The sequence below is a fragment of the Streptomyces sp. genome, from assembly GCF_036524955.1.
Classification (GTDB): Bacteria; Actinomycetota; Actinomycetes; order Streptomycetales; family Streptomycetaceae; genus Actinacidiphila.
The window spans coordinates 1-57,671 of record NZ_DATDBG010000265.1; the positions used below are offsets into that span (position 1 = coordinate 1).

Sequence of the window (57,671 nt, forward strand, 5' to 3'; positions counted from 1 at the left end):
CCCGCGGGGTACGGCGCCCGCGGGGTACGGCGCCCGCGGGGTACGGCGCCCGCGGGGTACGGACGGCGAACGGCACAGGGCACGCAAGAAGGTGCCGCACCGCCGTCGTGCCGGGTCACAGCGACCCGAGCGTCACCTCGACCGTCTTCGTCGCACCGTCCCGGTCGTAGGTCACCTTGACCTTCTGGCCCGGCTTGTCGTCGGCCAGCGCCTCCGTCAGGGATTGCACGGTGGTGATCGGGGCGTCGCCGACCTTGGTGATCACGTCGCCCGGGCGCAGGCCCGCCCCGGCCGCCGCGCCGCCCGGGTCCACCTCGACGATCGCCGCGCCGGCCGGCTGGAAGGTGTCGTCGACCACGCCGCGTACCGTCACCCCGAGGGCGGCCCGCCCGGAGTCCGTGACCGTGCCGTTCTCGACGATCTGATCGGCGATCCGTTTGACCGTGGCGGACGGGATGGCGAAGCCGATACCGGGCGCCGCGCCGCTGCCGAGCTGCGGGTCGGTGGCGGCGAGGGTGGGAATGCCGATCACCTTGTCGTCCAGGCCCACCAGGGCGCCGCCGCTGTTGCCGGGGTTGATCGCGGCGGACGTCTGGATCATGTCGGGGATGGTCGCCCCGGTGCCGCCGTCGGTCTTGCTCTCGCTGACGGTACGGCCGGTCGCCGACACGATGCCCTGGGTGACGCTGCTGGACAGGCCGAGCGGGTTGCCCATCGCCAGCACGATCTGGCCGACCGCGGCCTTGCCGGAGTCGGCGAACACCGCGGGCTTGAGACCGCTGGGCGGATCGTTCAGCCGGATCACGGCGAGGTCGTTCGGAGGGAAGGAGGAGACGAGCTTGGCGGCGAGCGGTCGGCCGCCGGTCGCCAGCTGCACCTGGAAACTGGTGGCGTCGCCGATCACATGCGCGTTGGTGACGATGTCGCCCTCGGTGTCGTAGACGACGCCCGAGCCGAGGTCCTGGTCGGTGGTGATCTGGACGACCGACGGCAGCACCTTCTTCACCGCGTTCTGGTACGCCGTCTGCAGGCCCTCGGCGGAGGAGGCGGCAGCGGCCGCGTCGCGGGCCGAGTCGGTGGCCGCCGCACCGGAGCCGGAGGAGCTGCATCCGGCGACCGTCAGCGCCGCCGCGCACAGGACGGCGGCGACGCCGACCGGCGGAATCCGGGTACGGTGACTGTGCGATCCACTCATGTTCGAATTGTCGCGCTTGTCTGGTACGCGGGCTCAGCCCGGGCGGCCAATCGGGTCCCGCACCGTACGACGAACCGGCCGCCGAAGGACGAGCGCGGTGGCAGTACGACGAACCCGCCGCAGCACGACCGACCCGCCGCCTACGGCCCCGCCCTCAACTACCCCCGCACTCCGCACAGGTGCAGCAGCGCCGCCACCCCCCGGTAGGGATCGGTGCGGCCCGCCCGCTCCTCCGCCTCCAGCAGCAGGGCCAGCTCGTGCGGGTCCCGCGGGGCGCGGGCGCGGTCGGAGGCGGCGTCGGTGAAGACCCGCACGCCGTACCAGGCCCGCAGCGGTACCCCGATGCCGGCCAGCGTGGCGGTCAGCGGCTCGCGGCGGTCCGCGCGGGTCTGCAGGCCGAGCCGGTTGGTGTACGCGGTCGAGCCGAACGCGCCCACCGCCGCCCCCCAGTCCCCGAGCAGTCCGGGGCGCATGGCGAGCGCGTCGCCGTTCCGCACCAGCAGCGACAGCAGGCCGCCCGGTGCCAGCACCCTGGCCAGCGCGGCCAGCATCGGTTCCGGATCGGGGAGGTACATCAGCACGCCGTGGCAGAGCACCACGTCGAAGCAGGCCGGCCCGAAGTGCCGGCCGGTCTCCCGGCCGTCCCCGGGGAGCACGACGAAGCGCTCGCGTACGTCCGCGGGCTCGTCGGCCACCGCGGTCCGCAGCGCCCGCAGCATCGCCGGGTCGGACTCGAGTCCGGTCACCAGGTGGCCCGCCCTGGCCAGCCGCAGCGCCTGCGTGCCCTGGCCGGGGCCGACGTCGAGAACGCGCAGCCGGTGCCGGGCGTGCGCGCCGGACGGCTCGGGGAAGAGGGCGGCGAGCTGTTCGTCGAGCTGGCGGCCGACCAGTTCCTGCCGCACGGTGTTCCGCAGACCGCCGAGCCTGCCCAGCCAGTCGTCGGCGCCGCCGGTGAAACCCGCGGCGCCGGGGACCAGTCCCTGCGCGTACATCCCGCCCGGGACCGGGCCGTTCAGAGCTTCGCGCCGCGCTGGACCTGCGGCTTGGGCAGCCGCAGCCGGCGCATCTGGAGCGTGCGCATCAGCGCGTAGGCGACAGCGCCCCTGGTGTTCTTGTCCGGGAACCGCCGACGGAGCTCCCGGCGCAGCCGCAGCGTGGTGACGAGGGAGTCGGCGACGATCATCACGATCACCACCAGCCACAGCAGCAGCGACAGGTTCCGCAGTGCGGCGACCTGCACGACGCTCAGGATCAGGATCAGCACGGCGATCGGCAGGAAGAACTCCGCCACCCGGAAGCGGGAGTCCACGTAGTCCCGGGTGAATCTGCGCACCGGGCCGCGGTCGCGGACCGGCAGATACCGCTCGTCACCGCCGGCCAGTGCCTCGCGCTGCTTGGCCAGATCCACCCTGCGGGCCTCGCGGGCCTGCCGCGCGGCGGCCTTGCGGTCGGTCGTGGCCGTGGCGGTCCTGCGGCGCTGGTTCTGCGCCTGGCTGCGCTTGGGCGTGGGGCGACCCTTGGGAGCCTGCGGGTCGCGGGGCTGGTCGTCGAGTACCGCGGTGGTGGTCGAGACCTGCTCATCTTGGGAACGACGTCGGAACACACCTCCAGGTTACGTGCTCCCGCGCCCGGACCCCAGCCCTCACCTCCTCCTCGGGCCGGAGGACACCGAACCGTGATCGTCCTCGGGGAGGAGCACATCCGCGTCCGAACAGTGCGGTAATGGAACCAGGGCCCGTACGCTGGGGTCTGTAGAGGTGCCGGAGCAGTTGCCGAGAAGGGGGCGCGCGAGGCCCATGAGCGGTGTCATGAAGCGGATGGGGATGATCTTCCGCGCGAAGGCCAACAAGGCCCTGGACAGGGCCGAGGACCCGCGCGAAACGCTCGACTACTCGTACCAGAAGCAGCTCGAACTGTTGCAGAAGGTACGCCGCGGCGTGGCCGACGTCGCCACCTCCCGCAAGCGTCTCGAACTGCAGCTCACCGAACTGCAGAAGAAGTCGGCGACCTACGAGGACCAGGGCCGCAAGGCCCTCGCGCTGGGCCGCGAGGACCTGGCCCGCGAGGCCCTTTCCCGCCGCGCCGCCCTCCAGCAGCAGGTCACCGACCTGGAGTCGCAGCACACCCAGCTCCAGGGCGAGGAGGAGAAGCTCACGCTCGCCTCCCAGCGCCTCCAGGCCAAGGTGGACGCGTTCCGTACCAAGAAGGAGACCATCAAGGCCACCTACACCGCCGCCCAGGCGCAGACCCAGATCGGGGAGGCGTTCTCCGGCATCTCCGAGGAGATGGGCGACGTCGGCATGGCGATCCAGCGGGCCGAGGACAAGACCGAGCAGCTGCGGGCCCGGGCCGGCGCGCTCGACGAGCTGATGGCCTCCGGTGCCCTGGACGACCCCAGCGGCCTGGCCAAGGACGACCTCCAGGCTGAGCTCGACCGCCTCTCCGGCGGCAGCGACGTCGAGCTTGAACTCCAGCGGATGAAGGCGGAACTGGCCGGGGGCGCCGCCCCGCAGGCCATCGAGGGCGGCCAGAGCGGCCAGTCCGCTCAGACCCGGCCCCAGGACACCCCGAAGTTCGACAAGAGCTGACGACACGAGCTGAGCGGTACGGACTCGACGAGGAGGCCGTCATGATCGTACGGATCATGGGTGAGGGCCAGCTGACGCTGGACAACGCCCACTTGGCCGAGCTCAACGAGCTGGACGACCAGCTGCTCGCCGAGATCGAGTCGGGCGACGAGGAGGGCTTCCGGCGCACGCTGGGCGCCCTGCTCAACGGGGTCCGCCGGCTCGGCGTGCCGCTGCCCGACGACTCCCTGGAACCCTCCGAGCTGATCCTGCCCGCACCCGAGGCCACCCTGGCGGAGGTCAAGGAGATACTCAGGGACGACGGCCTGATCCCGGGCTGAGCGGCCCGACCCTCCCGGTGCCCGCGGGAACCGCCGACCCCGGATCCGCGTGTTCGCGGGTAGAGCGGCTGGGGGGCCGCTCCACACGGGGAGGTCGTCATGCATCAGCCCTGGGGCCTGAGCGGTCCCCAGTTTCTCGGTCTGTACGCCGGCGCGCTCGCGCTCTCGTTCCTGCTGGTCGTCGCGGTGTGGGCGGTACTCCGCAAAGGACCCGGCACGGACACCGGCCGGACGGCCGACGTCTACACCCTCGCGCTGCTGAGCGGTGGCCCGCGGCGTGTGGTGGACACGGCGGTGTGCGCCCTCGTCGAGGGCGGGCAGTTACGGGCCAGCCGCGACCATTCGATCAGGGTCTGCGGGACGCACGCCCCAGACGAGCCGGTGCAGCGGGCCGTGCTGGCCTGCCTCGGGCAAGTCAAGAGCACCAACCTGGCCGGTGCGCGCAGGCTGGGCCGCACGGCCGAGCCCGTACGGCTGGTGGCCCGGGCGGCGGCCGAACGGGGGCTGCTGCTCAGCCCCGGCCGCCGGTGGGCGGCGAAGGCGTCGGTGCTGCTGCCGGTGGCCGTCTTCGGCGTCGGGGTCGCGCGGCTGGTCAACGGCGTCGAGCTGGACCGTCCGGTCGGTCTGCTGGCGGTCCTGCTCCTCGTCACCGTGCCGCTGGTGCTGCTCACGGCCGCCCGTACGCCGCGCCTCACCTGGGACGGGGCGCGGACGGCCCGGTCGGCGCGCCGACGGCACAGCCTCGACCCGCGGCCCTTCGGTTCCTACGGGGGCACCGGCGAGCTGGTGCCGGCGGCGGTGCTGGGTGTGGCGGCACTCGGTGCCGCCGGAGTGCCGGACCTGACGCTGCGTGCGGCGCTGTACGGCGGGCTCTCGTCGTCCTCCCGGAGTTCCTGGAACAGCGGGAGCATCGGGAGCAACGGGGGCGGGTGCGGCGGTGGTTCGAGCTGCGGTGGCGGCGGGGGATGCGGTGGCGGCGGCGGGTGCGGCGGGTGACCGGCGAAGCTCCCACCCTCGGCTACGGCATCGGCTGGCGCCCGGAGATCGACCTGACCGTGGAACGGCTGCCCGGCGTCGACTTCGTGGAGGTCGTCGCGGAGAGCCTGGCACCCCGGCGGCTGCCCGCGTCGCTGCACGCGCTGCGGGGCCGCGGGACGCCGGTGGTCCCGCACGGCGTCTCGCTGTCCCTGGGCGGCGCGGAGCGGCCCGATCCGCGGCGGCTGGCCCATCTCGCCGACTGTGCGACCGCGTTGGGCTCCCCGCTGGTCAGCGAGCACATCGCGTTCACCCGGGCGGGCGGCCTGGAGGCGGGACACCTGCTGCCCGTTCCCCGGACGCGCGAAGCCCTGGCCGTCGTCGCGGAGAACGTCCGGATTGCGCAGGACCACCTGCCGGTGCCCCTGGCGCTGGAGAACATCGCGCCGCTGCTCACCTGGCCCGACGAGGAACTGACGGAGGGTCAGTTCCTCGGCGAACTGGCCGACCGCACCGGGGCCCTGCTCCTGGTGGACGTCGCCAACCTGCACACCGCTCACGTCAACCTGGGCACCGACCCGCGCCGGGTCCTGGACGAACTGCCGCTGGACCGGCTCGCCTACGTCCATGTCGCGGGCGGCATCGAACGCGACGGCGTCTGGCACGACACCCACACCCATCCCGTGCCCGAGCCCGTACTCGCCCTCCTCACCGAGGTGGCCTCCCGCGCCACCGTCCCGGGCGTCCTCCTGGAACGCGACGGCGCCTACCCGCCGGACGCGGAGCTGGCGGGCGAGCTGACGGCGATCCGCACTGCTGTGGGCAGGGCCGCACATGTACGGTGACCCGCGGTCGGCCGACTCCGAGGAGACGCGGCGCACAACCGGGCGGCCCGGAGTGCGCACCGCGCGGAAAGGTACCCGGGTGAGAGGCGTGCGTGTCCACTGACCCGGGAGGCATTCCCCGCACGGCGCCCGCCGGACCACCCCGCGGCGCGCGGGACCTGGCCGACCCGCGGGTGCGGCTCGCCGCGGCGCAGCACGCGCTGCTGGCCGCCCTGGTCGAGGAGGCGGAGGCCCCGGCGGGTTTCGACGGCGAGCGGGTACGGGTCCAGGCCCGCGCGCTGCTCGCCAAGCGCGCCGGCGTCGCGGCGGCACACCACGCGTGGCTCGCCGAGGCGCTCGGCCAGGAGTACCTGGCGGCCTTCACCCGCTATGCCCGTGACCGCCCCCTGGTCGCGGGCAGCGGTGGGCACGCGGACGCCCTGGCCTTCGAGGAGTTCCTGCGCCGACGCGGTGAACTGCCGAAGCCGCCGCGCCGCCCTTTCGCGGCGCGTCTGCGGTGTTGGTGTCCGGGGGCCGGGTGATCGTGGTGGCGGGCTTCTGGTCCGGGCGCGGGGGGTGTTGCTTCGCGGCGCGTCTGCGGTGGCGGTGACCCGGGTGGCAGGCAACGCGCCCGGACCCCCGCCGCGTCGCACCGCGCACCGCGCTCAGGGCAACAGCCCCGACGCCAGCGCCAGTTCGGGCGGTCGCATGCCGCGCAGGCAGACGAAACCGTCGTTGGCGATCTCCAGGCCCGCCGCGATGCCGACGTCCACCGCCCACTGGGATTCCGCCACCACCTGTCCGACGTGCACGGGTTCGCCGGCCGGGGCCGCGAGGAGGGCGGCGGTCAACAGGCGGGTGGCGAGGCGGCGGGAGGTGGCGGCGAGGAGTTCGACCCGGCCACCGCGGACGTAGCAGTAGCCGCTGCCCGCGAGATCGTCCACCACGAACAGGCGGTGGTGCCGGAGCAGTTCGTCGTGGTCGGGGCCGTGCGCGCCGCCGCGGGTGCGCCGGTCCACGGAGTCCATCAGATCGCGGTGGCGCGGCGTGCCCTCGTGGACCGCGCCGTCCGGCGGGGCGAGCCGCGCAGGGTCGGGCACCCCGGTCAGCCGCATCGCCGGATGCACGTCGAACCCGGCGCGGCGGAAGGTCCGTACCGCCACCGGGTTCTGCGGGGCGCAGATCACGCCGCGCAGGCACGCCCGCCCGTGCACCAGCGCCCGCGCCAGCAGCGCCTTGCCCACCCCCTTGCCCTGCGCCCACGGCACGACGGCGAGCAACGCCAGCGCCCAGGTGCCCTCACGCCGCGAGGACAGCACCGCCCCGACCGGCCCGGTCGCCGGGTCCTCGACCACCCAGCACCCGCCGGGATCGGTACGGGCCAGGTGCCGCGTACGGCTGCGGTGCCGCTCGATCCGTTCCGCCGACCACCCGTCCGCGGGCGGGCCTTCCACCGCCGGGCCGTCCCCCGACCCGCCGGCCGCGGGGCGTTCGTACGGCAGGACGCGGCTGGTCCGGATCGGGTACGCGCACGCCGCGGCGGCCACCTCCCGTACGACCTCGGCGTCTTCCTCGTCATCACGTACGGGTCGCAGCAGCACCGGCGTCATCGTTCCATCATCGGCTCCCGGCGGGCCCGGGCGCACGTCCCGGCCGCCCGGAGCCGGATGACGACGGACCCGGGGCCCGTTACGGCAGCGCCAGCATCCGCTCCAGCGCGAGCTTCGCGAAGTGCTCGGTCTCCGCGTCGACCTGGATGCGGTTGACCACCTTGCCGTCGGCCAGCGACTCCAGCGCCCACACCAGGTGGGGAAGGTCGATCCGGTTCATGGTGGAGCAGAAGCAGACCGTCTTGTCCAGGAAGACGATCTGCTTGTCGGGGTGGGCCTTGGCCAGCCGCCGTACCAGGTTCAGCTCCGTGCCGATCGCCCACGAGGAACCGGCGGGCGCCGCCTCCAGCGCCTTGATGATGTACTCGGTCGAGCCCACCTGGTCCGCCGCCGTGACGACCTCGTGCTTGCACTCGGGGTGCACCAGCACGTTGACGCCGGGTATGCGGGCGCGGACGTCCTCGACCGAGTCCAGCGAGAAGCGGCCGTGCACCGAGCAGTGGCCGCGCCACAGGATCATCTTCGCCGCGCGCAGCTCGGCCGCGGTCACGCCGCCGCCCGGCTTGTGCGGGTTGTAGAGCACGCAGTCGTCGAGGGAGAAGCCCATCTCCCGTACCGCGGTGTTGCGGCCGAGGTGCTGGTCGGGCAGGAAGAGCACCTTCTGGCCCTGCGAGAACGCCCACTCCAGGGCGCGCCGCGCGTTCGAGGAGGTGCAGATCGTGCCGCCGTGCCGCCCGGTGAACGCCTTGATGTCCGCCGAGGAGTTCATGTACGACACCGGGACCGTGGCGTCCGCGACGCCCGCGTCGGCCAGTACGTCCCAGCACTCGGCGACCTGCTCGGCGGTGGCCATGTCGGCCATCGAGCAGCCGGCCGCCAGGTCGGGGAGGATCACCTGCTGCCGGTCGGAGGTGAGGATGTCCGCCGACTCGGCCATGAAGTGCACACCGCAGAAGACGATGTACTCCGCCTCGGGCCGCGCCGCCGCGTCCCGCGCCAGCTTGAACGAGTCGCCGGTGACATCTGCGAACTCGATCACCTCGTCCCGCTGGTAGTGGTGGCCGAGGATGAAGACCCTGCCGCCGAGACGGGCCTTGGCGGCCCGGGCGCGCTCCACCAGGTCGGGGTCGGACGGCGCGGGCAGATCGCCGGGGCAGTCCACCCCGCGTTCGCTCCGGGGGTCGGACTCGCGGCCGAGCAGGAGCAGCGCGAGCGGCGAGGGCTGTACGTCCAGGGTTTCTGTGGTGGTCACGGGCCTGTAGCCCTTTCTTTGCGGCAGCAGACCTTTTCGTCTACCTGACACTATTAATCATAGTCCGTTCGTGTCAGATTGACGACACCGGTCTCGTCGATGTGACGCATTCGCTGGGGGAGCGGGCGGCCGGAAAGCCGGCGGAGCACCAGGAGCAGCGGCCGCGGCCGGACCGTGACCGTGCGGGCGCCGGTGTGCGAGCATGGGAAGGAATAAGTCGGAGCGGACCCGGAATGAATCCGAGAGGGCGCCGGTTAGCCATCGGTAGCCAGCAGTCCGTACAACCCGGGAGAGAAGCACATGACGGTTCAGGACGAGACCACCACGAGCGAGGGCATCCTCCTGTCCAACGCCGCCGCCACGAAGGTGAAGAGCCTGCTGGAGCAGGAAGGCCGCGAAGACCTCGCGCTGCGGGTCGCCGTCCAGCCCGGCGGCTGCTCGGGCCTGCGCTACCAGCTCTTCTTCGACGAGCGTTCGCTCGACGGCGATGTCGTCAAGGACTTCAGCGGTGTCAAGGTCGTCACCGACCGGATGAGCGCCCCGTACCTGGGCGGCGCGTCCATCGACTTCGTGGACACCATCGAGAAGCAGGGCTTCACGATCGACAACCCGAACGCCACCGGCTCCTGCGCCTGCGGCGACTCCTTCCACTGAGCACGAGCTGAGCGCCCGGCCGGTCGGCCGGGCGCTCGCGCGTACGACCCCGCCGGGCCGCGGGCCCGCTGGTCATACCGCTCAGGGCCGTATGGCTCAAAGCCGTACCGCTCAGGGCCGTACGGCGGCTGGGCCCCACGGCCCGGGAAGACGGCAGCGGCGGCACCCCACCAGGTGCCGCCGCTTTTTCACCGGCGGTCGGTCACTGTCCCCTGACCGGCCGCCCGCTCGGGGCGTCCACGACCGTGCGGTCGCCGAGCGGCTGCGCCAGCCGCACGGACGCGGTGAGCTGCTTGGCGATCGCCGGGCAGACGCCGTCCCCGTTCGGGTTGAGCGGTGTCGCCGTCACACTGACCCGCACCTGCGTGTCGGTCTCGTCCGCCGCCGCCTTGTACGTGTCGCACACCCCGCCCCAGAAGGTGACGGTGAGCACGGTGCCGCTGGTCCGGTACGCGGTCACCCGCTCGTGCCGCGGCGCCCCCGGGTCGGCCGGCTCCACCGGGTCCGTCTGCTGCGGCGGCCCGCCCGGGACGGCGGTGGCCTCGGGCGGCAGCGGCGTGATGCCGCCCGGTGCGGGGTTCTCCAGGGCCCCGCCGCGCCGGATGTACGAGGGGTCCACCGCTGTCCCGGCCACCACCGTCGTGCGGGACACCCCGGCCGGTGCGGTGTCGAACAGCCACGCGGGGACCAGCGTCTGCCGGCCCGAGACGAACTCCAGGGCCAGCCCGAAGGCCGCCCCCCGCACCTCCGTCGGATGGCCGTTGCCCGGCACGCAGGGCATGGTGTGCGGCAGGGTTCTGTCGTCGCTCGGCCCGCTGGGGGCCGGCTTGACTTCTGGCATCGGCATGGGCATGGGCCTGGGCATCGGCGCGACGCAGGACGCGATGCCGTGGTCGGACGGCTCGACCGGTGAAGTGGCGTTCAGTTCCTTCAGCGCCTGTTCCGCGCCGACCACCGGGTACGTGGCGCCCTTGACCAGCGGGGCCAGCCGCCCGTAGCCCAGGGTGAGCACGCCGTCCGAACCGATCTGGAGCGAGGTGGCCCAGCCGTGCGTGGGCAGTCCGCCGACCACCGGGTCCGCGCTCACCGTCCGCAGGGCGCCGACCGTCCCCGTCGCGTCGATCCGCGCGTCGGACAGCCCGAGCCCGGCGAGTACCGGGGCCGCGACCACCCTGGCCTTCGCCTCCGGGACCGGCGGCGCACCGGAACCGGTCGCCGTGACGCTCCCCGAGGCGGTACCCGAAGCGGAGCTCGTCGCCGAGTCCGGCGCAGTGCCCGGAGCGCCGTCGGGCACCACCGTGGAGGTGACCGAACCGTCGGCGGGCGCCGAGCCCGCACCCAGGTCCGGCGGGGAGGCCGGGTCCGACGTACCTCCCCCCGCCTTCTCCGGAGGGACCGCCTTCTCCGGAGGGGCCACCGACTTCTCCCGGCCGTCCGGGCGCGCGCCCCCCGCGGGCGGGCCGTAGTGGGAGTACGACCATGTGCCCGGCGCCTCCTTGCTCACCAGCAGTGCGGGCCCGCCGCCGTCCGTGCTGCCGCCCACCCGCCAGGCGTCGTACTCCGAGGTGACCGGACCGCTCACCCCGAGCAGGTCCGCGAGGTGCCGCACCGCGTCCTTGCCGATCTCGCCGGTCGTCCGGTAGACCGCCGCCGACGCGGGGCCCTCGGGCAGTGTGCCGGTCAGTTCGTACCTGGCGCCGCCGTTCGGCCCGGTGGCGCCGTCGCTCCTGGCCATCTCGTCGTGGCCGTCGAGGCGCAGCGGCTCGGGTGTGCCCTGCGAGGCCTGGGTGTCGCCCCTCCCGCCGTCCGCGGTCGCCGCCCAGTACGCCCCGCCGCCACCCGCCAGCAGCACGGCGGTGGCCACCGCCACCACCGTCAGCCGGGGCCGGCGGGCAGACCGGTCCCGATCATGCTCTTTCGCCGTCCCGCTGACCCGCTCGTCGGCGTGTCCGTCGTCGTCGTGCTCGCTGCTCACCGCGTGCTCCTTCGGCTGCGTGTCGCCCGTGCCGATGTGACGCGGCGGCCCGTCATCCGGTTCCGCCCTGCAAGCGGGGTTGTGCCCCCGCGGCGGCGCGGGGAACCGCGCGCTTCAGCCGCCACGCAGGTGGCGCCCGGCAGCGCGCCGCAACCCCCCCTCGATCGAGCTGGTTTCCGTCGGCCCCGGGGCGCGGGCCGGTGGGGGGCCGGTCGCGCAGTTCCCCGCGCCCCCGACGGGCGCACCGCACCCCGCCCACTCGGGGGCGCACGGCACCCCGCTCGTCCGGCGGAGCCCTACTCGCCGAACTCCGCCATGCCCTTCACCACATCGGCGGAAGCCGGCGGCACCGTGATGCCGTGCAGGCTGGCCGGGGCGACCACGGCCTGAGCCGTTGCGGCGGGCACCTTCCAGTGCTCGGCCATCCGACGGCAGTCACCGAGCAACTGTTCGAGCGAATCCGGCTCGGCCGGCGACGAAAAGGACGTGGGGGGAGCGCTGCGCGCGGAAGATCTCATATGCCGACCCTAGGTACGCCGCAAGATCCGAAAAAGCCCTACTATCGGGTAGTTTATCCGTGTCTCCGCCGCCCTCAACCGGTAGCGTGGACGACTGCCGGGTCCGCCGCCACCCCTTCTTACCCACCAGTCCGCCGAACCATCCGCTGAACCATCCGCCGAACCGCTGCCTCCAGGAGCCTGCCGCCGTGCGTATCGCCGTCACCGGATCCATCGCCACCGACCACCTGATGAACTTCCCCGGCCGGTTCGCCGACCAACTGGTGGCCGATCAACTGCACACGGTGTCGCTGTCGTTCCTCGTGGACGCCCTCGACGTCCGCCGCGGCGGGGTCGGAGCGAACATCTGCTTCGGCATGGGCCAGCTCGGCACCCGCCCGATCCTGGTCGGCGCGGCGGGCAACGACTTCGGCGAGTACCGGGCCTGGCTGGAGCGGCACGGCGTGGACACCGCGTCGGTACGGATCTCCGAGGTGCTGCACACCGCGCGCTTCATCTGCACCACCGACGCGGACCACAACCAGATCGGCTCCTTCTACACCGGCGCCATGAGCGAGGCCCGGCTGATCGAGCTCCAGCACGTCGCCGACCGGGTCGGCGGCCTCGACCTGGTCTCCATCGGCGCCGACGACCCCGAGGCGATGATCCGGCACACCGAGGAGTGCCGGGCCCGGCGCATCCCGTTCGCCGCCGACTTCTCCCAGCAGATCGCCCGGATGGACGGCGACGACATCCGGGTCCTTGTCGACGGCGCCGCGTACCTGTTCAACAACGAGTACGAGAAGGGCCTCATCGAGACCAAGACCGGCTGGAGCGCCGACGAGATCCTGGGCCGGGTCGGCACCCGGATCACCACCCTCGGCGCCCAGGGCGTCCGTGTCGAACGCCAGGGCGAACCGCTCATCGAGGTCGGCTGCGCGGAGGAGGAGGCCAAGGTCGACCCGACCGGGGTCGGCGACGCCTTCCGGGCCGGCTTCCTGTCCGGACTCGTCTGGGGCGTCGGCCTGGAACGCGCCGCCCAGGTCGGCTGCATGCTCGCCACCCTGGTCATCGAGACCCTCGGCACCCAGGAGTACGAGCTGCGCCGCGGCCACTTCATGGAGCGCTTCACCAAGGCGTACGGAGAGACGGCCGCCGACGAGGTGCGGCAGCACCTGAACGGCCTCGAAGGCTGACGCTCCCGGCGGTTTCAGACGCGGCGCCGCACCACGTACGCGGTGCCGCGTTCCGCCGGGCGCTCCCCGACGTACTCCTGCTCGCGCATCGCACACCACGCGGGGATGTCCAGCCGGGCGGCCTCGTCGTCGGAGAGTACGGTCACCAGGCCGCCGACCGGCACGTCGCCGATCACCTTGGCCAGTTCGATGACCGGGATCGGGCAGCGCTTGCCGAGCGAGTCCACGACCAGACCGGTGTCCGCGAGCCGGCCCGCAGCCGTATCCGCGCCTGTGTCCGTACCCGCGCCCGCAGCCGTACCCGCGCCCGCTTCCGTCACCACCGGCTCCGCGTCCGCCGGCGCCCCGAGCCGCCCGCGGACCTCCGCCACCACGCCCGGCAGCACGGCCAGGAAACGTTCCACGTCCTGCCGGCCCGTGCCCGGCGGCAGCGACACCCGCACGTTGCCCTCGGACAGGACGCCCATCGCCTTGAGGACATGGCTCGGCGTCAGCGTGCTCGACGTGCACGACGAACCGGAGGAGACCGAGAACCCCGCCCGGTCCAGAACGGTCAGCAGCACCTCACCGTCCACGTACAGACAGGAGAAGGTGACCAGGTGCGGCAGCCGCAGCCGGTCGTGCCCGACCACCTCCACGTCGGGGACGAGCCGCGGCACCCGGGACCGGATCAGGTCCACCAGGGCGGACAGCCGCGCGGCCTCCTCCCGGGCCTCGGCGCGCACCGCGCGCAGCGACGCGGCGGCGGCGATGATCGCGGGCAGGTTCTGGAAACCGGGCGCGCGCCCCGACTCCCGTTCGTCCGCGGGCTCCTGGGGCGCGAACCGGGTGCCCTTGCGCACCGCGAGCAGCCCGACGCCGGGCGGCCCGCCCCATTTGTGAGCGCTGCCCGCCAGCAGCGACCAGGCGCCCCCGACCGGTTCCCAGGCCAGCGACTGCGCGGCGTCCACCAGCAGCGGCACCCCCGCGGCCCGGCACGCGTCGGCCACCTCGGCGACCGGCTGCACCGTACCCACCTCGTGATTGGCCGACTGCAGGCAGGCCAACGCGGTGTCCTCGCGCAGCGCCGCCGTGAAGTCGCCGGCCGCGACCCGCCCGGCGCGGTCCACGCCCACCGACGTGACGTCGTACGCCTCCGTCGCGTGCAGCACCGCCGAGTGCTCGACCGCGGAGACCACCGTATGACGGCCGGTCCGGCGCCGCCCCGCCATCGCGCCGGCCACTGCGGAGTGCAGTGCGCGTGTCCCCGAAGGAGTGAAGACGAGCTCGTCCGGGCGGCAGCCGACCGCCTCCGCCGCGGCCTCCCGCGCCGCGTCCAGCAGCAGCCGGGCCCGCCGCCCCTCGCGGTACAGGCGGGCCGGGTCCGCCCAGCCCTCGTCCAGCGCGGCGATCAGCGCCTGACGGGCCACGGGGTGCAGCGGAGCGGCCGAAGCCATATCGAAATAGGACACGTCAGCACGCTACAACCAGCCCGCTCACAGTGTCGGATGACGGCGCAACGGGGGCCTCCACCCCTTCGGGTCGGGGCCCGGCGCGTTGGACCCCCTCCCCGCACAGCCCCAAATAGCGTCCAGTAGGGTTTGGTCCGCATAAACATCCACACCTATTGCCCGCGCTCGGGGGCCCGACCCCAGACGGCCGGAACACTCGGACGCGGCGAGACTCTCGGGAAGGCGCTACGTGAGTCCCAACGGCTCCGACCGCTCGTCGCGGCGCCCGATGCGGCGATGGCTGCCGCAGGCGCTGGCCGCGGGCCTGGTCCTTGCGACCGCCACTGGTTGCTCGTACAAGGACTATCCCCGCCTCGGCATGCCCAGCCCGGCCACGGAACAGGCACCACGGATCCTCGCTCTCTGGCAGGGCTCCTGGGCCGCCGCACTGGCGACCGGTGTGCTCGTCTGGGGTCTGATCCTGTGGAGCGTGATCTTCCACCGGCGCAGCCGGACCAAGGTCGAGATCCCTCCGCAGACCCGTTACAACATGCCGCTCGAGGCTCTGTACACGATCGTCCCGATCATCGTCGTCGCGGTGCTCTTCTACTTCACCGCCCGGGACGAGTCCGAGCTCCTGGACACCTCCGAGAAGCCGCAGCACGTGGTCAACGTGGTCGGTTTCCAGTGGAGCTGGGGCTTCAACTACGTGGAGAACGTGGACGGGAACCCGGCCACCCCCGCGAGCGTGCCGTCGGAGCTGTCCGCGATCCCGGCGAACAGGCTGCTGATGCCGGTCGGCGCGGAGGGCGTCTACGACGTCGGCACCCCGGCGAGCAAGGACCCCGACAACGGTCTGCCCGGCCCGACCCTGTGGCTCCCCAAGGGGGAGACCGTGCGGTTCGTCCTCACCTCGCGTGACGTGATCCACTCCTTCTGGGTGGTTCCGTTCCTGATGAAGATGGACGTCATCCCCGGTCACACCAACGTCTTCCAGGTCACGCCCAACAAGATCGGCAACTTCAAGGGCAAGTGCGCCGAGCTGTGCGGTGTGGACCACTCGCGGATGCTGTTCAACGTCAACGTGGTATCGCCGGACGAGTACCAGCAGCACCTCAAGGACCTGGCGGCGAAGGGTCAGACCGGTTACATCCCGGCAGGCATTCCCACCACGGGCAACGCGAAGAACTCGGAGCCCAAGACCACATGAGCATTCTCAACGAACCGCAGGGCGCGGCCGAGGCCGACGACTCCTACGAGGACGAACTCCCGGTCCGCAGGAAGAGCCCCGGCTCGGTGGTCGTCAAGTGGTTGACCACCACCGACCACAAGACCATCGGCAGCCTGTACCTGATCACGTCGTTCGCCTTCTTCCTGATCGGCGGCATCCTGGCGCTGCTGATGCGCGCCGAGTTGGCCAGGCCGGGCAACCAGTACCTGTCGAACGAGCAGTTCAACCAGGCGTTCACGATGCACGGCACCGTGATGCTGCTGATGTTCGCGACGCCGCTCTTCGCCGGCTTCGCCAACTGGATCATGCCGCTGCAGATCGGCGCCCCCGACGTGGCGTTCCCGCGGCTGAACATGTTCGCCTACTGGCTCTACCTGTTCGGCTCGCTCATCGCGGTCGGCGGCTTCATCACCCCCCAGGGCGCTGCGGACTTCGGCTGGTTCGCGTACTCCCCGCTGTCCGACGCGGTCCGCTCGCCGGGCGTCGGCGCCGACATGTGGATCATGGGTCTGACCCTGTCCGGCTTCGGCACCATCCTCGGCGCGGTCAACTTCATCACCACCATCATCTGCATGCGCGCGCCCGGCATGACGATGTTCCGCATGCCGATCTTCGTGTGGAACGTGCTGCTGACCGCGGTGCTGGTGCTGCTGGCCTTCCCCGTGCTGGCCGCCGCGCTGCTCGCCCTGGAGGCCGACCGGAAGTTCGGGGCGCACATCTTCGACGCCGCCAACGGCGGCGCGCTGCTGTGGCAGCACCTCTTCTGGTTCTTCGGCCACCCAGAGGTGTACATCATCGCGCTGCCGTTCTTCGGCATCATCTCCGAGGTCATCCCGGTGTTCAGCCGCAAGCCGATGTTCGGTTACGTCGGCCTGGTCGCGGCGACCATCTCCATCGCCGGCCTGTCGGTCACCGTGTGGGCGCACCACATGTACGTCACCGGCGGCGTGCTGCTGCCGTTCTTCTCCTTCATGACCTTCCTCATCGCGGTCCCGACCGGTGTGAAGTTCTTCAACTGGATCGGCACGATGTGGAAGGGGTCGCTGAGTTTCGAGACCCCGATGCTGTGGGCCATCGGCTTCCTGATCACCTTCGTCTTCGGTGGTCTGACGGGTGTCATCCTGGCCGCGCCGCCGCTGGACTTCCACGTCTCGGACTCGTACTTCGTGGTCGCGCACTTCCACTACGTGGTCTTCGGCACCGTGGTGTTCGCGATGTTCGCCGGCTTCCACTTCTGGTGGCCCAAGATGACCGGCAAGATCCTGGACGAGCGGCTCGGCAAGATCACCTTCTGGACGCTCTTCTTCGGCTTCCACGGCACGTTCCTGGTCCAGCACTGGCTGGGCGCCGAGGGCATGCCGCGCCGGTACGCGGACTACCTGGCGGCGGACGGCTTCACCACCCTGAACACCGTCTCCACCATCAGCTCGTTCCTGCTCGGCCTGTCGATGCTGCCGTTCATGTACAACGTGTGGAAGACGGCCAAGTACGGCAAGAAGGTCGAGGTGGACGACCCCTGGGGCTACGGCCGTTCGCTGGAGTGGGCGACCTCCTGCCCGCCGCCGCGGCACAACTTCCTCACGCTGCCGCGCATCCGCTCCGAATCCCCGGCGTTCGACCTGCACCACCCGGAGATCGCGGCGGTCGAACTGCTCAGCCACACACCCCACAAGGCGCTGTCCGGAGCCCAGGGCAAGGAGGAGGGCCAGTGAAGATCCAAGGCAAGATGTTCCTCGGCTTCGCCGTCTTCATCCTGGCCGCCGCCATCGTCTACGGCTTCTGGTCCAAGGAGCCGGCCGGCACCACCGCGCTGGTCCTGGCGTTCGGGCTGTGCCTGATGATCGGCTTCTACCTGGCGTTCACCGCCCGCCGGGCCGACACCGGGGCGATGGACCGGGAGAACGCCGACATCGCGGACGAAGCCGGTGAGCTGGGCTTCTTCAGCCCGCACAGCTGGCAGCCGCTCTCGCTGGGGATCGGCGGCGCGCTCGCCTTCCTGAGCGTCGTCTTCGGCTGGTGGCTGATGTTCTTCGCGATGCCCGTCATCCTGGTCGGCCTGTCCGGCTGGGTCTTCGAGTACTACTTCGGTGAGAACCGCACGCAGTAGGGCGGTTCGCACGGCCCGGGGCGGGCCCGGACACCGCGGAGGGTGTCCGGGCCCGCCCTTGTCGCGTCATTCGCTCGTTCGTACGCACCCACCGCGCGGAATTCGGTGGCCGTTCATAGCGTGACGACATGAGCCACTCATCCATAGGCCGCAGGCCGACAGGTCGCCGGCCGATACGTCACCGGCCGATACGTCACTGGTCGCGCCACGGTGCCGCGCTGCGTTGCGCGCTCCTTGTGGCACCCCTCGCGGTGGGGCTCACCGCCTGCACCGGAGACGGGGATCCTCTGGCCGCCGCGCCCTACGACGCGGCGGCCAAAGTCGTCTACGGGGTCGCGAGCGGTGGCAAGGCAGACCCGTCCAAGCCGGTGGAGGTCTCCGTCAAGGACGACGGCTCCCGGATCACCGACGTCACCGCCACGGATGTCGCCGGCCGGTACGTACGCGGCGAACTCAGCGCCGACGGCCTGCGCTGGCACTCCACGGCGCCGCTCGCCGCGGGAGCGCACTACACGATCCGGGTCAGCACCGAGAACTCCGACGGCCGCCCCGGTCGCAAGGTCGTCGGCATCGACACCACTGCGGCCGGCGCCGGCCTGCACGTCACGTTCGGCCCGGACGCCGGGACGTACGGGGTCGGGCAGCCGATCACCGCCGAGCTCAGCGTCCCCGTCAAGGACCCGGCCGGCCGTGCGGCGGTGGAGTCCAATCTGCGGGTGACCGCGACACCGGCGGCCGGCCCCGGCTCCTGGTACTGGGTGGACGACCGCACCCTGCACTACCGGCCCAGCAGTTACTGGCCCGCGCACGCCACCATCACGGTCCGCTCCACGCTCAGCGGTGTGCGCGTCGCCGACAAGCTGTACGGCGGCGCCGACAAGCCGCTCACCCTGCACACCGGCGACCGGATCGAAGCGCTCACCGACGCCGCCACCCACCTCATGACCTTCAAGGACGACGGAAAAGTGCTCAAGACGATCCCCATCACCACCGGAAAGCCAGGCTTCGACACCCGCAACGGCATCAAGGTGGTGCTGGGCAAGGAGCAGTTCGTCCGGATGCGGAGCGAGAGCATCGGCATCGCCGCCGGCAGCTCCGAGGGGTACGACCTGCCCGTCTACTGGGCCACCCGGGTGACGTGGAGCGGTGAGTACGTGCACGCCGCACCCTGGTCCGAGGGCTCCCAGGGGGTGGCCAACGTCAGCCACGGCTGCACCGGCATGAGCACCGCGAACGCGCAGTGGTTCTTCGAGCACATACGCCGCGGTGACATCGTCCAGGTCGTCAACACCGAGGGCGACACGATGTCACCGTTCGACAACGGCTTCGGCGACTGGAACCTGACCTGGGAGCAGTGGAAGCGGGGGAGCGCTCTCAGCGGCGGCGGTGGCGGCGTCACGCCCGAACTCCCCGCCCCCGGCAGCGGTTCCGGTGACGAGGGCCAGACCGAGGTCCTGCAGAACCCCCCGTCCGACCCCGCCCGCCTCCGCCCCGAAGCTGCCTAGTTGTATGTGCCGCGCCTTCGCCGCCGGCCGCTCAGATCCGCCGTGGGGGTCCCCCCGGACGGAGTCCGGGGGAGGTCGACCGTGCTCGATCGCTCGTTCCTCATTGCCGCGCCTTCGCCTCCGGCCGCTCAGACCCGCCGTCGACGGTCGACCGTGCTCGATCGCTCGTTCCTCACGATCTCCGCGCGCTCTCCGCTTTCGACAGCGGCGCGGCCTTTGGCTCAGTCGCTACGGGTCTTCCTCGGTTACCGGGGAGTGAGGGTCTTGCCGTTGTTGTTGTTGCCGGCGCGGCGGCGCAGCAGGGTGGCGAGGGTGTCGCTGAGGGCGACCGGGTCCACCGGGTGGGAGACCGCCGCGTCCGCGCGGCTCCAGGTGGCCAGCCAGGCGTCCTGCGGGCGCCCGATCAGCACCAGCACCGGCGGGCAGCGGAAGATCTCGTCCTTGATCTGGCGGCAGACTCCCATCCCGCCGGCCGGCGTCGCCTCCCCGTCCAGCACGCAGGCGTCGATCCCGCCGCGTTCCAGCTCGGTGAGAACCGCGGGCAGCGTGGCGCACTCCACGTACTCCACCGGCGGCAGGTCTGCGGCGGGCCTGCGGCCGACTGCGAGCCGGACCTGCTCCCGGGTGTTCGCGTCGTCGCTGTAGACCAGCACCGTGGCGGTCGCCTGCATCCTGGCTCCTCCTCGTACCCGCTCGTCCACGTCCTCGTGAACGGTTTCTCAAGTGCTGTGGATGCTACTCCCGCCAGCGCCTTTCCCAGAAGGGTTAGCTCGTTCGAGGGGAGATCGGTGGGGGAAGGGGACCCCCGGAGTGAGCGCCGTATAAGCGACCGACATAATGTCGGACGTGGCGACAGCAACAGCAGTAGATACCGGGCACGCGCACCCGTCGGTCAACCGGCCGAACCTCACCAGCGTCGGAACCATCATCTGGCTGAGTTCCGAGCTGATGTTCTTCGCGGCCCTCTTCGCGATGTACTTCACCCTCCGGTCGGTCACGGGTGCCGACTTCTGGAAGGCGCACGCCGACGTGCTGAACGTCCCGTTCTCGGCGACGAACACGACGATCCTCGTGCTCTCCTCCTTCACCTGCCAGATGGGCGTCTTCGCGGCCGAGCGCGGCGATGTGAAGAAGCTGCGCTCCTGGTTCGTCCTGACCTTCGTGATGGGCGCGGTGTTCATCGGCGGGCAGATCTTCGAGTACACCAACCTGGTCAAGGAGGACGGTGTCTCGCTCAGCTCCGACGCCTACGGCTCGGCGTTCTACCTGACGACCGGGTTCCACGGGTTGCACGTGACGGGCGGTCTGATCGCGTTCCTGCTGGTACTGGGCCGGACGTACGCGGCCAAGCGGTTCACCCACCAGCAGGCCACCGCTGCCATCGTCGTGTCCTACTACTGGCACTTCGTCGATGTCGTGTGGATCGGCCTCTTCGCCACGATCTACCTGATCAAGTAGCCGGTCGCGCCGGGCCGGTCTGGCACTGCCGGTCGCCTGCCGCCGGTACCGCACCGCACCACATTCCAGAAGCATCGACGCAAGAGATCCTGACACCGGGGTAATCCGTGAAAAAGCTCTCCGCACGACGGCGCCACCCGCTGGCGGCGCTTGTCGTCCTACTCTTCGCGCTCGCGGCCACCGGGGGGCTGTACGCCGTGCTCGCGCCGGCGCCGAAGGCGCAGGCCGACGCATCAGCTCAGTCCCTCGCCATCGAGCAGGGCAAGAAGCTGTACTCGGTCGGCTGCGCCAGTTGCCACGGCGCGTCCGGCCAGGGCACCTCCGACGGCCCGAGCCTGGTCGGCGTGGGTGCGGCCGCCGTGGACTTCCAGGTGGGTACCGGCCGGATGCCGGCCCAGCAGCCGGGCGCGCAGGTCCCGAAGAAGAAGGTCATCTACACCCAGGCCGAGATCGACCAGCTCGCCGCGTACATCGCCTCACTCGGTCCGGGCCCGGCCATTCCGAGCAAGGACCAGTACGACCCGGCCGGCGCGGACGCCGCGAAGGGCGGAGAACTCTTCCGCACCAACTGCTCCCAGTGCCACAACTTCATCGGCAAGGGCGGCGCGTTGACGGACGGCAAGTTCGCGCCGAGTCTCAAGGGCGTCGACCCCAAGCACGTCTACGAGGCGATGCAGACCGGCCCGCAGAACATGCCGTCCTTCCCCGACGGCATCATGCCGCCGGACACGAAGGCCGACATCATCGCGTACCTGGACGAGGTGAACACCAGCGACGCCTCGAACCCCGGCGGCTTCACGCTGGGCAGCCTCGGCCCGGTGTCCGAGGGCCTGTTCGGGTGGGTCTTCGGTCTCGGAACGCTGATCGCCATCGCTGTCTGGATGGCCGCACGGACGACTAAGGCCAAGAAGTCATGAGCGAGTCTGGATCCCACAACGACGTGTCAGAGAACCTGCCGGGTGAGCACCGGCCCCACGGTGGCGAAGTAGCGGTCATCGACCCGTTCGCCGACCCCGGGCTGCCGCCCCACGAGTACCGCCGTCAGGACATCGACGAGCGGGCCGCCAAGCACTCCGAGCGGGTGGTGGCGGGGCTGTTCACCCTGTCGATGCTCGGCACCATCGCCTTCATCGCGTGCTTCGTCATCTTCGACATCGACAAGATCGTCTACATCTTCCCGTTCGGTCACGTCAGCGCGCTGAACTTCTCGCTCGGCCTGACGCTGGCGGTGGCGCTGCTCGGCATCGGTGTCGGCTCGGTCCACTGGGCCCGCACCCTGATGTCGGACGAGGAGATCGTCGACGAGCGGCACCGCGCCGACGCCGACGACGAACTGCGCGAGAACATCCGGCAGCAGTGGATCACCGGCGCCAAGGAGAGCGGCTGGGGCCGGCGCCGGCTGGTCCGCAACGCACTGTACGGCGCGCTGACCCTGGTGCCGCTGGCCGGCATCGTGATCCTGCGCGACCTGGGCCCGCTGCCGGGCACCAAGCTCCGGCACACCCTGTGGTCGAAGGGCAAGGTGCTGATCAACCCCAACACCAACAAGCCGCTGCGGCCCGAGGACATCATCGTCGGCTCGCTGGCCTTCGCGCAGCCCGAGGGCCTGGAGGAGACCGACGAGGACTTCCAGGAGCAGATCGCCAAGGCGGCCCTGCTGATCGTCCGGATCAAGCCGGAGGACATCAAGGACAAGCGCGAGCGCGACTGGTCCCACGACGGCATCGTGGCGTTCTCCAAGATCTGCACCCACGTCGGCTGCCCGATCAGCCTGTACGAGCAGCAGACGCACCACGTACTGTGCCCCTGCCACCAGTCGACGTTCGACCTGTCCGACGGTGCCCGGGTGCTCTTCGGCCCCGCCGGACACCCGCTGCCGCAGCTTCGGATCAGCGTCAATGATGAGGGCAACCTCGTCGCCCTCGGCGACTTCGAGGAGCCCGTCGGTCCGGCCTACTGGGAGCGCTGATGAGTACAACCACCCAAACCCCCAACCGCCGTGGACCGTCGAACCCCGGTGAGCGGATCGCGGAGTGGACCGACGGCCGGCTGGGTCTGTACAAGCTGGCCAAGTCCAACCTGCGGAAGATCTTCCCGGACCACTGGTCCTTCATGCTGGGCGAGATCTGCCTCTACAGCTTCACGATCCTCATCCTCACCGGTGTGTACCTGACGCTGTTCTTCCACCCCAGCATGAACGAGGTCGTCTACCACGGCTCGTACGCGCCGCTGCAGGGCGTGCGGATGTCCGAGGCGTACGCCTCCACCATGCACATCAGCTTCGAGGTGCGCGGTGGCCTGCTGATAAGGCAGATCCACCACTGGTCCGCGCTGATCTTCATCGCGGGCATGATCGTGCACATGATGCGCGTGTTCTTCACCGGCGCCTTCCGCAAGCCGCGCGAGATCAACTGGCTGTTCGGCTGGACGCTGCTGTTCATCGGCATGTTCACCGGCTTCACCGGCTACTCGCTGCCGGACGACCTGCTGTCCGGTACCGGCGTCCGGTTCACCGAGGGCGCGGTGCTCTCCACGCCGATCGTCGGAACGTACCTGTCGTTCTTCCTGTTCGGCGGCGAGTTCCCCGGGCACGACTTCGTGCCGCGGTTCTACTCGGTGCACATCCTGCTGTTCCCGGGCATCATGGCGGCGCTGCTCACCTTCCACCTGATCCTGATCTTCTACCACAAGCACACCCAGTTCCCGGGTGCGGGCAAGAGCGAGAAGAACGTGATCGGCACCCCGCTGCTGCCGGTCTACACCGCCAAGGCGGGTGGCTTCTTCTTCATCGTCTTCGGTGTGATCTCCGCGATCGCCGCGATCGCCACCATCAACCCGATCTGGACGATGGGCCCCTACCGGCCGGACCAGGTGTCCACCGGGGCGCAGCCCGACTGGTACATGGGCTTCTCCGAGGGTCTGATCCGCGTGATGCCCGGCTGGGAGATCAGGGGCTGGGGCCACACGCTGGTGCTCGGCGTGTTCATCCCGCTGATGATCTTCCCGCTGGTGCTGCTGTCGATCGCCGTCTACCCGTTCGTCGAGTCCTGGGTCACCGGTGACAAGCGGGAGCACCACATCCTGGACCGGCCGCGCAACCGCCCGGTGCGTACCGGGCTCGGCGTGGCCTGGCTGACGATGTACTTCGTGCTGCTCATCGGTGGCGGCAACGACATCTTCGCCACGCACTTCCACTTGTCGATCAACGCGATCACCTGGTTCGTGCGCATCGGCTTCTTCGTGCTGCCGGTCGTCGCGTACTACATCACCAAACGGATCTGTCTGGGCCTGCAACGGCGTGACCGGGACAAGGTGCTGCACGGCCGCGAGACCGGCATCATCAAGCGGCTGCCGCACGGCGAGTTCATCGAGGTCCACGAGCCGCTGTCGCAGCAGCAGCTGCACATGCTCACCGCGCACGCCCAGCCCGCCCCGATCGACCCGGGCCCCGAGGTCGACGAGAACGGCGTCCAGCGCAGGATCAGCCCGGTCGCGAAGATCCAGGCGAAGATGAGCCGCGGCTTCTACGGGGAGGAGAACAACATCCCCAAGCCCACGGCGGAGGAGTACCAGGAGATCACCAGCGGGCACGGTCACTAGGTCGCTCGCGCTGAGCGTCGCCACGTACCTTCCGGGCCGGGCCCGGCGCCTTTCCGGGGCGCCGGGCCCGGCCCGGGGCGTTTCTCGGTGTTCGGGCTCTCTTGGCCGGCGGGTTTTCCGGAGTGCGGGCGGTCCGGGGCGTTCGGGGTGGCAGCTGCCGTCGTCGGGCCGCGGGCCGGTGGGGGCCGATCGCGCGGTTCCCCGCCCTTCGGGGTGCCTGCGTCCGCGCGGGCCGGTCGTGCGGCTTCGCGCCCCTGCGGGGCGGCCCTGTCCGCGGGCTGGTCTGCGGTGTTCGCGTCTCACGGGCGTCCCCTTCCGCGGGCCGGCCGGGCGGTTGGGCGGCTTGCGGGGCGGTCTGTCCCCGCGCTCCTGCGGGGCGGCGCGCACCGCTAGGCTGCATCCGCTGGACTCAGTAGCACCATTCCAGGAGCGTGGACCGTGAGCGTTGTGAACCCCGCCGGAGGCGACCGCACAGCCCTGCGCTCATGGCCCGACGTGCTGAGCGCGCTGCTCGCCGGGCGGGACCTGAGCGGGGACGACACGGCGTGGGCGATGGACGCGATCATGCGCGGTGCGGCCACCGACGCGCAGATCGCCGGGTTCGCGATCGCGCTGCGGGCCAAGGGCGAGACCGTGGACGAGGTCGCCGGTCTGGTCCGGTCGATGTACGCCCACGCCAACACCATCGAGGTGCCGGGACCCAGCGTGGACATCGTCGGCACCGGCGGCGATCGGTTCGGCACGGTCAACGTCTCGACGATGTCGTCGGTCGTCGCGGCGGCGGCCGGCGCGAAGGTCGTCAAGCACGGCAACCGGGCGGCGTCCTCCGCCAGCGGTGCCTCCGACGTCCTGGAACAGCTCGGCGTCAACCTCGAACTCACCCCCGAGCGGGTCGCCGAGGTCGCCGCGGAGGCCGGCATCACCTTCTGCTTCGCGGTGAAGTTCCACCCGGCACTGCGCCATGTCGCCGCCGCCCGGAGCGAGTTGGGAGTGGCCACCACCTTCAACTTCCTCGGGCCGCTGACCAATCCCGCCCGGGTACGGGCCCAGGCCACCGGTGTCGCCGACCCGCGGATGGCCCCGGTCCTCGCCGGGGTGCTCGCCGACCGCGGCTCCTCCGCGCTGGTCTTCCGCGGCGACGACGGCCTGGACGAACTGACCACCACCGCGACCTCCCAGGTGTGGGTGGTGCGTGACGGCAAGGTGGAGCAGGTCCCCTTCGACCCCCGCGACGTCGGCCTGGACCTCGTCCCCGTCGAGGCGCTGCGCGGCGCCGACGCCGCCCACAACGCAGGCGTCGCCCGGCGGCTGCTGGCCGGCGAGTCCGGCCCCATACGGGACGCGGTGCTGCTCAACTCCGCCGCCGCGCTGGCCGCGCTGGAGCCCACCGCGGAACCGCTGGAGGAGCAGATCGCCGCCGGGCTGGTACGGGCCGCGGAGTCCATCGACTCCGGGGCGGCGGCCGGGGTTCTCGACCGGTGGGTGGCGGCGAGCCACGCGTGACGCGGGTACGGGAGCCCGTACACCCTCCCGTACCTTCCTGACGCTCCCGTGCGCGCGGGGCGCTGTCCACGGTCCGGACAGCGTCTTGCGCCGCGGGCGGCGTATGGCAGAATCCCTGGAAGGTCACGAGTGACAGCGCGAAGGCCCCGGCTCGCTGTCCGGCAACCCTCCGTCCGAGGCGGGGTGCCCCGGGTGATGACCGGGCCGTGAGCAGCAGGGCTCATGGCAAGCCGGATGTGGGAGTTCTCGCATGATCAAGCGAATGCGGTAGGGCCTGTCGGCCCCGGTTCTGCGTCTCTTCGGTCCCGCCGTCAACGGCCGCCGAATTCTGCTCATCCGCCCGTCGTTTCCGCCCCGACCCGTGCCGTGCGTTCCCCGGTACGGGCCGCGGGCTGGTCCCGCCTGTTTCCCCGGGAGTTCGCCATGACTGTTTCTGAGGTTTCCGCCGTTTCCACCGATCCCGGCCTCTGTACGCCGCTGGCCGTGCTGGGGCGGGACGTCCGCGTACCGCTTGTGACCGGCGGCGAGGTCACGTACGCGGCCCTCGACTACGCGGCCAGCGCCCCCGCGCTCCAGCGGGTGTGGGACGACGTGGCCGCGTACGCGCCCTACTACGGCAGCGTGCACCGCGGGGCCGGGTATCTGTCGCAGCTCTCCACCGACCTGTTCGAGCAGAGCAGGGCCGCGGTCGCGGACTTCCTGGGGTGCCGGCCGGACGACCAGGTGATCTTCACCCGGTCCACCACGGACTCCCTCAACCTGCTGGCCGCCGCCCTCCCGGCCGGCACCCGGGTCTTCGTCTTCGAGACCGAGCACCACGCCTCACTCCTCCCGTGGCAGCGCGCGGACGGCGCGGAGGTCACCTGTCTGAGTGCACCGCGCACCCCCGAACAGGCCGTCGCCGCCCTCGACGTGGCCCTGCACGGTGCCCCCAAGGGCCCCAAGCTGGTGTGCGTCACGGGGGCGTCCAACGTGACCGGTGAGGTGTGGCCGGTACGGGAACTGGCCGCAGCCGCACACCGGCACGGCGCGCGGATCGTCCTCGACGCCGCGCAACTCGCCCCGCACCACCCGGTGGACGTCGCCGCCCTCGACGTGGACTGGGTCGCCTTCTCCGGCCACAAGCTCTACGCGCCCTTCGGCTCCGGCGTGCTCGCCGGGCGGGCCGACTGGCTGCGGGAGGCCGAGCCGTACCTGGCCGGCGGCGGCGCCACCCGTACGGTCACCCGCGCGGGTGACGGCGGTCTGGACGTCGAGTGGCACACGACCGCCGCGCGCCACGAGGCCGGCTCGCCCAACGTGATCGGCGCCTACGCCGTCGCGTCCGCCTGCAGGGCGCTGACCGAGGCCGGTTTCGACCGCCTCGTCGCCCGCGAACAGGCGCTGCTCACCCGGCTCCGGGACGGCCTCGCCGACATCCCCGAGGTCCGGCTCCTGTCCCTCTTCTCCGGCGACGCCCCCCGCGTCGGCGTCCTCTCCTTCACCGTCGCCGGCTGGAACAGCTCGCACTTCGCCGCGGCCCTCTCCGCCGAATACGGCATCGGCGTGCGCGACGGCCTCTTCTGCGCCCACCCCTTGCTGCGCACCCTGCTGGGCGCCCCGTCGGCCGGCCCCGGCGAATGCGGCGCCCCCGACGCCGCCCCCGGCGAGCCCTCCCTCAACGCCCTCCGGGTCAGCTTCGGCGCCGGCACCCCGGAGGAACACATCACCCGTTTCCTCGCGGCCACCCGCACCCTCGTCCGCGACGGCGCGGCCTGGTCCTACCGCAACGAGAACGGGCGCTGCGTTCCGTCCCCCCGGTGAGCGGGCGCGGGCGGCTCACGGCGGGTCGCCCGCGGCACCAGGGCCGGTCTGACGCATGGGCGCCGTCTGCCCGCGGGGGCGGGGCTCGCGGTGTCCGGTGCGTGCGATCGCACGGCGGAGGGCCGTGCTCGCAGTGGGCGCAGCGGGCCTCTCGGACGGTCCCGGCAACGCGGCGAGCGTGCGTGCCGGGCGCCGCGGGGCAGGCGGGATGTGCCGGACAGGCCCTAACCGTCGAGACCGATCGCGAACGCCGCCTCCAGGTCGTGCTGGGAATACGTGCGGAACGCGACGTGGGTGTCGGTGGCCAGGACCCCCGGAACCTTGGAGATGCCGCCGGGGATGACGTCGGCGAGGTCGTCGTGGCGGGCCACCCGGACAAGGGCTACCAGGTCGTACTGGCCGGTCACCGAGTACACCTCGCTCACCCGGTCGAGAGCCGCGATCGCCTCCGCGATCTCGGGAATCCGCTCCACGGAGGTCTTGATGAGCACGATCGCGGTGATCATGGCTGAATGTCTCCCTGACTCGGAGCCGACCTGATGACGACGCTCACCTTACGCCGCGGCCGGTAGCAGACCCACGCGCAGAGGAAGCCGAAGGCGAAACCGACCAGGTGGGCGAGGTACGCGACGCCGGGCCCGCCGCCGCTCGCGGCCTGGGCGGCGAACCACTGGAGGACGAACCAGAAACCGAGCACCATCCAGGCCGGGAAGCGCAGGGGGACGAAGAAGAGGAACGGGAAGACGCTGGTGACGCGGGCACGCGGATAGAGGTAGAGGTACGCCCCGAGCGTGCCGGAGATCGCTCCGGAGGCGCCGACGAGGCTCTGCGTGTCCTGGGTGTGGGCGAGGGCGAATCCGTACGTGGCGAGGTACCCGGCCGCCAGGTAGAAGAGGGTGAAGCGGAACCGGCCCATGCGGTTCTCCACGTTGTCGCCGAAGACGTAGAGGAAGAGCATGTTGCCGATCAGGTGCAGCCAGCCTCCGTGCAGGAACATCGCGGTGAGCACCGACAGGACCGGCGACTTGGGGAAGGCGTCCGGGGTGGGACAGCCGGGGGGCAGATCCAGCCGGGCGGCGGGCAGGCGGCCGTGGAAGAGCTCGCTCGGGACGACACCCCAGTGCGAGAAGTAGACCGCCTGCTCGCACTCCAGGCGCGCGCCGGTGCCGTACGAGGGGGTGAAGCCGGAGAGCGGGCCGAGGAGGAAGACCACGGTGCAGACGGCGATCAGCGCGTACGTCACGACCGGCGGGCGGCGGACCGGGTTCTTGTCGTACACCGGGATGACCATGGACCGATGATGACGGAACGGGTACAACGGGCGAAGGTCGCCTCGCCGCAGCGCGCCCTACCTCCGAGGCCGTAGGGTGACCGGGACGCGGACCCGTGCGTCGCGGAACGAGCACGGCACGACCGCTGAACGACCTTGAACGACACGAAGGAAGGTGCCGTAGCGATGCCGGTTCCCCCGCCGACCGCCACGACGCGATGGCGCTGCACCCTGTGCGGCAATCTGACCCGATTCGACGTGACCCGGTCCACCCGGGTCGTGGAGTACGTGCATCTGGACCTGGGCGGCGAGCCGCGCGTCGAGGAAACGGAAGTGCTCAGCGAGACGGTCGAGTCCGTACGGTGCCGGTGGTGCAACGCGCTGGACCAGATCGAGCTGGTCGACCGGCCGGGCGCGAACGTCGAGCGGACGCCGGACGAGCGGGACCGGAAAGACGGCACCGACGAGAAGGACCACGGCCCGGATCACGGTTCCGCACAGGACTGAGCTCTGTTAAGAGGACAATGGAGAGCAGACGGCGGCCGGAGGGATCGAAGGGGGCCGGGAGGGCGCCGAGGAACCGGACGGGAGTGACTGGTGGACGGTATCGGCGGCGTTCCGCGGCCCGAGGCGAGCGGAACCGAGGCGGTCGCTCCGGCGACCCCGGACGCCCCGAACCCGGACGCGCAGGGACCTGCTCGTCCGGCCCACGCCGCGCCCGCTCCCGACGCCCAGGGCCGGACCCCGGGCGCTCCGGGCCCCGAGCCGGCGCCCGACGGCTCCGCCGCCGGTGAGCCCGCGCTCGACCGGCCGCTCCCCGAGGGTGTACGGCATCGCGTCGTCGCCATCGCCGCCGAGGCCTTCGGTGGGTTCACCTACCAGGAGCTGCCGGTCTCCTTGCGCCCGTACGCCCGCTTCACCCCCAGCCGACGCGTGAAGTACGCGGCGACCGCGCTCGCCGCGGCGCTGGAGTCCGACGCCGGATTCCGGCAGAAGGTCGCGGCCCGGCTGCGGGAAGCGCAGCCCGAACTCACCGGCGCCCTGGACGGCGGCACCCCGCCGCCCGCCGCCGACCCGCTGGACGTGGCGACCGCCGCGTACCTGCTGCGGCCGGCCGGGTGGGCCAAGCTGGTCGCCACCGCGGGGGAGGAGGCCCAGCGCGCCGACGCGGAGCGTGCCGACGAGGAGACGCTGCGCGAGGTGGCCCGGCTGCGCGAGGAGGTCGATGTGCTGCAGGCGCAGGCCCGCACCGAGGCGGCCCGCACCCGGGCCGAACTCGACTCGGTCCGCAAGGAGAGCGACGCGCTGCACCGTAAGCTCCGCGCCGCGCTCAGCGACGTCAAGCGTGCCGAGGCCGCCCAGCGCAAGCTCCAGGTGGAACTGGACGAGGCCCGCGCCACTGCCGCCGCCGAGCGGGCCGCGGCCGAGAGCGAGGCCCGGCGGATGCGTACCCGGCTCGCCGAGGCCGAGTCGGTGGTGGAGGCCGGCCGCCGCGCGGTCCGCGAGGGGCGCAGCGTGGAGGACGTACGACTACGCCTGCTGCTGGACACCGTGCTGGACGCGGCGTCCGGGCTGCGCCGTGAACTCGCCCTGCCGCCACGGGACACGATGAGCGTACGGCCCGCCGACACCGTGGACGCGGTGGCGCCCGGTTCGTTCAGCGCCCGGGACATCGCCACCCGGGCGCTGTCCGAGACCGATCCGGCGTTGCTCGACCAGTTGCTGGCCCTGCCCCAGGCCCACTTGGTGGTGGACGGCTACAACGTCACCAAGACCGGTTATCCCGCACTGCCGCTGGAGAAGCAGCGGTTGCGGCTGCTGGGCGGTCTGGCCGCGCTGGCCGCGCAGAGCGGCGCGGAGGTCACCTGTGTCTTCGACGGCGCCGACCTGGACATGCCGGTCCTGCTCGCGCCCCCACGCGGGGTCAGAGTGCTGTTCAGCAAGGCCGGTGAGACCGCGGACGAACTGATCCGCCGGCTGGTGCGGGCCGAACCGCCCGGGCGGCAGATCGTGGTGGTCTCCGCGGACCGCGAGGTCGCCGACGGGGTCGCCAAGGCCGGCGCCCGCCCGGTCGCCTCCACGCTGCTGCTCAAGCGACTGGCCCGGGTCTGAACGGCCTTACCGCTGCCCACTGTTCACTATCGCACCAGCGTCAACTCAGTGTGCCACCACCCTCACCGGGCGTACGACGTACGTAAATAATTCGCGTTCCGGAGAGATTTTGCCTACAAGGATTTGAACCGATCACAGAAACATCACTAGGGTCGGGCCTCGAACCTCCGCGCAGTCGATCACCCAACCCGGGTGACGCGTCGGAGGCCGCCCGCCAGCTCCGACCGGTAGGCGGCTGAAGGAAGAAGGAGCTCGCCTTCGTGGCGTCCCACCGTCGTCCCAAGCCGGCAAGCCGCACGCGCGTGACCGTGCTCACCGCGACCGCCGCAGCCGCGGTCGCCCTCTCAGCCCAGGCAGCGCAGGCCGCCCCCGCCAAGCCGACCATCAAGGACGCCAAGGCGAAGGTCAACGCGCTGTACGAGCAGGCGGAGCAGGCCACCGAGAGGTACAACGCGGCCAACGAGAAGCTGCACACCCTGCAGAAGGACGCCTCCAGCCTCCAGGACCAGGTGGCCAGGCAGCAGCAGCACCTCAACCGGCTCCGCGACGGCCTCGGCGCCATCGCCGCCTCCCAGTACCGCAGCGGCGGTATCGACCCGTCGCTCCAGCTCTTCCTCTCGTCGAACCCGGACAGCTACCTGGACCAGGCGAGCACCCTGGACCAGCTCGGTTCGCTCCAGGCCGACGCGCTCAGCCAACTCCAGGACGCCAAGCGCAGCCTGGACCAGCAGCGCGCCGAGGCCACCACCAAGCTCGCCGAACTCCAGGCCACCCGCACCGAGCTGGCCACCCGCAAGGCCGAGGCCAAGGAGAAGCTCGCCAAGGCCCAGTCGATCCTCAACACGCTCACCGCGCAGCAGCGGGCGCAGATAGCCTACGAGGACTCGCTCGCGGCCAGCCGCGCCAGCCAGCGGGTGGACCTCGGTAACGCCACGGCCGCCACGCAGCGCGCCGCCGCTGCCTTCGAGGCCGGGAAGACCCGGATCGGCATGCCGTACGTCTACGGCGCCAGCGGACCCACCGCGTTCGACTGCTCCGGGTTCACCTCCTGGGCGTACAACCAGGCCGGCGTCTCCATACCCCGCACCTCGCAGTCGCAGGCCAGCGCCGGCACCCGGATCTACTCGGCCTCCCAGCTCGGCGTCGGCGACCTCGTCATCTTCTACGGCGACTACCACCACGTCGGCCTCTACGCGGGTAATGGCATGGTGCTGCACGCGCCTCGCCCGGGCACGTCCATACGGTACGAGTCGATCGGGAACATGCCGTTCCAGTTCGGCGTCCGCATCTAGCGCCGCGTCAGCCGCGTCGGTCCGGATTCCGTGTCCCTGGCTTCCGCTCCGGGCAGGGGCCCACGACGCGCGCATCCGTTCGGGTGACGACGTACCCGCCCGTCCGCGCGGGGCAGGTCGGATGACCTGCGGTTGAGGCGGCCCGTTCACACGTAGGGGCCGCGGCCCGCGTGGACGGAGTGTCACCGGGTGGTTACTGTCTGCTGCCGTGGCATCCCATCGACGCTCTCCGCAGCCGGGCCTGGCCGCCCGTACCACCCGGGTCACCGTGCTCTCCGCGGCTGCGGCGGCCACCGCGGCGCTTTCCGGCGGCGCCGCACAGGTCGCCGCCGCGGACCCCGGGGGCGGCGCGCCGGACCACGCCTCCCGCACCGACCGGGTGAACCGCCTGGACCGGTTCTACCGGCAGGCCGAGCAGGCCACCGAGGCGTACGACGCCGCCCAGGAGCAGGCGGGCAGGCTCGGCGCCGACCTCGCCGGCCTCCAGGACCGGGCCGCCCGCGGCCAGCAGCGTGTCAACGAACTCCGCGACGGACTCGGCACGCTGGCCGCCGCGCAGTACCGCGACGGCGGCCTCGACCCCTCGATCGCGCTGCTTCTCTCCGACGACCCGGACTCCTACCTCGACCGGGCCGCCGCCCTCGACCGGGCCGGCGGACGCCAGGCCGAGCTCCTGCGTCGGCTCCACGAAACCGAAGCGGTGTTGCGGCACCAGCGGGCCCAGGCGGCGGCCGACCTGCGTGAGTTGCGGCGCTCGGTGGCCGTACTGCGGGACCGCAAGCGGGCGGTGCAGCGCGCGCTCGCCGAGGCGCACCGCGTCCTGGCCGCACTGCCCGCGGACCAGCGCGCCGGGTACATCCCCGGGGCCGCCGACCGCGCCTTCCGGGTCCGCCCCGCCCCGCCCGCCGCCCCGCTGACGGCCGCCCCGCTGCCGGCCGTCTCCAGCCGCGCCGCGCTCGCCGTCGCCGCCGCCCGCCGGACCATCGGCGCGCCCTACGTCTGGGGCGCCGGTGGACCCGACGCCTTCGACTGCTCGGGCCTCACGCGGTACGCCTACGCGCGCGCGGGCGTCGCCCTGCCGCGTACCTCCCAGGGGCAGGCGAACGCCGGCCGGCACGTACCGCTCGACCAGGCCAGACCCGGCGACCTGGTCATCTACCGCAGCGACGCCAGCCATGTCGGGCTGTACGTCGGCGGCGGCCAGGTGATCCACGCTCCCTATCCGGGCGCCAGGGTCCGCTACGACCCGGTCGACATGATGCCGATCACGGCGGTCACCCGCCCTTGAGCGGGCGAGGCCGCGGGCCGGCGGGGGGCGGGTGTGTGCGGTGAGGCGTGTGCGGACGTGTGCGGGCGGGTGTGTGTGGCGGGGGTGTGTGCGGTGGAGGTTTGAGCGCCGCGGGCGGGTGCGGCGCAGTCGTGTGCGGGCGGGTGTGCGTGGCGGAGGCGTGTGCCGTGTAGGCGTGTGCGCCGCGGGCCGGCGGGGGGCGGGTGTGTGCGGGCGGGGCGGGCCTGTGCGGCGCAGACCTGAGCCGCCGCCGAGACCTGAGCGCCGCAGGCATCCGCGCCGCAGGCATCCGCGGGGGGACCTGAGCGGCGCCGAGACCCCGGCCGCGCAGGCGGCCTGTGCGGCCGGGACCTGAGCGGGGCGAAGCCCGTCGTGGGGGTGCGGCTACCGCCGCACTCGCACCCGGCGGGCGGGCCGTACGCTCTGCGCATGACCGCGGTGTTCGCACGACGCCCCAGGGCCGCCGGGGGCGCCCGGGCGGCGGCCCTGGCCGTGCTCGTGCTGGTGGCCCTGCTCGCGGCGCTGGTCGGCGGGTGTTCGGCCGGACCGGAGCGCGCCGCGCCGGACGCGGACGCCGGCGTCCGGCGGCTGCTGGACCAGCGGGCCGCGGCCGTCCTGCACCGCGACCGCACCGCGTTCCTCGCCGGGATCGACCCGCGCGCCACCCGTTTCCTCGCCGAGCAGCGGCGGGTGTTCGGCAACCTCACGGACGTGCCGCTTGCCGCCTGGTCGTACGCCCTGGTCCGCACCGGCGCCTTCCCGCTGCCCGCCGCGGCCGACGGCACCCGCCGTGCCGCCGCCGAGGTCAGGCTCAGCTACCGGCTGAGCGGACACGACGCCGAGCCGGTCGTCTCCACCGCGTTCCTGACCCTCGCCGAGCGCGGCGGGCGCTGGTACGTGGCCGGGGACGACGACGGCGCGGCGAGCGGCCACCGCACCGCCGTACAGCTCTGGGACCAGGGCCGGGTGCGGGTGGTGCGCGGGGCCCACAGCCTGGTGCTGGGGCTGGGCACCCCGGCGGTGCTGCGCGCGTACGCGGCCGACGCGGACCGGGCCGTCCCCGAGGTGGTGCACGCCTGGGGGACCGGCTGGCCCCGCACGGTGGTCGTCGAGGCGCCCGCCTCGCTGGCCCAGATGGCCGCGCTGCTCGGTGCCGCGCCCGACGCCTACCGCACGATCGCGGCGGTGACGACGTGGGAGCCGGGCGCCCGGGAGCGAAGCCCCGGGGAAGCGCCGGCGGACCGGGTGATCGTCAACCCGGAGGCGTTCCGCGGGCTCTCCGGCTTCGGGCGCCAGATCGTGCTCACCCACGAGACCACGCACGTCGCCACCCGCCTGTCCACCAACGGCCACACCCCGCTGTGGCTCTCCGAGGGCGTCGCCGACTGGGTCGCCTACCGCACAGCGGGCCGCACCGCCCGCCAGGTCGCGCCCGAGCTGGCCGCCGACGTCGCCGCCGGCCGGCTGCCCGCCGCGCTCCCCGCCGCGGCCGACTTCGGGTCCACCGCGCGCCGCCTCGCCCAGGCGTACGAGGGCGGCTGGCTCGCCTGCCGGATGATCGCGGACGAGTGGTCGCCCGAGGCGCTGACCGGGCTCTACCGAGCCGTCGCGAAGGGCGGCACGCCGGACGCGCACCTGCGGGCCTCGCTGGGTGTGAGCCTGACCGAATTCACCGCGCGGTGGCGCGCCTATCTGGGGCGGGAGCTGGGTTGACGAACGGCACACGGGAACCGGCGGAGGACGGCGGCGACTTCACGCCCGAGGAGGTCGCGCGGGGGCGGGCGCTGCGGCAGGGCGTGTGGCCGGCGGCCGTGGGGTCGCGGGTGGCCACGCTCGGACTGCTGCTCGGCCTCGGGCTGACCTCGGCGGGGGCCGGTCTGGTGGGGGCGTTCGGCGACGCGTGGGCGGTGCGGGTGGTGGCCGCCGCGGTGACCCTGGTACTGCTGCCGCAGGTGCTGGGACTGCCGTTCGGCGCGCGGGGCAGGGTGGTCCGGGCCCGGTTCGGCCTGGTCACGCAGGGGTGGGGCGGCTGGGCGGTGGACCAGGCGCGCGGGCTGCTGATCTCCTTCCCGCTGATCCTCGGCGCGCTCTTCGGGCTGTACGGGCTCGCGGCCGTCACCCGCTGGTGGTGGGTGTGGGCCGCGCTCGCGGCCGCCGCGGTGACCGTTCTCCTCTCCTTCGCCGCACCCCTGGTCTTCGAACCCGTCTTCAACCGCTTCACGCCCATGGCGCCGGGTCCGCTGCGGGACGCCCTGCTCGCGCTGGCCGCGCGCGACGGCGTCGCCGTACGGGACGTGCTGGTCGCCGACGCGTCACGCCGCACCACGGCGCTCAACGCGTACGTGTCCGGCTTCGGCCGCACCCGGCGGATCGTCGCCTACGACACGCTGCTGAGCACGGCGGAGCCGCGCGAGGTGGAACTCGTCGTCGCCCACGAGCTGGGGCATGTCGTACACCGGGACGTGGCCCGCGGCACCGCCCTCGGCGCGATCGGCTCCGCCGTGGGGGTCTGCGCGCTCGCCGCGGTCGTCACATGGCGCCCGCTGCTCGACCTGGCCGGTGTCTCCCGTTTCCCCGACCCCCGCTCGGCCTGGCTGCTCGCCGCGGTCGCCGCGGTCGGCGGCGCGATCGCGGGTCCCTTCGGCTGCGCGCTCAGCCGCCGCGTCGAGGCCCGCGCCGACCGTCACGCCCTCACCCTCACCTCCGCGCCCGATCGGTTCATCGCCATGCAGCGGCGTCTCACCGTCACGAATGTCGCCGACCCGGCCCCGCCGCGTCTCCTGCACGTCCTCTTCGGTACGCACCCCACACCGTCCGCTCGCGTCGCCATGGCCCGCGCCTGGCCCGCGGAGGCTCAGCAGCGCCCTGCGGGCTCATCGCGCGCCCCAGGCGCGGGCCGGACCCGCAGGGTTACATAGGGGGACGGGCAGCGGCCGAAGCGGCCCAGAGGCGGCGGCAGGCGATGAGGGAGGCGGCGACGAGCAGGCCGTTGCGGGTGGCGAGGAGGGGCGCCGCCACCCGGTGTGCATCATGTGGTCCGCGGCGGTCGCACCACCGGACGGACGTGAACGGGTCGGCTGGGCGGGTGAACGGCCGGCGCAGCCTCTGCCGCGCGACCCGGTACTGTCGGCGGCGATGGACAAGACGCTGATCGTCACCAACGACTTCCCGCCCCGCCCCGGAGGCATCCAGTCCTTCGTGCACGGCATGGCGATGCGGCTCGACCCCGGGCAGGTCGTGGTCTACGCCTCGACCTGGAAGGACGGCTCCGAGGTCGCACGGTTCGACGCGGAGCAGCCCTTCCGGGTGGTCAGGGACCGTACGACGATGCTGCTGCCGACCCGGCGGGTGACCCGTACCGCCACGGCACTGCTGCGCGAACACGGCTGCTCCTCGGTGTGGTTCGGGGCCGCCGCGCCGCTCGCCCTGATGGCGCCCGCGCTGCGCCGGGCCGGGGCGCGGCGGCTGGTCGGCACCACGCACGGCCACGAAGCGGCCTGGGCGCAGGTGCCGGCCGGCCGCCAACTGCTGCGCAGGATCGGCGAAGGCACCGACACGCTCACCTATCTCGGCGAGTACACCCGCTCCCGGATCGCCGCCGCGCTGACCGAGCAGGCCGCCGCCCGGATGGTCCAACTGCCGCCCGGCGTGGACGAGAAGACCTTCCACCCGGGTTCCGGCGGCGCGGTGGTACGGGCCCGGCTCGGCCTCGCCGACCGCCCGGTGGTGGTGTGCGTGTCGCGGCTGGTGCCGCGCAAGGGCCAGGACACGCTGATCCTCGCCATGCCCCGGGTGCTGCGCGAGGTGCCGGACGCGGCGCTGCTGATCGTCGGCGGCGGACCGTACCGCAAGGAGCTGGTGCGGCTCGCCGAACGGACCGGGGTCGCCGCCGCCGTACGCTTCACCGGGCCCGTGCCCGCGGCGGAACTGCCCGCGCACTACGGTGCCGGGGACGTCTTCGCGATGCCCTGCCGGACGCGGCGCGGCGGCCTCGACATCGAAGGGCTCGGCATCGTCTATCTGGAGGCGTCAGCCACCGGTCTCCCCGTGGTGGCCGGCGACTCCGGCGGCGCTCCCGACGCCGTCCTCGACAGCGAGACCGGCTACGTCGTCCCCGGCGGTTCCCCCGCCCGCACCGCCGACCGCCTCCTCACCCTGCTGCGCGACCCCGAGCTCCGCCACGACATGGGCGAGAAGGGCCGCCAATGGGTCCAGCGGGCCTGGCGGTGGGACCTGCTGGCGGAACGGCTGCGCTCGCTCCTTTGAACGATGGTCAACGACCTCCCCGAGGGGTACACCCGCGAGGGAGCGTGGCGCGGAGCGGCGAACTCCGACTCGATCCAGTTCTGCCACGAGCCGTAGGCGGGCAGGATGCTAGCGCGCGTACATCGCCTCGATCTCGTCCGCGAAGTCCTTGAGGACCACATTGCGCTTCAGCTTCAGCGACGGCGTCACGTGGCCCGACTCCTCGGTGAACTGGGTGGGGAGGATGCGGAACGTGCGGACCGACTCGGCCCGGGAGACCGCCGCGTTGCCCTCGTCCACCGCGTGCTGGACGGCGGCCAGCAGTTCGGGGTCGGTGGCGAGTTCGGCCGGGCTCTTGGCGGACTTGCCGTGCAACTCGGCCCAGCGCGGCAGGAACTCCTCGTCCAGGGTGATCAGCGCCGCGACGAAGGGGCGGCCGTCGCCGACCACCATGCACTCGGCGACGAGGGCGTCCGCCCGGATGCGGTCCTCGATCACCGCGGGGGCGACGTTCTTGCCGCCGGCCGTCACGATGATCTCCTTCTTGCGGCCGGTGATCGACAGATAGCCGTCCTCGTCCAGCGTGCCCAGGTCACCGGTGTGGAACCAGCCGTCGCCCATCGCCTCGACGGTGGCCGTCTCGTTGTTCCAGTAGCCGGTGAACAGGTGCTCGCCGTAGAGCAGCACCTCGCCGTCGTCGGCGATCCGTACCGTGGAACCCGGCAGCGGCTGCCCCACCGTGCCGATCTTCGGACGGTCCCAGGGGTTGAACGCGGTCGCCGCGCAGGACTCGGTGAGGCCGTAGCCCTCCAGCACGGTGAAGCCGATGCCGCGGTAGAAGTGGCCCAGACGCTCGCCGAGCGGGGCACCGCCGGAGATCGCGTGGGTGGCCCGCCCGCCGAGGACCGCGCGCAGTTTCCGGTAGACCAGCCGGTCGAAGACCCGGTGAGTGAGCCTCAGCCGGAGCGAGGGCCCGGAGCGGGAGTCCAGCGCCCTGCTGTACTCGATCGCGGTCGCCGCGGCGCTGTCGAAGATCTTCCCCTTGCCGCCCGCCTGAGCCGTCGCCCGCGCCGAGTTGTAGACCTTCTCGAAGACCCGCGGCACCCCGAGGATCAGCGTCGGCCGGAACGACTGCAGGTCGTCGGTGAGGTTCCTGACGTCGGACACGTGGCCGAGCCGGATCGGCGCCATCACCGCCGCCACCTCGACCAGCCGGCCGAAGACATGGGCGAGCGGCAGGAAGAGCAGTACGGAGTTCCGGCCGGTCGCGAAGAGCGGGCCCAGCCGCTCCACCACGTTGCCGCACTCCGCGAAGAAGCCGCGGTGGCTGAGCACACAGCCCTTCGGGCGGCCGGTGGTGCCGGAGGTGTAGACGATCGTCGCGGGCGAGTCGGCGCCGGCGAACCCGGACCGCTCGTCCACCACCGCCTCGGCGATGTCGGTACCGGCCGCCACCAGCACGTCCACCGCGCCCGTGTCGATCCGCCACACGTGCTTCAGCTGCGGCAGCCGTTCGCGTACCGACTCCACCGCGTGCTCGTGCGGGTCGGACTCCACGACCACCGCCACCGCGCCGGAGTCGCCGAGGATCCACTCCACCTGGGCGGACGACGACGTCTCGTAGACGGGTACGGTGACCGCGCCCGCGCTCCAGACCGCGAAGTCCAGCAGCGTCCACTCGTACCGCGTCCTGGACATCAGCGCGACCCGGTCGCCCGGCTGCACCCCGGAGGCGACCAGGCCCTTGGCCACCGAGCGCACCTCGGCGAGGAAGCGGGCGGCGGTGACGTCCGCCCAGTGGCCGGCGGAATCCTTGCGGGCGATCACCGGCGTGTCCGGATGCTGTGCGGCGTTGCGGCGGATCAGGTCCGTCAGGTTGCCGTCCGCGGGGACCTCGTACAGGGCCGGAAGGCTGAACTCACGCAAGGCGGCTGCTCCTCATCGGTGCCACGGTGCACCCGGAGGGACGGTGATGGACGGCGGCGACGTTACCCATCGGTAAAGCTCCGGCGATAGAGGGGCACTGCGGATGTTTTAAGCATCACACACCCGGCGGGCAGAGCCGTTCCCCGAACAGTAGACCGGCCTGCCGGTCTCGCGCACCTGACGCTCCGGGAGGGCCGCTATACAGTGACCGCATGCGGGTGCATGTGGTGAGCGACGTCCATGGCGCGGCCGAGGCCCTGGCCAGGGCGGGCGACGGCGCGGACGCCCTGATCTGCCTGGGCGACCTGGTGCTCTTCCTCGACTACGCCGACCATTCGCGGGGCATCTTCCCCGACCTCTTCGGCGTCGCCAACGCCGACCGCATGGTCGAACTGCGCACCGCCCGCCGCTTCGAGGAGGCCCGCGCTCTCGACCAGGAGCTGTGGGCCGGTCTCGACCGCCGAGCCACCATCGAGACCGCGGTCCGCAAGCAGTACGCGGAGCTGTTCGCCGCCTTCCCCGCACCGACGTACGCGACCTACGGCAATGTCGACATTCCGGCGCTCTGGCCGGAGTACGCCGGACCCGGCACCACCGTGCTGGACGGCGCCACCGCGGAGATCGGCGGCCGGGTCTTCGGCTTCGTCGGCGGCGGCCTGCGCACCCCGATGCGCACGCCGTACGAGGTCGACGAGGAGGAGTACGCGGCCAAGATCGCCGCCCTCGGTCCGGTCGACGTGCTCTGCTCGCACATCCCGCCCGCGATCCCCGAGTTGTGCTACGACACGTCGGCGCGCCGGTTCGAACGCGGCAGCGAGGCGCTGCTCGACGCGATCCGCGAGACCCGGCCCAAGTACGCGGTGTTCGGGCACGTCCACCAGCCGCTGGTGGCCAGGACCCGGATCGGCCGCACCGAATGCGTCAACGTCGGCCACTTCAACCACACCCGCACCCCGTGGGCCCTGGAGTGGTGACCGGCGTGGTGACCGGCGTGGTGACAGGTCACGATAGCCTTCGGGTGCATCCAGCAGCAGCTTCACAGCAGTAGTCCGGAGGGCCACGGCGATGGCGGAACACACGAGGTCGAGCATCACGATCGAGGCGGCTCCGGCCGCGGTCATGGGGGTCATCGCCGACTTCGACCGCTACCCGGAGTGGACCGGCGAGGTCAAGGAGGCGCAGGTCCTCGCCACCGACGAGGCGGGCCGAGCCGAACAGGTCCGCCTCCTGCTGGACGCCGGCGCGATCAAGGACGACCACACCCTGGCGTACCGCTGGATCGGCGACAGCGAGGTGCGGTGGTCCCTGGTCAAGTCCCAGATGCTGCGCACCCTCGACGGCTCCTACGCCCTCGCCCCGGTCGACGGCGGCGCCCGCACCGAGGTCACGTACCAGCTCACCGTGGACGTCAAGATCCCGATGCTCGGCATGATCAAGCGGAAGGCCGAGAAGGTGATCATCGACCGGGCGCTTGCGGGCCTGAAGAAGCGTGTGGAGACGGTGCCCGGCGCTACGGAGCCGGCCGCGCCCGGCGGTACGGACAAGGCTGTGCGTTCCGACGGGGCCGCGGGCGGGGCTGCGACGGCGGGCGCGGCCGAGTCGGCCGACACGACCAACGGCCCGGCCTGACCCGTGAGTTCACCGCGGACGCTGCTGATCACCGGGGCCGCCGGAGCCGGCCGTACATCACTGGCGGCGTCCACCGCCGCGGCCTCGGCCCGGTCCGGCGCCCAGACCCTGTTGCTGACCGCGGACACGGAGGCGGCCCAGTGGCTGCTGCCGCCGGCCCGGCGCACGAAAGGACGGTCTTCCCGCGGCCACGGGCATGGCGCGACGACCGGCCGGACGCCCGCCCATGAGGCGCCCCGTTCGCTCGGCGGCGGGGCCGGCGCCGAGCCGGGCGCCGACGGGCTGCCGCAGCCGTACGCCGTGGACGGCATCCCCGGGCTCCACGTGGCGCTGATCGATCCCGGCACCTCCTTCCGGGCCGGTGCGCTGGACCTGCAGGGGCGGGTCGGGAGCCTGCTCGGGCTGCTCGGGGCGGCGCCCCTGGATCCGGAGGAACTGACCGAACTGCCCGGCGCCGGCGCGCTCGCGCTGCTGCGCACACTGCGCGAGGCCCATCCGCGGCACGGCGCGGCGGACGAGGACGGGCCGGGGGGACCGCGGGACCCCGGGTGGGACCTCGTCGTGGTGGACCTGCCCCCCGCACGGGACGCGATCGCGCTGCTCGCGCTGCCCGAGCAACTGCGCCGCTACCTGGGGCGGTTGCTGCCCGCGGACCGCCAGGCGGCGCGGGCGCTGCGGCCGGTGCTGGCACAGCTCGCGGGGGTGCCGATGCCCGCCGAGTGGGCGTACGAGGCGGCGTCCCGCGCGGACCGCGAGCTGGCGTCCGTGCAGGCGGTGATCGAGGATCCCGCGACGGCGGTGGCCGTCGTCGTGGAGCCGGGCCCGTACGCCGAGGGGGCGCTGCGGACGGCGCGGACCGGGCTGGCGCTGTACGGGCACCGGTTCGCCGCGGTGGTCGCCAACCGGCTGCTGCCGACGGGTTCGGCCGACCCGTTCCTCGCGGGGCTCTCCGGGCAGCAGCAGGACCACCTCAAGGCGCTGGCCGAGCAGTGCGCGGCCGACGACGTACCGCTCTACGAGCTGCCGCACCTCGGGGGTGCCCCGCGCGGCCCGCAGGACCTCCAGCGGCTCACGCCGGCGGGCGCGGTGACCGGCGGCGCGGGCGAGGCGTTCGAGCACGGCGCTCCGCGCGCCGGTGCCGCCGGCGCGGCCCGCCCGCCCACCGAGCCCTGGAGCGTGGAGGACCGTCTCGCGAAGGACGGGCACTTCGTGTGGTCGCTGCCGCTGCCGGGAGCGGCACGGGAGACGCTGGACCTGGTGCGGCGCGGCGACGAACTCGTGGTGGACGCGGGCGGGTTCCGGCGGATCATGCCGCTGCCCTCCGCGCTGCGGCGGTGCACCGTGGCGGGGGCGGCGCTCAGGAGCGGGGTGCTGCGGGTGCGCTTCGCGCCCGACCCCGAGCTGTGGCCGCGCTGACGGCCGGGCCGGGACCGTGGGGCGGCGCGTGACGGGGGTTGTGCCTCGGGTGTGGTGCGGGTCGCGCACCGGGTGCGTTTCGCGCCCGACCCCGAGCTGTGGCCGCGCTGACGGCCGGGCCGGGACCGTGGGGCGGCGCGTGACGGGGGTCGCGCACCGGGTGTGGTGCGGGCCGTGCCTCGGGCATGGCCAGTGCCGTGCCCCGGGCGTAGGGCGACCCGCGACCCGGCGTCGTGCCGCGGCCCGTTCCGCGGTTGTTCGGGTAACGTCGAAGGTGAGTCGAGACAAAAGACCCCGCCGTGCCCGTTTGGAGCCGATCATGAGCGAAGCCACGGACCGTCCCGACGCCGACGCGTGGGCGAAGGCCAGCGCCGAGGACATCGCGGCCGAGCACGCCCGACGGCGCGCCCGCGCGGGGGAGGACCCGGGCAGCGCCGCCGAGGAGCTGCGCCGGTTCGCCGAGGCCGTCACCGAGGCGGTGTCGGAGCGGCTGCGCAGCCCGGCCGTGCAGATCGCCGCGCAGGGCGTGATCTCCCAGGTGCGTTCGGTGGTCGAACCCATCAAGGACCGCAACCCCGAAGTCTTCGACCACCTCGCGTCGGCCGGCGCCGAACTGCTGGCCGCCTACCGCTCCGCCGTGGCCGGCGCCGAGGACCGCTGGACCGCCGGCAAGAGCACCCGGCGTTCACCCGCTGAACACATCGACCTCGACTGACCTCCCCTCCGGTACGGTTCTCCCTAGCGGGGATCGACCGAAAACTGAGGGACACATGGGACTCACCATCGGCGTCGACATTGGCGGCACCAAGATCGCGGCCGGAGTGGTCGACGAGGAAGGCTCGATTCTCGAGACCGTCAAGTTGCCGACGCCTTCGACTCCCGAAGGCGTCGTGGACGCGATCGTGGAGGCGGTGCGCCAGGTCAGCGCCGGTCACACGATCGAAGCCGTCGGCATCGGCGCGGCCGGGTACGTGGACGACAAGCGTGCAACGGTGCTCTTCGCGCCCAACATCAACTGGCGGCACGAAGCGCTCAAGGACAAGGTCGAGCAGCGGGTCGGCCTCCCGGTCGTGGTGGAGAACGACGCCAACGCGGCGGCCTGGGGCGAGTACCGCTTCGGCGCCGGACAGGGCCATTCCGATGTGATCTGTATCACTCTCGGTACGGGCCTGGGCGGCGGCATCATCATCGGCAACAAGCTGCGCCGGGGTCGCTTCGGCGTCGCGGCCGAGTTCGGGCACATCCGGGTGGTGCCGGACGGACTGCTGTGCGGCTGCGGCAGCCAGGGTTGCTGGGAGCAGTACGCCTCCGGGCGCGCCCTGGTCCGGTACGCCAAGCAGCGGGCCAACGCCACCCCGGAGAACGCGCAGATCCTGCTGGGCCTCGGTGACGGGACCGTGGAAGGCATCGAGGGCCGGCACATCAGCGCCGCCGCCCGCCAGGGCGACAAGGTCGCCATCGACTCCTTCCGTGAACTGGCCCGCTGGGCCGGCGCGGGCCTGGCCGACCTGGCCTCGCTCTTCGACCCGTCCGCGTTCATCGTCGGCGGCGGCGTCTCGGACGAGGGCGAACTCGTCCTCGACCCGATACGCAAGTCCTTCCGGCGCTGGCTGATCGGCGGCCAGTGGCGGCCGCACGCCCAGGTGCTCGCCGCGCAACTGGGCGGCAAGGCGGGCCTGGTCGGTGCGGCCGACCTGGCACGTCAGGGCTGAGGGCCGGCCCGGCCCGCCGCCACTGACGGACCGCCGGTACGTCAGGATGACGTACCGGCGTACTGACGGACAGGACTGACGGGGACAGGTGCCATGATCGTGGACGATCTGCCGAGCTCCGCCACCGAGCCCGGGGGCTCGGCGGTCATCCGCGTGCTCAGCTACAACATCCGCTCCATGCGGGACGACACGGCGGCCCTGGCACGGGTGATCCGTGCCTGCGCCCCCGACCTCGTCCTGATCCAGGAGGCTCCGCGGTTCTTCCGATGGCGCAAGGCCGCGGACCGCCTCGCGACGGCGACCGGACTGGTGTACGTGACCGGCGGCGCGACCACCGCCGGTCCCATGATCCTCTCCTCACTGCGCGCCCACGTCGAGCGCACCGAGGACGTCCTCATGCCGCGCACCCCCGGACTGCACCAGCGCGGGTTCGCCACCGCGGTCCTCCGCATCGGCGGCACCCGGCTCGCCGCCGTCAGCACCCATCTCAGCCTCAGCCCCGCGGAGCGCCACACCCAGGCCGGGCTGGTCCTGGAACGCGTCGCCGCGACGGGCGAGCCGCACGTCGTCCTCGGCGGCGACTTCAACGAGCCGCCGGACCGGCCGGGCTTCGCGCGGATCGCCGCGGAACTCCAGGACGGGTACGCCACGAAGCCGTGGGGCGGAGGGGTCACGAACACCCGGCCGCCCTATCAGCGGATCGACGCCGTCTTCGCCACGTCCGGGGTCGAGGTGCTGGGATGCGGTGTCCCCGCGGAGCTTCCCGGGATGACCGCGGAGGACGTGCGCGCGGCGTCGGACCACAGACCGGTGCTGGCCGCACTGCGCGTGCCGGCCGACGCCGGGCAGCCGCAGCCGTAGCCGAGCCCGCCCGGGGCACCTCGCAGCGTCAGCCGGGGGAGTCCGCGGGCAGACGGGCGCCGCGGGGCACCGCACTACACCACCGCGCCCCCGCCCGGCATCTCGTCGTCGTCCTCGCCCGTTCGCATGCGGGCGACCAGCGTCCCGAAGCCGCCCAGGAAGCCGCCGATGCCGACGGTGATCGCCCACCAGGTGAGTTCGAGGCCGAAGAGCACGAAGGCGAGCAGCAGGAGGGGGCCGCCGAGGACCGCTGTCCAGGCGAACTTGGTGGTGACGTCGGCCTCGGGGAGCGGCGGGGGCTCCGGGGGTACGAAGTGGGCGTCATCCTCGTCGTCGGCCAGTTCGTAGTTCCGGGGGCCGTGGATGACCGGGTGGATGACGATGCTGCGGTCGGTGGGCGGGAGCACCGTGCTGACGGCGGAAGGTCCGTCGACGTCGGGGGACGGGTCGGCCTCCGGTTCGGCGGACGGCTGGTCCGCGGGCTCGGCGGCGGGCGGGTCCTCCGGGACGTTCTCCGCCTCCGGCCAGGACGCCGCCGCGCCCGGCTCCGGTTCGGCGTCGAAGCCGGCGACCAGCGCGGCCCAGGCCGCGTCCTCGTCCAGCGGCGGGCGGGCCGGCTCCTCCTGGGGGGCGGCGCCCTCGTCCTCGCGATCAGCCACCGGCCGTACCCTCCTTGGCCGCCTCGCCCGCGCCGGCACTCGCCGCGCGGGCGGACAGCCGCTCGATGAAGTCGTACGACTCGGTGAAGACGCGCTCGGCGTCGTGGTCAAGAGTGGCCACGTGGTAGCTGCGCTCCAGCACCCGCTCGGTGACGTCGGTGGAGGAGACCCGCGCCAGCACCACCGCGGAGTTCGAGGGGTGCACCACGTGGTCCACCCGGCTGTGCAGCAGCAGGAGCGGCTGGGTGACCTGCGGCAGGCCGGCGTGCACGATCCGCCAGAACCGGCTGAGGGAGTGGACCGCGTGCAGCGGGGTGCGGTCGTAGCCGAGTTCGGCGCCGCCTTCCGCGGCGATGTCGCTGGCGATGCCCGCGACGGACGGCACCACGTGCCGCAGCACCGGCACAGCCTTCAGTTGCAGACTGTCGGCCTTCACCGAGGGGTTCACCAGCACCAGTCCGCTGATCGCCGCGCCGTGCCGCTGTGCCAGCCGCAGCGCCAGCGCGCCGCCCATCGACATGCCGCCGACGAACACCCGCGAGCAGCGGTCCGACAGAGCCGCCAGTTCACGGTCCACCTCGGCGTACCAGTCCTGCCAGCCGGTGAGCTGCATGTCCTGCCAGCGGGTTCCGTGCCCCGGCAGCAGCGGTACGGAGACGGTGAGCCCGCGGCCCGCCAGGTACTCGCCCCAGGGGCGCATGGACTGCGGAGTACCGGTGAAACCGTGACAGAGCAGGACGCCGGTCTCGCCGCCGTCGTGGCGGTACGGTTCGGCTCCGGGCATGAGCGGCACCGTGGTTCTCCTGTTCGAGGACGCGTACGCGAAGTACACGGTGGTCGGGAGATCAGCGTACGCGGCCGGGATACCACGCGGTAAGCCCTGCCGGACGCGGCACCGGCGCGTGCGCCGTGAGGCGATACCGCGGGCCGGTGGAGTTATGGTCGTTCCGACAGCTCACAGGAGGATCGTTTGTTCTACGGCGCGATGAAGATCGTCATCGGCTCACCGCTCAGGGCCGCGTTCCGCCCCTGGGTCGAGGGCCTGGAGAACGTGCCCCCGCGGGGACCGGCGATACTGGCCAGCAATCATCTGTCGTTCTCCGACTCGTTCTTCCTGCCGGCCGTGCTGGACCGCAAGGTCACCTTCATCGCGAAGGCCGAATACTTCACCTCCCCCGGAGTCAAGGGGAAACTGACGGCGGCGTTCTTCAAGGGCGTCGGGCAGCTCCCGGTGGACCGTTCGGGCGCGCGCGGCGCGGGCGAGGCGGCCATCAGGAGCGGCATCGCCGTACTGGAGCGCGGCGAACTGTTCGGCATCTACCCCGAGGGCACCCGCTCGCCCGACGGCCGGCTCTACCGCGGCAAGCCCGGCGGTCTGGCCCGGGTCGCGCTGGCCACCGGCGCGCCGGTGATCCCGGTCGCGATGATCGACACGGAGAAGGTGCAACCGGTCGGCAAGGTGATGCCCAAGCTCTCGGTCCGTCCCGGCATCAGGATCGGCCGTCCGCTGGACTTCAGCCGCTACCACGGCATGGAGGGCGACCGCTTCATCCTCCGCTCGGTCACCGACGAGGTGATGTACGAGATCATGAAGCTGTCCGGCCAGGAGTACGTGGACATCTACGCCACCGCCGCCAAGCGGCAGATCGCGGAGGCCGCCAGGCACGAGGCGAACGAGGCGAACGCGAACGAGGGGCAGGGGACGGCGAACCCGACGTCGGCCGAGCGGCCGGCGGACGAGCGGCGGCCCGCGGGCACCGAGCAGTCGTCCGGGGCGTGACCGGGCGCGGGGGAGACCATGGCGTGGATGTCCGTCGAGCAGCCGCTGTGGCGCGCGCTGATCGCGTACCGTCTGCTCTCCCTCGCCTACGCGCTCGCGATGTAGGGCCACGCGTACGGCGAACTGCGCCATCCGCTGGCCGCGGGCGCGTACATGGCCGTGCTCACCGTCTGGACACCGGCCACCACCGGCCGGGTGCGGAACGCCCAGCGCTGCACCAAGGGCTTCCTGACGGCCGATCTGACCATCGCGCTCACCGGTGTGCTGCTCACCGCCGTGGTGGACACCCCCGCCCGGATAGAGTCCGGAGCCTTCACGCTGCCGTCGATCTGGACCGCGGGCTCGGTGCTGGCCTTCGCGATCAAGGGCGGCTGGCGGTGGGCCGCGCTCGCCGCCGGGCTGGTCGCCGCCGCCGATCTGGTCGAGCGCGGCGCCCCCACCCGGGACACCGTGCACAACGTGGTCCTGGTCTCGGTGGCCGGCGTCGCCATCGGCTACGTGGTCGAGGTGGCACGGGCCAGCGAACGCACCCTGGCCCGCGCCCTGCGGATCGAGGCCGCCACCCGGGAGCGCGAACGCCTCGCCCGCGACATCCACGACGGCGTGCTCCAGGTGCTCGCCATGGTGCAGCGGCGCGGCGACGAGGCAGGGGGTCAGGCCGCGGAACTCGGCAGGCTGGCCGGCGAGCAGGAGGCCGCGCTGCGCGCCCTGGTCTCCGGCGGCCCGCCGCCCGACCGCTCCGCCGACGACCCCGCGGCCGGTCCGCATGACCTGCGGACCCTCCTCACGCCGTACGCCACCACCCGCGTCACCCTCTCCGCGCCGGGCACCCCGGTCCTCCTCGACCCGGACGCGGCGACCGGACTGACCGCCGCGGTCGGCGCCGCGCTGGACAACGTACGGGCCCACGCCGGCGAGCGGGCGCGGGCGTGGATCCTGGTGGAGGACGAACCGGACGCCGTGCTCGTCACCGTACGGGACGACGGCCCCGGCATCGCGGAGGGACGGCTCGCAGCCGCCGAGCAGGAGGGGCGCCTCGGGGTCGCCCAGTCCATCCGCGGCCGGCTCCGCGACCTGGGCGGCACCGCCGCCCTGGTGTCGGTCCCGGGGCAGGGCACGGAAGTGGAACTCCGCCTGCCGAAGCCGCGCACCCTGGCTCGGACACCCGCCCCGGGCGGCCCCGAACTCTCCGAAGCGAACGGAAGGCGCACCCGATGACCGTCGGTACCGCCGAAGGCAGCAGCACCCGGCAGGAGGCGCCCGTGACGGTGATGGTCGTGGACGACCATCCGATGTGGCGGGACGCCGTCGCGCGGGATCTGGCCGAGGCCGGGTTCCAGGTGGTCGCGACCGCGGGGGACGGGCCGGAGGCGATACGCCGGGCCCGCGCCGCCCGCCCGCAGGTGCTCGTCCTCGACCTCAACCTGCCCGGGGCGTCCGGCGTGCGGGTCTGCAAGGAGGTGGTGGCGCACGACCCGGCCGTCCGGGTCCTGGTGCTCTCCGCGAGCGGCGAGCACGCCGACGTGCTGGAGGCGGTCAAGTCCGGTGCCACCGGCTACCTGCTGAAGTCCGCGGGCCGGGAGGAACTGGTGGACGCGGTGCGCCGGACCGCGGTCGGCGACCCGGTCTTCACCCCGGGCCTGGCCGGGCTGGTGCTCGGCGAGTACCGCAGGCTGGCGACCGAGGACGCGTACTCGGCCTCCGACCAGCCGGCCGCGGTACGGCTGCCCCGGCTGACCGAGCGGGAGACCGAGGTGCTGCGGCTGGTCGCCAAGGGGCTGAGCTACAAGCAGATCGCCCAGCGCCTGGTCATCTCGCACCGCACCGTGCAGAACCACGTACAGAACACCCTCGGCAAGCTCCAGCTCCACAACCGCGTCGAACTGGTCCGCTACGCGATCGAGCGCGGACTCGACACCGCCTCCGGCACCTCCTCGAAGAACGGCGATGCCTGCGACGACGAGGGCGAGGGGCGCCGCAAGGGCGGCGGCAACTGACGAGGCGCCGGCTCGGCCCGCGGTCGGCTGCGCCCGATCGAGGCGGTGCGTGACCACGACTTCGGCACGCGGTGCCGCTGCGCGGTGTCCCGGATCGCCCGGGTGCCGACCGGCGGGCGCCGGCCGCCGGCACATCGGTCGATCCGGCGCTCCACCAGGAAGCGAAGGTCTTCTTCGGGGCGGTGATCGGGCCTCGCGGGGCCCGCTTCCTGCCGCCCGGCGCTCCGCCGGGCGTCGCTCGGCGGGCACTGCTTGCCGCAGGGGATCTCCGGGACCTATCCTCCCTGCACCCGGCTAGTCCGGCCGCTTCGTTTACCCCTTGAGCACCTGAAGGAGCGCCCGGTATGACGGGTGTGGCGAGCTGGCGTACAGCGCCAGTACTGGCGGTCGCAGGCGGCACCGCTTCCGGCAAGTCAACCCTTGCCGAGGCGCTGGCGCGGCACCACCCCGAGACCGTCGGTCTCATTCATCTCGACGACTTCTACGACCGCCTGCGCGGGGTGCGTACGATGAGCGCCATCGGCGTCGAGATCCTGGACTGGAACCATCCGGCGTCCATGGACGAGGCGGCCGTCGCCGAGGCCGTGGACGAGATGACCGCGAGCGGGCAGTACCGGCTGGTCGTGGTCGAGGGGCTGTTCGCCCTCGCCCTGCCCGCGGTCACCGAGCGGGCCACCTGGCGGGTGTACGTCGACACGCCCGACGACATCCGGCTCGCCCGCAAGATCCTCCGCAAGATCGAGATCCTGGGGCAGGACCCGGGGCTGGCCCTGCGCAACTATCTGCTGAGCGGACGCGAACGGCACGCGGCGCACGTCGCCCCCTCCCGCTCTCTCGCCGATCTCGTGGTGGACGGCACGGAGGACGAGTTCGTGATGATCGCGGCCGTCCTGAAGCTGGTCGGACCGGTTCTGGCCGAACCGGTCCGAGCCGAGCCCGCCCTCGACGCGAGCGATTTCCGCGAGACCGCCTAATGAGTGCCGCTGACGCGGCACTGGTTTCCCGGGGCGCGCAGAGGCCGGTAACAAGGCGCCCCTTCGGGGCACGGACGCGGAGGGTCAGCTCACCGTGACCGTCGTGAGCATCTCGGCGACAAGGGCGGGGCCGTTCAGGGTGAGGACGGACTCGGGATGGAACTGGACCCCGCAGAAGCCGGCGCCGCGCATCGCGTGGATGTCGCCGGTGGCGGGGTCGCGGCTCAGCTCGACCCCGTGCATCGCCAGCTCGTCCGCGGTCGCGAAGTCGCAGCGGGCGGTGAAGGAGTTGTAGAAGCCGACCGTTTCCGGGCGGCCGAAGAAGTCGATGGTCTGCTGGGCGCCCTGGAAGGGCTCGTCCTTGCGGACCAGGTCGAGTCCGAGTTCCGCGGCGATCAGCTCCTGGCCGAGGCACACCCCGAGCAGGCCGTGCCGGTGGCCGGCCACCAGATCCGCGGCGAGCCGCCGCAGGAACCGCATCTTGGGGTCGGCGGGGTCCGCCGGGTCGCCGGGGCCGGGGCCCAGCACCACCGGGCCGGCATGGCCCAGTGCGGCCTCCCGCAGGCCCGGATCGTCGTAGCGCCGTACCGTCACGGTGAGTCCGAGCGAGCGCAGCACGTGGGCGAGCATCGCGGTGAAGGTGTCCTCCGCGTCCACCACGAGGGCGCGCCCGGTCAGCGGCCCCACCTCCGGGCCGGTACGCATCCGCAGCCAGAAGGGCGAGAGGTGGGCCCGCCGCGCGTCCAGGGCGGCCCGTACCCGGATGTCGTCGGCGAGCCGCGGCCGGGGCCCCGCGGCGGGTCCGGACAGCGCCGGGCGTACGCCCAGCGCGGTCAGCACGGCGGCGGCCTTGGCATGCGTCTCGGCGACCTCGGAGCGCGGCCGGGAGTGCCGTACCAGGGTCGCGCCGACCGGCACCCGCAGCTCGCCGTCCGGGGAGATGTCCGCAGTGCGGATGAGGATCGGGGAGTCCAAGGTCTGCGCGCCGCCCGCGTCGCGGCCGATCAGCGCCAGCGCGCCCGCGTAGTAGCCGCGGCCCGAACCGTCCTGTCCGCGCGGCTCGTAGCGCTCGATCACCCGGCAGGCGTTCTGCACCGGCGACCCGGTGACGGTCGCGGCGAACATCGTCTCGCGCAGCACCTCGCGCACGTCCATGGTGGAGCGTCCGCGCAACTCGTACTCGGTGTGCGCCAGATGGGCCATCTCCTTCAGCCGCGGGCCGACCACCACCCCGCCGAGGTCGCCGACGGCGCACATCATCTTCAGCTCCTCGTCCACCACCATCGTCAGCTCCTCCACCTCCTTCGGGTCGTGCAGGAACTCCAGCAGCCCCTCGGTGGTCGGGCCCTGCCCGGGGTAGCGGTAGGTGCCGCTGATCGGGTTCATCACGACGGTGCCGCCGGACATCCGCACGTGCACCTCCGGGCTGGCGCCGACCAGGGTCCGCTCCGGGGTGTGCACGACGTACGTCCAGTACGCGCCGCGTTCGCCGCGCAGCAGCCGGGCGAACAGGGCGAGCGCGGCGGCCGGACCGTACCCCGGCACCGAGCCGCGGAAGGTCCGGCGGATCACGAAGTTGGCGCCCTCGCCCTGCCCGATCTCGTCCTCGACGACCCGCTCCACGATGCCCGCGTACGTGTCGTCGTCCACGTCGAAGGCGCCGCCCTCGACGCGTACCTCGCGGTCCGGCAGGGCCGGCAGCAGCGCGCCGAGCGGGAGTTCGTAGGACTCCTCGGGCCGCAGGACGACCAGCGGGGTGCCGTCGTCGTGGACGTCGAAGCCGCGCTCGCGGATCTGCCGGAAGGGCACCAGGGCGAGCGCGTCGGTCACCGGGGCGCCGGTGGCCCCGGTGGGCAGCGGGACGGCGGCCAGCCGGTCCACCGTTGTGACCGGGCCGAGCAGCACTTCGACCACTGCCTCGGGGCGGCCCGGGGTTCTGCGGTGCAGCAGGGCGAACGGGGGGCAGCCGGGCGCGAGCAGGCGGTCCACGAGCTGCGGGGGAGTCAGATGCACGGCGTGGCTTCCTTCCGGGGCGGTCCGGACGGTCCCGTGGCCGGGGTCCGGGGGAGAGGAGGGAAGGGCGGCCAGGCCGGGAAACGCCGAAGGCCGCCCTCTGGGGGCGGCCTTCGCGGAGATGTCGTACGCGCGATCAGCGGGCCGCCGGAGGAGCGGTCCACCACCAGTTCTGGTGCATCGTCTGGGTCATCGGCGCGAACATGTGTCCGACCCTATCGCAAACGGCCGGGGCGCGGCACACCGTTCCGAAACCTCCGGGACGGGTGCCGCGGCCGAACGGACCGTCAGAAGAGCTGGCTGTAGCCGCTCCAGCCGCCGCCGACCGAGACCCGGGCGGACCAGGGGGCGGTGGCGCTGCCGGTGCCCTTGTACTGCCACAGGTTGCCCCTGGTGTCCCGGGCCACCATGTCGGCCCTGCCGTCACCGGTGATGTCGCCGACGCCGACCAGCGCGTTGTACGCGTTGAAACCGCTGCCGACCGCCACGCGGGGCGCGAAGACCGCCGAGGTCCTGGTGCCCTTGAAGAGCCAGAGGTTGCCGTGGTCGTCGCGGGCCATCAGGTCGGCCTTGCCGTCACCGGACACGTCGCCGACACCGGCCATCGCGGTGTATCTGATGTAGCCGGTGCCGATCACCACGCGCGTCGCCAGAACGCCGGAGGTGCCGGTGCCCTTGTAGAGCCACAGGTTGCCGTGCGTGTCGCGGGCGATCAGGTCCGCCCTGCCGTCGCCGTTCATATCGCGGGCGCCGACCAGGATCGTGTAGCCGCCGAAGCCGGTACCGACCTTGACCCGGACCTTGAACGGGTGTGTGGCGCTGCCGCTGCCCTGGTAGTACCAGAGCACGCCCGAGGTGTCGCGGGCCACCACGTCACCGACGCCGTCGGCGCGCAACGGCGTCAGCGCGGTGATCGCGTTGTACTTCAGCCAGGTGCCTATCTTGAAGCGGGACAGGAACGGCGTCGAGGCGTTGCCCGTGCCCTGGTGCTGCCAGATCACGCCCGAGGTGTCGCGGCCCACCACGTTGTTGCGGGTACTGCCGGGCAGCGTCGCGGTCGAGGCGACCTGCGCGACGTCGGCGGCCTTCACCCAGGCCAGACGGTGGTTGAAGCGGATCGGGTAGAACTGCGTGTTTCCGGTCACCAGGGTGTGGTCGCCGGGCGCGCTGTTGTCGTAGTTCTCCGCGTAGAAGTAGTTCCCGTTGACCACCGGGCCCGCGGGCACGTACTTCTGCCCGGCGGCGATCGCGTACTTCGTCAGCGCCTTGTCGCTGTCGGTCTGTACCGGCACGTCGGTGCCCGCGTACGCGGCCGACTCCGGGTAGGCCCGGCCGTACACCGGGATCGTGCTGCGGCCGGCCGCCGGGGTCAGCACGGTCACCGAGCCGGACCCGACGGTGGAACTGAACTGGCCGCCCGGGTTGTAGAACCAGCCCTTCTGGCCGCCGTACCAGATCGCGGTCCAGTTGCCGCTCTGCTGCGCGACCACGTACGTGCCGCCCGCGACCACCTTGTCGCCCCAGTCGGGCCCGTCGGTCGTGCCCGCGGTGCCGCTGTGCAGGTACGGGTCGCCGAGCCGGGCCGAGCTGGCGGACGCCTGGGTGTACAGGTAGCCGAAGTTCGCCGGACGCGCGGCCTGGGTCGCGCCGCCGTAGGTGATGGTCGGCTGGTTCGCCGTGGTGTACGGCGGCACCACCCGGATGACCTGGCCGGTGCGCAGCGGGGCGCCCGCGTTGCCCGCGCCGGTCGGCGCGCCGACGAGCGCCATCAGGTGGTTCCAGTCCCAGTACGGGCCCGGATCCCAGTGCATCCCGCCGACGTAGGCGTCCAGCGGGCCCGGTACCTCGTCGTGGCCGAAGATGTGCTCGCGGTCCCGCGGGATGCCGTAGAGCGCCGAGACGTAGCGGATGATCTGCGCGGAGGACTCGTACTGCGGCTCGGTGTACCAGCTGCCCGCCTTGATGGCGTAGCCCTCGTGCTCGATGCCGACCGAGTGCATGTTCACGGACTTGTTGCCCGCGTGCCAGGCGGTGTCCTTCAGCGGCACCATCTGGGTGACCAGGCCGTCCGAGGCGCGGATCAGGTAGTGCGCGCTGGCGTACGCGGTGGGGTTCTGGAAGGTCGCCAGCGAGCCGCTGTAGCTGCCCTCGGTGTCGTGGATGACGATCGAGTTGATCTTCACCCCGTCGGCCGGGCGGTCGGTGACGTCGTAGTTGCCGTAGTCGCCCTTGTCGGTGCCGTTCTGCTTGAACGCGGCCGGGGCGAAGTTGCAGTTCAGCGAGGTCGGGCACTGCGGCGCCTGGGTGGTGGTGGTGCCCGCGAGGGCCGCCAGCGGCGTCCTTGCGGTCTTCACCGCGCGCACCGAGGGCTCGGCTGGCAGCGTCACCTGCTGGCCGTCGTCGGTGATCCGGCTCTCACCGGTCCTGATCGAGTCGAACACCCGGCCCGCGAACAGGTCGGCGCCCTTGGTGTCGGGGGACTGGCTGTACCGGGCGACCGCCGGGTACCAGCGTCCGGTGTCCGGCGGCAGCGAACCGTAAGCCTCCTTCTCGTACCGCGCGAGCAGCGCCGCCGCACCCCTGATGCTCTGCGCCGGGTCCGTGCGCAGCTCGGCGGCCGGCTTGCCGATCAGCTCGGCGGCCTCGTCCAGGGTGTGCAGCCGCGGGTCGGCGGTGTTCACCTTGCCGACCCTGGCCAGCACGCTCTTGTCCGGGTGGAAGTGCCTGGTCTTGCGCGGGTCACCGCTGAGGTTCAGCTCGCTGGAGGCGTCCGACGCGCTGTGCACGGCGATGTCCGCGGCGTTCACCTGGGTGAGCGCCATGACGTTGTAGTTGCCGGTCGTGCTCGGCTGTCCACCGTGGGAGTCCCACAGGGTCTGCCGGTACGAGACGGCCAGCAGAATGCTCTGCGGGACCTTGAACTCTTCCGCGGCGGACGCGAAGGCGTCCTGGAGCGCGTGCGCGCTCTCCCCCTTGCCGTCGGCGGCGTCGTCCGGCGGCGACGCCAGCGCGATCGTGCCGTACGTGGCGGCGGTGGCCAGTGCCACGGCGGCGGCCCCGTAGGCGATCAGCGAGGTCCCACGGCGGTGTCTGCTCCTGCGTGTGCTTCGTGTCAACGCTCACCTCGGCTCTTCAGCACGCCTGGGCGCGCCCTCCCCTGCGCGACCGCTGAAACGGCGGCCGCCTCCGAAACGCGTTGACGCTATCAGGCGTCACAGGGGCTTCTCTGGACCCCCTCGGCACGCGCCGGAATGTCTCACCCAATGGGCGGACGGAAAGCCGTGTGACACGACCCCGTAATGTGGACGGCGTGACCGTGAACGCAACCCTCCACGCCGGTGGCGACACCTGGCACTCCCTTCCCGCGGCGCAGCAGCCCGAGTGGCCCGACCCCGAGGCTCTGCGCGACGTGATCGCCGACCTCGCCTCGTATCCGCCGCTCGTCTTCGCCGGGGAGTGCGACCAGTTGCGCACCCGGATGGCCGCCGTGGCCCGGGGCGAGGCGTTCCTGCTCCAAGGCGGCGACTGCGCCGAGGCCTTCGACGCCGTGGGCGCCGACCAGATCCGCAACAAGCTCAAGACGCTGCTCCAGATGGGAGCGGTGCTCACCTACGCCGCGTCGGTGCCGGTGGTGAAGGTGGGCCGGATCGCCGGCCAGTACAGCAAGCCGCGCTCCAAGCCCACCGAGACCCGCGACGGCGTCACCCTGCCGACCTACCGCGGCGACTCCGTCAACGGCTTCGAGTTCACCGCCGAGGCCCGCATCCCCGACCCGGAGCGGCTCAAGCGGATGTACAACGCCTCCGCCTCCACTCTGAACCTGGTGCGCGCCTTCTCCACCGGCGGCTACGCCGACCTGCGGCAGGTGCATGCCTGGAACCAGGACTTCGTGAAGTCCTCGCCGTCCGGCCAGCGGTACGAGGCGCTGGCCCGCGAGATCGACAACGCGCTGACCTTCATGGCGGCCTGCGGCATCGACCCCGCCGAGTTCCGCACCGTCGAGTTCTTCGCCTCCCACGAGGCGCTGCTGCTGGACTACGAGTCCGCGCTGACCCGTGTCGACTCGCGGACCGGGCAGCTCTACGACGTCTCCGGGCACATGGTGTGGATCGGCGAGCGCACCCGGCAGCTCGACGGCGCGCACATCGAGTTCGCCTCCAGGATCCGCAACCCGATCGGTGTGAAGCTGGGCCCCGGCACCACCCCGGAGGAGGCGCTGGCGTACATCGACCGCCTCGACCCGGAGCGCGAGCCCGGCCGGCTCACCTTCATCGTCCGGATGGGCGCGGACAAGGTACGCGACAGGCTGCCGACGCTGGTGGAGAAGGTCACCGCGTCCGGCGCGCAGGTCGTCTGGGTCTGCGACCCGATGCACGGCAACACCTTCGAGGCCGCCTCCGGCCACAAGACCCGCCGTTTCGACGACGTCCTCGACGAGGTCAAGGGCTTCTTCGAGGTCCACCACGGCCTCGGCACCCACCCCGGCGGCATCCATGTCGAGCTGACCGGCGACGACGTCACCGAGTGCGTGGGCGGCGGCGACGAGATCTTCGTCGACGACCTGCACCAGCGGTACGAGACGGCGTGCGACCCGCGGCTGAACCGCAGCCAGTCCCTCGACCTGGCGTTCCTGGTGGCGGAGATGTACCGGGGGCAGTGAGCGGACGCTTCCTCTTCGGGGGGCGCGGATCACACCGATCCGCGCCCCCCGCTGGTTTGTCGCCCTCCGGGCAGCAGGTAAGGTAAGGGTTACCTACCTAGTCCTCCTGGTCCT

At 72.3% G+C, this 57,671-nt stretch carries 48 protein-coding genes, 3 pseudogenes and 1 riboswitch; of the genes and pseudogenes, 35 read left to right on the top strand and 16 right to left on the bottom strand.

What is annotated here, in order from left to right; genetic code table 11:
* Nucleotides 1–115 precede the first annotated feature (115 nt).
* The 3 genes from VIW71_RS21070 to VIW71_RS21080 all read right to left on the bottom strand — a co-directional run bounded on the left by VIW71_RS21070 (nucleotide 116) and on the right by VIW71_RS21080 (nucleotide 2,798).
* On the bottom strand, nucleotides 116–1,195 hold the full coding sequence (locus VIW71_RS21070; protein ID WP_331623994.1) for a S1C family serine protease: 1,080 nt from the start codon (nucleotides 1,193–1,195) through the stop codon (nucleotides 116–118).
* Nucleotides 1,196–1,353: 158 nt separating this feature from the next.
* The gene (locus tag VIW71_RS21075; RefSeq protein ID WP_331623996.1) at nucleotides 1,354–2,187 is read right to left on the bottom strand and encodes a class I SAM-dependent methyltransferase; all 834 of its coding nucleotides are present in this window, start codon (nucleotides 2,185–2,187) and stop codon (nucleotides 1,354–1,356) included.
* 20 nt (nucleotides 2,188–2,207) lie between these two features.
* Nucleotides 2,208–2,798 (bottom strand): DUF3043 domain-containing protein, encoded by a 591-nt coding sequence (locus VIW71_RS21080; protein WP_331623997.1) that lies wholly within the window; start codon nucleotides 2,796–2,798, stop codon nucleotides 2,208–2,210.
* Nucleotides 2,799–2,991: 193 nt separating this feature from the next.
* Here VIW71_RS21080 and VIW71_RS21085 point away from each other — a divergent pair, with 193 nt between their 5' ends.
* The 5 genes from VIW71_RS21085 (at nucleotide 2,992) to VIW71_RS21105 (ending at nucleotide 6,444) form a co-directional block, all read left to right on the top strand.
* Nucleotides 2,992–3,783, top strand: a complete 792-nt coding sequence (locus VIW71_RS21085) for a PspA/IM30 family protein (protein WP_331623999.1) — start codon at nucleotides 2,992–2,994, stop codon at nucleotides 3,781–3,783.
* 41 nt (nucleotides 3,784–3,824) lie between these two features.
* Entirely contained in the window at nucleotides 3,825–4,103 is a 279-nt protein-coding gene (gene pspAA, locus VIW71_RS21090; RefSeq protein ID WP_331624000.1) for a PspA-associated protein PspAA, read from the top strand.
* A 99-nt stretch (nucleotides 4,104–4,202) separates the two neighbouring features.
* Nucleotides 4,203–5,099, top strand: a complete 897-nt coding sequence (locus VIW71_RS21095; protein WP_331624001.1) for a TIGR04222 domain-containing membrane protein — start codon at nucleotides 4,203–4,205, stop codon at nucleotides 5,097–5,099.
* Nucleotides 5,096–5,923, top strand: a complete 828-nt coding sequence (locus tag VIW71_RS21100) for a DUF692 domain-containing protein (protein ID WP_331624002.1) — start codon at nucleotides 5,096–5,098, stop codon at nucleotides 5,921–5,923. Before VIW71_RS21095 ends, VIW71_RS21100 begins: the two co-directional genes overlap by 4 nt.
* A 92-nt stretch (nucleotides 5,924–6,015) precedes the next feature.
* Nucleotides 6,016–6,444 (top strand): hypothetical protein, encoded by a 429-nt coding sequence (locus VIW71_RS21105; protein WP_331624003.1) that lies wholly within the window; start codon nucleotides 6,016–6,018, stop codon nucleotides 6,442–6,444.
* A gap of 123 nt (nucleotides 6,445–6,567) precedes the next feature.
* On the opposite strand, the gene VIW71_RS21110 is transcribed toward VIW71_RS21105, so the two are convergent.
* Together VIW71_RS21110 and nadA are read right to left on the bottom strand one after the other, a co-directional pair.
* The gene (locus VIW71_RS21110) at nucleotides 6,568–7,503 is read right to left on the bottom strand and encodes a GNAT family N-acetyltransferase (protein ID WP_331624055.1); all 936 of its coding nucleotides are present in this window, start codon (nucleotides 7,501–7,503) and stop codon (nucleotides 6,568–6,570) included.
* Between the two features lie 88 nt (nucleotides 7,504–7,591).
* Nucleotides 7,592–8,764, bottom strand: coding sequence for a quinolinate synthase NadA (gene nadA / locus VIW71_RS21115; protein ID WP_331624004.1), 1,173 nt, complete (start codon nucleotides 8,762–8,764; stop codon nucleotides 7,592–7,594).
* Between the two features lie 300 nt (nucleotides 8,765–9,064).
* Between nadA and VIW71_RS21120 the strand changes: the two genes are divergently transcribed.
* On the top strand, nucleotides 9,065–9,418 hold the full coding sequence (locus VIW71_RS21120) for a HesB/IscA family protein (protein WP_331624005.1): 354 nt from the start codon (nucleotides 9,065–9,067) through the stop codon (nucleotides 9,416–9,418).
* Nucleotides 9,419–9,620: 202 nt separating this feature from the next.
* Here VIW71_RS21120 and VIW71_RS21125 read toward each other — a convergent pair whose 3' ends face one another.
* Together VIW71_RS21125 and VIW71_RS21130 are read right to left on the bottom strand one after the other, a co-directional pair.
* On the bottom strand, nucleotides 9,621–11,393 hold the full coding sequence (locus VIW71_RS21125; RefSeq protein WP_331624006.1) for a hypothetical protein: 1,773 nt from the start codon (nucleotides 11,391–11,393) through the stop codon (nucleotides 9,621–9,623).
* A 296-nt stretch (nucleotides 11,394–11,689) separates the two neighbouring features.
* Nucleotides 11,690–11,911, bottom strand: a complete 222-nt coding sequence (locus VIW71_RS21130; protein WP_331624007.1) for a hypothetical protein — start codon at nucleotides 11,909–11,911, stop codon at nucleotides 11,690–11,692.
* Nucleotides 11,912–12,099: 188 nt separating this feature from the next.
* Between VIW71_RS21130 and VIW71_RS21135 the strand changes: the two genes are divergently transcribed.
* On the top strand, nucleotides 12,100–13,086 hold the full coding sequence (locus VIW71_RS21135) for a carbohydrate kinase family protein (protein WP_331624008.1): 987 nt from the start codon (nucleotides 12,100–12,102) through the stop codon (nucleotides 13,084–13,086).
* Between the two features lie 14 nt (nucleotides 13,087–13,100).
* Here VIW71_RS21135 and VIW71_RS21140 read toward each other — a convergent pair whose 3' ends face one another.
* Nucleotides 13,101–14,537 carry a cysteine desulfurase/sulfurtransferase TusA family protein gene (locus VIW71_RS21140; RefSeq protein ID WP_331624009.1) on the bottom strand — a complete coding sequence of 479 codons (1,437 nt, stop codon included), beginning with the start codon at nucleotides 14,535–14,537 and terminating at the stop codon, nucleotides 13,101–13,103.
* A gap of 229 nt (nucleotides 14,538–14,766) precedes the next feature.
* Here VIW71_RS21140 and coxB point away from each other — a divergent pair, with 229 nt between their 5' ends.
* From coxB to VIW71_RS21160, 4 genes are all read left to right on the top strand, one after another.
* On the top strand, nucleotides 14,767–15,726 hold the full coding sequence (gene coxB, locus VIW71_RS21145) for a cytochrome c oxidase subunit II (protein WP_331624010.1): 960 nt from the start codon (nucleotides 14,767–14,769) through the stop codon (nucleotides 15,724–15,726).
* The gene (gene ctaD / locus VIW71_RS21150) at nucleotides 15,723–17,459 is read left to right on the top strand and encodes a cytochrome c oxidase subunit I (RefSeq protein WP_331624012.1); all 1,737 of its coding nucleotides are present in this window, start codon (nucleotides 15,723–15,725) and stop codon (nucleotides 17,457–17,459) included. The genes coxB and ctaD overlap by 4 nt, the downstream gene beginning before the upstream one ends.
* Nucleotides 17,456–17,854, top strand: a complete 399-nt coding sequence (locus tag VIW71_RS21155) for a cytochrome c oxidase subunit 4 (protein WP_331624014.1) — start codon at nucleotides 17,456–17,458, stop codon at nucleotides 17,852–17,854. The genes ctaD and VIW71_RS21155 overlap by 4 nt, the downstream gene beginning before the upstream one ends.
* Before the next feature lie 188 nt (nucleotides 17,855–18,042).
* On the top strand, nucleotides 18,043–19,359 hold the full coding sequence (locus VIW71_RS21160) for a L,D-transpeptidase (RefSeq protein WP_414720801.1): 1,317 nt from the start codon (nucleotides 18,043–18,045) through the stop codon (nucleotides 19,357–19,359).
* 245 nt (nucleotides 19,360–19,604) lie between these two features.
* On the opposite strand, the gene VIW71_RS21165 is transcribed toward VIW71_RS21160, so the two are convergent.
* Nucleotides 19,605–20,030 (bottom strand): hypothetical protein, encoded by a 426-nt coding sequence (locus VIW71_RS21165; protein ID WP_331624017.1) that lies wholly within the window; start codon nucleotides 20,028–20,030, stop codon nucleotides 19,605–19,607.
* A gap of 166 nt (nucleotides 20,031–20,196) precedes the next feature.
* Here VIW71_RS21165 and VIW71_RS21170 point away from each other — a divergent pair, with 166 nt between their 5' ends.
* The 6 genes from VIW71_RS21170 (at nucleotide 20,197) to VIW71_RS21195 (ending at nucleotide 27,723) form a co-directional block, all read left to right on the top strand.
* Nucleotides 20,197–20,817 (top strand): cytochrome c oxidase subunit 3, encoded by a 621-nt coding sequence (locus tag VIW71_RS21170; RefSeq protein ID WP_331624018.1) that lies wholly within the window; start codon nucleotides 20,197–20,199, stop codon nucleotides 20,815–20,817.
* A gap of 107 nt (nucleotides 20,818–20,924) precedes the next feature.
* On the top strand, nucleotides 20,925–21,734 hold the full coding sequence (locus tag VIW71_RS21175; protein WP_331624019.1) for a c-type cytochrome: 810 nt from the start codon (nucleotides 20,925–20,927) through the stop codon (nucleotides 21,732–21,734).
* Entirely contained in the window at nucleotides 21,731–22,786 is a 1,056-nt protein-coding gene (locus VIW71_RS21180) for a ubiquinol-cytochrome c reductase iron-sulfur subunit (RefSeq protein WP_331624020.1), read from the top strand. Before VIW71_RS21175 ends, VIW71_RS21180 begins: the two co-directional genes overlap by 4 nt.
* Complete coding sequence (locus VIW71_RS21185) at nucleotides 22,786–24,417, top strand: cytochrome b (protein WP_331624021.1); 1,632 nt, start codon at nucleotides 22,786–22,788, stop codon at nucleotides 24,415–24,417. The genes VIW71_RS21180 and VIW71_RS21185 overlap by 1 nt, the downstream gene beginning before the upstream one ends.
* A 438-nt stretch (nucleotides 24,418–24,855) precedes the next feature.
* Nucleotides 24,856–25,920, top strand: coding sequence for an anthranilate phosphoribosyltransferase (gene trpD / locus VIW71_RS21190; protein WP_331624023.1), 1,065 nt, complete (start codon nucleotides 24,856–24,858; stop codon nucleotides 25,918–25,920).
* Nucleotides 25,921–26,041: 121 nt separating this feature from the next.
* Nucleotides 26,042–26,158: riboswitch (SAM riboswitch) on the top strand.
* 185 nt (nucleotides 26,159–26,343) lie between these two features.
* Entirely contained in the window at nucleotides 26,344–27,723 is a 1,380-nt protein-coding gene (locus tag VIW71_RS21195) for an aminotransferase class V-fold PLP-dependent enzyme (protein WP_331624024.1), read from the top strand.
* Nucleotides 27,724–27,947: 224 nt separating this feature from the next.
* On the opposite strand, the gene VIW71_RS21200 is transcribed toward VIW71_RS21195, so the two are convergent.
* Entirely contained in the window at nucleotides 27,948–28,229 is a 282-nt protein-coding gene (locus VIW71_RS21200; protein ID WP_331624025.1) for an Lrp/AsnC ligand binding domain-containing protein, read from the bottom strand.
* Complete coding sequence (locus VIW71_RS21205; protein ID WP_331624026.1) at nucleotides 28,226–29,014, bottom strand: rhomboid family intramembrane serine protease; 789 nt, start codon at nucleotides 29,012–29,014, stop codon at nucleotides 28,226–28,228. The genes VIW71_RS21200 and VIW71_RS21205 overlap by 4 nt, the downstream gene beginning before the upstream one ends.
* A 165-nt stretch (nucleotides 29,015–29,179) precedes the next feature.
* Here VIW71_RS21205 and VIW71_RS21210 point away from each other — a divergent pair.
* From VIW71_RS21210 to VIW71_RS21240, 7 genes and pseudogenes are all read left to right on the top strand, one after another.
* A pseudogene (locus VIW71_RS21210) lies at nucleotides 29,180–29,413 on the top strand (hypothetical protein); the annotation flags it as partial.
* Nucleotides 29,414–29,587: 174 nt separating this feature from the next.
* Nucleotides 29,588–31,105: an NYN domain-containing protein gene (locus VIW71_RS21215; RefSeq protein WP_414720802.1), complete on the top strand. Its 1,518-nt coding sequence runs from the start codon at nucleotides 29,588–29,590 to the stop codon at nucleotides 31,103–31,105.
* Between the two features lie 260 nt (nucleotides 31,106–31,365).
* On the top strand, nucleotides 31,366–32,397 hold the full coding sequence (locus VIW71_RS21220; RefSeq protein WP_331624027.1) for a C40 family peptidase: 1,032 nt from the start codon (nucleotides 31,366–31,368) through the stop codon (nucleotides 32,395–32,397).
* A 208-nt stretch (nucleotides 32,398–32,605) separates the two neighbouring features.
* Nucleotides 32,606–33,685, top strand: coding sequence for an NlpC/P60 family protein (locus VIW71_RS21225; RefSeq protein WP_331624028.1), 1,080 nt, complete (start codon nucleotides 32,606–32,608; stop codon nucleotides 33,683–33,685).
* 429 nt (nucleotides 33,686–34,114) lie between these two features.
* Entirely contained in the window at nucleotides 34,115–35,398 is a 1,284-nt protein-coding gene (locus tag VIW71_RS21230; RefSeq protein WP_331624029.1) for a hypothetical protein, read from the top strand.
* Complete coding sequence (locus VIW71_RS21235; RefSeq protein ID WP_331624031.1) at nucleotides 35,395–36,603, top strand: M48 family metalloprotease; 1,209 nt, start codon at nucleotides 35,395–35,397, stop codon at nucleotides 36,601–36,603. Before VIW71_RS21230 ends, VIW71_RS21235 begins: the two co-directional genes overlap by 4 nt.
* Nucleotides 36,604–36,820: 217 nt before the next feature.
* Nucleotides 36,821–37,951, top strand: coding sequence for a glycosyltransferase family 4 protein (locus tag VIW71_RS21240; RefSeq protein WP_331624032.1), 1,131 nt, complete (start codon nucleotides 36,821–36,823; stop codon nucleotides 37,949–37,951).
* 108 nt (nucleotides 37,952–38,059) lie between these two features.
* On the opposite strand, the gene VIW71_RS21245 is transcribed toward VIW71_RS21240, so the two are convergent.
* Nucleotides 38,060–39,856: an AMP-dependent synthetase/ligase gene (locus VIW71_RS21245; protein ID WP_331624033.1), complete on the bottom strand. Its 1,797-nt coding sequence runs from the start codon at nucleotides 39,854–39,856 to the stop codon at nucleotides 38,060–38,062.
* Between the two features lie 212 nt (nucleotides 39,857–40,068).
* Here VIW71_RS21245 and VIW71_RS21250 point away from each other — a divergent pair, with 212 nt between their 5' ends.
* The 6 genes and pseudogenes from VIW71_RS21250 to VIW71_RS21275 all read left to right on the top strand — a co-directional run bounded on the left by VIW71_RS21250 (nucleotide 40,069) and on the right by VIW71_RS21275 (nucleotide 45,474).
* Entirely contained in the window at nucleotides 40,069–40,830 is a 762-nt protein-coding gene (locus VIW71_RS21250; RefSeq protein ID WP_331624034.1) for a metallophosphoesterase family protein, read from the top strand.
* A 91-nt stretch (nucleotides 40,831–40,921) separates the two neighbouring features.
* A pseudogene (locus VIW71_RS21255) lies at nucleotides 40,922–41,365 on the top strand (SRPBCC family protein); the annotation flags it as partial.
* Nucleotides 41,366–41,488: 123 nt separating this feature from the next.
* Nucleotides 41,489–42,901 (top strand): ArsA family ATPase, encoded by a 1,413-nt coding sequence (locus tag VIW71_RS21260; RefSeq protein ID WP_331624035.1) that lies wholly within the window; start codon nucleotides 41,489–41,491, stop codon nucleotides 42,899–42,901.
* 319 nt (nucleotides 42,902–43,220) lie between these two features.
* Nucleotides 43,221–43,616, top strand: coding sequence for a DUF5304 family protein (locus tag VIW71_RS21265; RefSeq protein WP_331624037.1), 396 nt, complete (start codon nucleotides 43,221–43,223; stop codon nucleotides 43,614–43,616).
* Nucleotides 43,617–43,671: 55 nt separating this feature from the next.
* Nucleotides 43,672–44,613 carry an ROK family glucokinase gene (locus VIW71_RS21270; protein ID WP_331624039.1) on the top strand — a complete coding sequence of 314 codons (942 nt, stop codon included), beginning with the start codon at nucleotides 43,672–43,674 and terminating at the stop codon, nucleotides 44,611–44,613.
* A 93-nt stretch (nucleotides 44,614–44,706) separates the two neighbouring features.
* Nucleotides 44,707–45,474 (top strand): endonuclease/exonuclease/phosphatase family protein, encoded by a 768-nt coding sequence (locus VIW71_RS21275; RefSeq protein ID WP_331624040.1) that lies wholly within the window; start codon nucleotides 44,707–44,709, stop codon nucleotides 45,472–45,474.
* 74 nt (nucleotides 45,475–45,548) lie between these two features.
* On the opposite strand, the gene VIW71_RS21280 is transcribed toward VIW71_RS21275, so the two are convergent.
* Together VIW71_RS21280 and VIW71_RS21285 are read right to left on the bottom strand one after the other, a co-directional pair.
* Nucleotides 45,549–46,133, bottom strand: coding sequence for a hypothetical protein (locus VIW71_RS21280; RefSeq protein WP_331624041.1), 585 nt, complete (start codon nucleotides 46,131–46,133; stop codon nucleotides 45,549–45,551).
* Entirely contained in the window at nucleotides 46,126–46,926 is an 801-nt protein-coding gene (locus VIW71_RS21285; protein ID WP_331624042.1) for an alpha/beta hydrolase, read from the bottom strand. The genes VIW71_RS21280 and VIW71_RS21285 overlap by 8 nt, the downstream gene beginning before the upstream one ends.
* 177 nt (nucleotides 46,927–47,103) lie before the next feature.
* Between VIW71_RS21285 and VIW71_RS21290 the strand changes: the two genes are divergently transcribed.
* The 4 genes and pseudogenes from VIW71_RS21290 to VIW71_RS21305 all read left to right on the top strand — a co-directional run bounded on the left by VIW71_RS21290 (nucleotide 47,104) and on the right by VIW71_RS21305 (nucleotide 50,884).
* Nucleotides 47,104–47,913, top strand: coding sequence for a lysophospholipid acyltransferase family protein (locus VIW71_RS21290; RefSeq protein WP_331624043.1), 810 nt, complete (start codon nucleotides 47,104–47,106; stop codon nucleotides 47,911–47,913).
* Between the two features lie 18 nt (nucleotides 47,914–47,931).
* Nucleotides 47,932–49,131: pseudogene (gene macS / locus VIW71_RS21295) on the top strand (MacS family sensor histidine kinase).
* A complete protein-coding gene (locus tag VIW71_RS21300; protein ID WP_331624045.1) occupies nucleotides 49,128–49,910 on the top strand; it encodes a response regulator transcription factor in 783 nt (260 codons plus the stop codon). The pseudogene macS and the gene VIW71_RS21300 overlap by 4 nt, the downstream one beginning before the upstream one ends.
* 344 nt (nucleotides 49,911–50,254) lie before the next feature.
* On the top strand, nucleotides 50,255–50,884 hold the full coding sequence (locus tag VIW71_RS21305; protein WP_331624046.1) for a uridine kinase family protein: 630 nt from the start codon (nucleotides 50,255–50,257) through the stop codon (nucleotides 50,882–50,884).
* Between the two features lie 84 nt (nucleotides 50,885–50,968).
* On the opposite strand, the gene VIW71_RS21310 is transcribed toward VIW71_RS21305, so the two are convergent.
* Together VIW71_RS21310 and VIW71_RS21315 are read right to left on the bottom strand one after the other, a co-directional pair.
* Entirely contained in the window at nucleotides 50,969–52,897 is a 1,929-nt protein-coding gene (locus VIW71_RS21310) for an anthranilate synthase family protein (RefSeq protein ID WP_331624047.1), read from the bottom strand.
* A gap of 287 nt (nucleotides 52,898–53,184) precedes the next feature.
* Nucleotides 53,185–56,013, bottom strand: a complete 2,829-nt coding sequence (locus VIW71_RS21315; protein ID WP_331624048.1) for an N-acetylmuramoyl-L-alanine amidase — start codon at nucleotides 56,011–56,013, stop codon at nucleotides 53,185–53,187.
* Between the two features lie 194 nt (nucleotides 56,014–56,207).
* On the opposite strand from VIW71_RS21315, the gene VIW71_RS21320 reads away from it, so the two are divergent.
* A complete protein-coding gene (locus VIW71_RS21320; protein WP_331624049.1) occupies nucleotides 56,208–57,557 on the top strand; it encodes a class II 3-deoxy-7-phosphoheptulonate synthase in 1,350 nt (449 codons plus the stop codon).
* The last annotated feature ends 114 nt before the right edge of the window (nucleotides 57,558–57,671 follow it).

Coding starts and splice junctions, on each gene's coding strand:
- VIW71_RS21075 (WP_331623996.1), bottom strand. CDS start 2,187: ATGTACGCGCAGGGACTGGTCCCCGGCGCCGCGGGTTTCACCGGCGGC.
- VIW71_RS21070 (WP_331623994.1), bottom strand. CDS start 1,195: ATGAGTGGATCGCACAGTCACCGTACCCGGATTCCGCCGGTCGGCGTC.
- VIW71_RS21300 (WP_331624045.1), top strand. CDS start 49,128: ATGACCGTCGGTACCGCCGAAGGCAGCAGCACCCGGCAGGAGGCGCCC.
- VIW71_RS21185 (WP_331624021.1), top strand. CDS start 22,786: ATGAGTACAACCACCCAAACCCCCAACCGCCGTGGACCGTCGAACCCC.
- VIW71_RS21250 (WP_331624034.1), top strand. CDS start 40,069: ATGCGGGTGCATGTGGTGAGCGACGTCCATGGCGCGGCCGAGGCCCTG.
- VIW71_RS21165 (WP_331624017.1), bottom strand. CDS start 20,030: ATGCAGGCGACCGCCACGGTGCTGGTCTACAGCGACGACGCGAACACC.
- VIW71_RS21205 (WP_331624026.1), bottom strand. CDS start 29,014: ATGGTCATCCCGGTGTACGACAAGAACCCGGTCCGCCGCCCGCCGGTC.
- VIW71_RS21085 (WP_331623999.1), top strand. CDS start 2,992: ATGAGCGGTGTCATGAAGCGGATGGGGATGATCTTCCGCGCGAAGGCC.
- VIW71_RS21120 (WP_331624005.1), top strand. CDS start 9,065: ATGACGGTTCAGGACGAGACCACCACGAGCGAGGGCATCCTCCTGTCC.
- VIW71_RS21180 (WP_331624020.1), top strand. CDS start 21,731: ATGAGCGAGTCTGGATCCCACAACGACGTGTCAGAGAACCTGCCGGGT.
- VIW71_RS21230 (WP_331624029.1), top strand. CDS start 34,115: ATGACCGCGGTGTTCGCACGACGCCCCAGGGCCGCCGGGGGCGCCCGG.
- VIW71_RS21275 (WP_331624040.1), top strand. CDS start 44,707: ATGATCGTGGACGATCTGCCGAGCTCCGCCACCGAGCCCGGGGGCTCG.
- VIW71_RS21130 (WP_331624007.1), bottom strand. CDS start 11,911: ATGAGATCTTCCGCGCGCAGCGCTCCCCCCACGTCCTTTTCGTCGCCG.
- VIW71_RS21240 (WP_331624032.1), top strand. CDS start 36,821: ATGGACAAGACGCTGATCGTCACCAACGACTTCCCGCCCCGCCCCGGA.
- VIW71_RS21200 (WP_331624025.1), bottom strand. CDS start 28,229: ATGATCACCGCGATCGTGCTCATCAAGACCTCCGTGGAGCGGATTCCC.
- VIW71_RS21170 (WP_331624018.1), top strand. CDS start 20,197: ATGTCGGACGTGGCGACAGCAACAGCAGTAGATACCGGGCACGCGCAC.
- VIW71_RS21265 (WP_331624037.1), top strand. CDS start 43,221: ATGAGCGAAGCCACGGACCGTCCCGACGCCGACGCGTGGGCGAAGGCC.
- VIW71_RS21195 (WP_331624024.1), top strand. CDS start 26,344: ATGACTGTTTCTGAGGTTTCCGCCGTTTCCACCGATCCCGGCCTCTGT.
- VIW71_RS21305 (WP_331624046.1), top strand. CDS start 50,255: ATGACGGGTGTGGCGAGCTGGCGTACAGCGCCAGTACTGGCGGTCGCA.
- pspAA (WP_331624000.1), top strand. CDS start 3,825: ATGATCGTACGGATCATGGGTGAGGGCCAGCTGACGCTGGACAACGCC.
- ctaD (WP_331624012.1), top strand. CDS start 15,723: ATGAGCATTCTCAACGAACCGCAGGGCGCGGCCGAGGCCGACGACTCC.
- VIW71_RS21270 (WP_331624039.1), top strand. CDS start 43,672: ATGGGACTCACCATCGGCGTCGACATTGGCGGCACCAAGATCGCGGCC.
- VIW71_RS21095 (WP_331624001.1), top strand. CDS start 4,203: ATGCATCAGCCCTGGGGCCTGAGCGGTCCCCAGTTTCTCGGTCTGTAC.